The organism is Nemorincola caseinilytica, assembly GCF_039540515.1.
In the GTDB taxonomy this organism is placed as follows: domain Bacteria; phylum Bacteroidota; class Bacteroidia; order Chitinophagales; family Chitinophagaceae; genus Nemorincola; species Nemorincola caseinilytica.
Map to the genome: position 1 here is coordinate 57672 of NZ_BAABFA010000007.1, position 57671 is coordinate 115342.

Here is a 57671-nt window from a genome sequence, read left to right on the forward strand (position 1 = left end):
TGCCGGGCCAATGGCACGGTAATTGGAATGCAGTAGCTTATGAGAGCATATATACTGTTATCCGTTCTTATTGCCTGCCATCCAGTGTGCTGCGCGCAGGAGTATACCAGGTGCAGCTACAAATACTTTGTCCACGGCAAGGGTATAGCCACTTCGCAATGCTACGATAAGGATGGCCGCTGGGGCAAGGCCAAAGCATATGACAGGACGGGAAAAGAGATATACAGCCGCGAACTGAGAACCGTGGGCGGGCATAGCTATGTAGAGTTCTCTTACTACGACAGGAGCGGCGCCGTAAAGACTGCCCGCTGGAGCAGCGCGCCCGATGGCGGTATACAGTGGTACAGGTCTTACACAGAATTTTCGGAGGACGGGAAGATAGTGAACGAGACGAAGGACAGCTATGACGATGGCCCGGGCACGTTTTAAAAGAACCACAGAAACGAGCGCCTGTAGTGAGGCCAAGACCCAGCCCGGAACCGGAGGTGGCGAAGTGCGCGGTCATCTATTCATCAGAGTTCTGGGTAACGAACCATACGCCGTATACCGTAGTGGTAACAGCCACACGCAAGTACAGCAAAAGCGAGACCTATACACTGAGCCTGCGGCCGCGAGAGACACTTAAATGCGGGCAAATGATACTGGCAGAGCAGTTCGACGATCCTGCAAAGTATTTCGACATTTCGGCAGTACCGAAGAAGCCCATAAAGGGGCAGCGGTTCACCATCATAGCAGCAGACAAGCAGCCGCAGCAGGTGGCCAAGGAGACCCGCAGGTACTACTACGAGGTGAGGCACATCATATAAGGGTGTACATAACTAGTGCATCCTGTCGCCACGGGGGGTAAGGGCGTGCAGCACCTGCTCTTCGGCAGCGAGCCAGAAGTGCCATGTGTCCCTTACCTGCTGGTGCGTATAGTACTCGCCCGCCAGGTCTATGAAGAGACGGTAATGCCCGGCCTCTGATATCATGAATTTGTGGTAGAATTTTCGTAGCGCCTCTTCCTCCGATCCTTCGGACAGCAGGCGGAAACGCTCGCAGCTACGCGCCTCTATGAGGGCGCAGATAATGAGCTTGTGCAGCAGCTTTTCGTCGCCGGGTATGTTCTTCGGTTCTTGCTGCAGCAGCAGGTTCACATAATCATCGCGGCGCTGACGGCCCAGGGTGTAGCCACGTTTCTTCATCTCGGCCAGTACCATGCGGAAGTGGCCCCACTCCTCGGTGACTATAGGCGCAAGGGCCTCTACAAGGGCCATCTTATCGGGGTAGCGCTGTATGAGCGATATGCACTGCGTGGCGGCCTTCTGCTCGCAAAAGGCGTGGTCGGTAAGTACTTCTTCCAGGGATATCGAGGCCAGGTGTGCCCACCGGGGATCGGTAGGCATCTTCAGCCCCAGTATAGAATTGTCGGCTGTGCTCATTTATTTTTTGCTTAGTTGCTCATGTACCTGCTCTACAAGGCGCTGCGCCCATATAGCATACTCCCTGCCCGATGGGTGCAGCTTGTCGTCTACCAGGTATGTAGGGTCGGCGCCATGCTGGCGGGTACTTTCTGTTATCTCTATATAGTGGCATTCATTGGCCAGCGCTATCTCGCGGCAGGCGGCATTGTAGGCATCTATCTCGGTGGCTATGGCGCTGCGGTCGCGGTCGGCGGCAAAGGGCGTTACACCCCAGTCGGGTATAGAGAGCACGAACACCCGCTGCGGCCTGCCACCTGCGAAGTGTATGGCCTGGTGCAGCAGTTGGGTGAACTCATCGCGGTAGTTGTCTATACTGCGGCCGCGGTACTGGTTGTTGACACCTATGAGCAGGGATACGAAAGAGAACGTATCGGTGATATTGTGCTCGCGTATAGAGGTAGCCAGCTCGTCGGTGGTCCAGCCGGTAGTGGCTATGATAACGGGGTCGGTGACCTGTGTACCTTTTTCTCGCAGCATCCTCACGGCCTGGTGCGGAAAATTGTCGGGGGCAGAGACCTGCTCGCCTATAGTGTACGAATCGCCGAGGGCGAGGTATGTATGCATATGTGATGGTTTTTGTAGTGAGAAGTAGAGCAACAGTAGTAATAATGTGTACCTCATGGTCACAGTATCTTGTGCCGTTTGAATTCCTTATTACGGTCGAACAGGTAGCGGTATGTCTTCAGGTTGCGGCTGCGGGTGGTGCCCAGGCCTGCGGCTATATTCACCATCTTGGGGTTGAAGTCGCCTATCCACTGCATTTCGTAGTCTTCGTACATGCCCATGGGCTGTATCACATTGGCGCCTTCCAGTATCATATAGCCGTCTATGCCCTTGCCCTGGTATTCGGGTATGATACCGAACACAAGCCCCACGAAACGGTTGCACTTGCCAAAGCGCTGCATGAGCAGGAAGCGCACCTTTTGCAGCAGGCCGAACTTGCCATTGAGGTGCTTGAAGAACTGGTTGAGGTCGGGCAGGTTCACCCACATGGCTATGGGCTGCCCTTTGTGGTATACGAACCATATGATCTTCTCGTCCATCACGGGCTTCATGGCCTTGAACATCTTGGCCACCGTTTTCTCCTCCAGCGATTTACCGCCGCCATGGCCTGCCCATGCCTTGTTGTATATATAGGTGAAGTCTTTGACGTACTTATCCAGGTCGCTCTTCCTGATATGCTGCGCAGTGTACTCGGGGTCTGCGGCATATTTGGCGTGGCGCTCGTAGAACTTGTTATCGAGGCGGTTCTTCACCTTTAGGGCAAAGCACACCTGGTTGAAGTAGGTCTGGAAGCCATACTGCTCGAAGAGGGTAACGTAGTAGGGCGGGTTGTAGGTCATGCCATAGAGCGGCGGGTAAAAACCATCGGTGAGGAGGCCCCACCATTTATCGCGCTCGCCAAAGTTGATGGGACCATCCATGGCCTCCATGCCACGGTCCTGCAGCCACTTTTTGCAGTGGTCGAACATAAAGGCCGCATGCTCGTAATTGTTATCGCACTCAAAGAATCCTATGCCGCCCGTAGGCTGCTCCTGCTTGTACTGCTTGTTCACAAAAGCGGCTATACGGCCTATGTTGCGGCCATTGTCGTCCTGCAGTATCCAGCGGGCATATTCGCCGCCACGCTTTATGAACTTGTTCTTCTCTGCATCGAAGACCTCTTCTATATCCTTATCCAGCGGCCTTATCCAGTTGGGGTCGTTGGCATATATATCCACAGCCACCTGCAGGAACGCCTTTTTATCGCCTGCCGTACTTACTTCATGCATCCGCATAGTTACAGGATCACTTTTTTTGAGACAGCTAAGTTAAGCGAAAATATGCGGCCCTGCTTGTGCCCGAGGCCGCAGGGCCGCATTTCAGCTCCGTTGCTGCCTACCTATCTTTTGGACCTCATTCCCCCACCCTATGGCCATTAGCCGTATTTTCAGTAACTTTATAGATACCGATCATCTGTAGGTCACTGACCTCATTAAGCATCACCCTATGCGCAATACGAGAGCCATTGTCATCACCATTTTTGCGTTCGCCCTTATGTGGGGCTGCCGTTGCGGCAAAAAGCCCGGTCCGGACCCTGTGCTGGATATGGGCGGTTTCCCCGATGCCGTAGGCAAGATAATAGTGGGCAAATGCGCTACCGCAGGCTGCCACAATGCCGCCAGCTATATGAATAGCGCGGGGCTGCTGCTGGATACCTGGCAGCACCTGTTCGACGGAGGCAATTCGGGATCATCGGTGATACCGTATAGCGCAGAGTTCAGCCCGCTGCTCTATTTTGTGAACACAGACCCCGCCAGGGGCACTGTGGCCACACCTACCATGCCCTTCGACCCATCGGGCGTGAACGCCAACAAGCTGAGCGAGGAAGAATACAATACCCTGAAAGAGTGGATAACAAATGGCGCACCCGACAGGAACGGTAATATAGCCTTTGCCGCAGATGCGGACACGCGGCAGAAGGTATATGTGACACAGCAGGGCTGCGACCTGGTGGCGGTGATAGATGCCGCCAGCGGACTGGTGATGCGGTATATAAAAGTAGGTACCAATGCGGGCACCACGGAAAGCCCTCACTGCCTGCGCACATCTGCCGACGGGCGGTATGCCTATGTGAGCTTCATAGGCGGTACAGGCATACAGAAGATAGACACCCGCACCGACCAGGTGGCCAATACCACCACACTGGGTGTGGGATCGTGGAACATACTGTATGTGGCGCCCCACGACACCATGGTAGCCACTACCGACTGCAGCACCAACGGGCGCATAGTATATACACGCACCGGCAGCATGACCATAGCCCCCGAGCTGACGGGAAGCGGCAGCGGGCTGTTCGTCTTTCCGCATGGCATAACGAGCAATGAGGCCTTCGATACCTGCTATATAAGCGCGCAGTATGGCAATACGGTGTATAAATGGGCGCCAACGGTGCCCTATTACAAGGCCATAAGCATAGACGGATCGCCGACGGTGGTAACGACGCCAAGCGACCTTTCGTCGCCTAACCCGCACGAGATAATGATGATACCCGACAGGAGCCGCTACTTCCTGACGTGTGAACGCACCAACGAGGTACGCGTGCTGGATGCCCGTACCGATGCTATACTGGCGGCCATACCTGTAGGCACACGCCCGCAGGAGATAGCTATGGCACGCACCAGGCCCTATGCATTCATAACCTGCATGGAAGATGAGAACGTGCCAAGCGGCCGCAGGGGATCGGTGTATGTGATAGACTACAACACCTACGAGGTGGTAAAGGTGATAAAGGGCGACTTCTACCAGCCGCATGGCATAACGGTAGATGAATATAGCGGGCGCGTGTACATAGTAAGCACCAATGCAAGCGACAGCGGCCCTGCACCGCACCACGCTACCGCATGCTTTGGCAGGCCGGGCTGGTATTCCATATACAGCCTGAACACGCTGGAGCCGGTGAACACCAAGCGCTACCAGGTGACGGTGATGCCCTACTCGGCAGATGTGCGTTTCAAGTGATGGACGTGCATGGGTATAGCACCCTTTATAAACGCTGACCGGCAGCAATATTCATTTTCAGATATCTTACTCGCTGTGTCTCAATAAGACCTTATTTTCAGGTATGTTAAGATGCTGAGGGAGGTCATGTTTTTAACATTCATTTTCCTGTTTCTTTGCGCCAACGGTACGAACATTGCAGTAGAATTCCCTGACGGTGTGCATGGGGCGCAACGATAGAAGAAAATGGACGAGAAGATGAACACGGAAAGGCTGACATATATTCTTACGATAGCAGGTATTTTACTGCTTTCCTGCGCAAGCATCATTTACCTGAGCTATAAGATGCTGCACTGATACTCTGGCCAACTGATGTAGCAGAGGTATCACCTCAGGGATAGTCGTACCGCGACAGCTCCTGTTCCATGGCATCATATACTATCTGTTTCAGGCGCGGCACATCGGGCAGGGTCATACCATCTACCTGTATGGGCTGCATATATACTGCCCGGTTGCGGCCGGGCCATACCTTCCACCATGCGCTGTAGTGCCAGCGATGCACGGTATCGGGGAAGATAATGGGTAATATGGGCGTTCGCGAAGTGATGGCCAGCCTGAATGCCCCATCATAAAAGTCCTTCAGCGGCTTACCTGTTTCATTGAAAGTGCCTTCGGGGAAAATAACTATGTGGCTTTCGTGGCGCAGTACCCGCCACATGAGGCGCATGCTGCGGGCACGGCTCTGGGGGTTGCTGCGGTTTACCATTATCACTATCTGCCGGTATAGAAAGCCCATGACGGGGACCTTGGAGAACTCTTTTTTGCCCAGGGCGCGGAAGTAGCCGGGAAGGCCGGGGAACAGCACAACGGTATCGAGATAGGAAATATGATTGCACACGATGACGTAGCGGCGCTGTGGCGGGCATGGCCCTGTTATGCGCAGGGGCATACCTATGACCCACAGCCATATACGCGCCCAATGCCTGATGATGACATAGATGAGCCTGCGTGTGGCTTTACGGTTGCCGATACTGAGCAGTACAAAGAAAGGGAATGTGATACACAGCCCTATGAGAAAGGTAACAACTACATAGACCGCGTAGAAAGGCTGAAGTATCTTTTTCAGCATGCCATTAATGTGTCATGGTGGGTATCATGGGGCGGCCTACCAATTGCTTGCCGGGCCAGGGTATCATAGCCATGAATATGACCAGCGCCAGGAAAGAGCACCAGAAAAGGCGTTTGAACTTGCGATCGTCATCGATATTGCGCTTGGTAACGCTGTAGCCCACATGCACCAGCAGTATGGCCAGCACCATGGCCACTGCATGCTCTACTCCATAAAAACGGCGATAGGTATCCTTCATGAGGCCGGGCGCGCTGAGAACACCACCACCTATTACCTTGTAATAGTAAAGCAGGCCACCTATGAGCAGCTGCAGATCGCAGAAGATGAGCAGCAGCAGAGCCATCTGTTTGTTCACCTTCTTGAACTTCCTTTTGCCCAGCATACCTACAATGCTTTGCAGCACTACAATGACGGCAAAGAAAAGTATGAAGTAGCGAAGAATGCTATGCAGGTAATTGAAGCTATCCAGATAGGCTAACATCGGGTATGGTTTTTTGCTAAGATAGGACGTAATTCGAATAAAAAAATGCGCCTAGCATACTATTAACATCTGCCCGGTACACAGGGCGGCTTTGACCGATGCATAAAGCGATCACCACCAACCCATGCGGTCGCGAAGCTGCTGTATATGCCCGGTATGGTGCCTGCTGTGCCATACATAGAGGGCTATGAGCTCCCATATAGGGAAGGTACGCTGGTGCTGTGGGTGAAAGTAGGTACGCTCCATATCGGCAGGAGAGAGGCGCTCCAGCACGGCCACCAGGCGGCGGTGTATGGTGTGCAGCATGGTCACCGATACATTCACAGGTACGGCCTCCACATCGGGCAGTGTGGCCCAGGCGTTCTCGTCATAGGGCGCCACGGTGGGGTTGTCTTCGGTAAGGGCCAGCTTCAGGCGTATATAGGCATTGAGGTGGCTATCGGCCACATGGTGCACTACCTGCTGAATGGTCCACCCGCCGGGGCGGTATGGCGTATGCAGCTGCTGCTCGTCCAGGTTCTCTATGCAGGCATCCATCCATGATGGCAGGGCACGCAGCACGCCCAGCCATTCGGGCAGTTGCGCGGCATCGAATGCTGCCGGCTTTTCGTAGCGGCCTATGGGGTACCTGAGCTGTTCCAGTTCGTTGTCTGTCATTTTTTATAGGTCTTTTTGTAAAAATTCACTTCGGCCTCGGTAGGCTTGTAGCATTTCTTATTGCGCGAAAAACGGTTGCGGTGTGTAAAGTATTCGTCCAGTATATCGCCGCCATTGGTGCATACCACCAGTACATCGGGCTCGGCATAGCGCAGCTTTTCCTCGTAGAGCGTTGCATAGTCGTCCATGCAGCACGATATGTTGCCGGCATTCACTATCTCTATACCGGGAAAGCGCGCCTGCAGGCGATAGGTGATGGTATACTCATCATCGAGGAAAGGGTTGAATATGCGCGAGTCTCCCATGAACACTATGCGCTGGCGGGTCTTGGGAAAGGAGAGCTCGTTGTCCATGCGCAGCCCCTGCTTGCTGAGGTGCAGGCGGTAAGGTGTCTTGTCGCCTCCATGCGGCAGGTCGTTCACATTGTCTATACCGGTATTGTCTTTCGTAGCATCGCCAAAGGTGGCAGGCCGCTGTGCCGAGCCATATGTGGTAGGGCTGCGGTAGCCGCTGTACTCGGCGAGGATGTTGGCTATCTGCCCCGCAGCGAAGGATGTACCCTGTTTGGACCAGTTGCCATACATAGGCGTATTGATGCCATCATCGCTAGAGGACCATTCTGCTATGGCGGGTGTTATGTTCTGCACATCTACCTTGGCATTGGTACATATCTGCAGTATGTAAGGTATGCCATAGGTATTGGCCTGCGTAGCATACTTGCCTACCTCGGGCGTCATCACCAGCACCAGCAGGCGCACCTCATCTCGGGTGGTAGCGGCCTTCAGGGCATTAAGGTGGTTCGTGTAGCGTTGCTGCAACTGAAAGTATACCTGGCTGGCGGGCATATCCAGCAGTATCTCTTCCTGGGGCACCTTCGGATAATCCTCTACCATAGATGTGCGGCCTATCTTCTGCGCCAGCTCATTTATCTGCTCTGCAGGCTTGCGCCCGCCACAGGCCATGCATGCGAGCAGGCAAAAGATGATGGGGAATTTCAGTTGTATGCTATCTATGATCATAGGCATGACAAATATCGTGCGGTGGCGGCAACATTTAAAATTAAGCCCGAAAACAGCAAATATAATATCGCACAAAAAGCACCGGCCCCGCACTTGCGGGGCCGGTATAATTAATATTTAGCAAAAGCCGTTACTTACCCGAAGACCTGGGTTTGGCATTCACTTGTTTTTCCAACTCTTCTATTTCTTTCACAGACCTGCTGTTGGGGTCTATGGCCAGTATCTTCTCTTTATAGAGCTTCAGGTTCTCCTTGTCCTTGGTGTTGAAGTAGTAGTACATCATGTACTCGTAGGCGCTCTTCAGGTCGTTCTTCTTTTCGTAGTTGGGCCCCACTTTCTCCAGCCATTTCTGGTAGTAAGGGATGGCGCCGCCTGTAGTGGCCTCAGAGTCTATGGCCGAGGCCACACGGCCCTGCCAGTAGTAGGCCGATGGCTGCGTAGCACCATGTTTTGCCTCGAACTCGTTGGCAGCTATCATACCATTGCCCAGGTCTTTGCAGTAGTAGTACATGATCACACGCCATACATAGTCTGCCGCCTGCGCATCGGGGTTGGCCTTTACGAGGTTGCTGTACCACTCTGCCGACTTGCAGTAGTTCTTCTTTGCCTTGAAGGCCTCGGCCACATCGCGGTATACATCGGTCTTATTACGCGCGGTATCACCGCTTATGCCCTTCATATAGTAGTGGCCTGCAGAGTCGGTCATATCCAGCTTCAGAAAGAGTTTACCGTACTCTATGTATGCACCCGGCAGGATCTTTGCGGGATCTTGCACCGCGAAATACTTGCGCAGGTTATTGAGGGCGGCCAGGGAGTCGCCGCAGTTGATCTGCGAGAAGCCCAGTATACCTGTAAGCTCGTTCACACGGGTAGGATCGGGCTGGCCCTGTAGCAGCTTCTGCGCCTGTGTGGCAGCATCGCAATAGCTCTGTGCCTGGTAGAGGGCGCGCGTATATTCCAGCTGATCTTCGAAGGTATTGTCGGAATGCGAGAGGTATTCCTGCAGGTTCTGCAGGGCCTGCTTGTACTTGCCCGAGCGCGAGTAGGCATTGGACAGCGCCTTGTAAGGCAGCGGGTTGTTCACATCGGCCTCCTTTGCGCGGCCATAGTTGTCCAGCGCGCTCTGGTAGTTGCGGGCATCGTACCACAGGTCGCCTATGCGGGAGAAGGCCAGCGAGTTCGTCTTGTCCTTTTCTATAACGGCCTCATAGTTGTTCATGGCCTCGCCACCACCGCCCGATATTTTGCGCATGGCATCGCCCAAGCCTATCTGCAGCTCGCTTTTGTCGCCGCTGTTCTTGGCAATGGCATCTTTGTACCATGCTATGGCCTGGTTTATGTCGCCACCCTCGGTATAGGTGATGGCATCGGCGGCATATTTCTGCGGCATCCAGTCCTTTTTCTTGGCTTTTGCGGCCAGTTCCTTTGCCATGGCATTACCACGGGCTATATCCTTGTTGGCGAATGCGAAGCGTACCATGCCCGACATATTGGCCAGATCCTCGGGATATTTTCCGAATATGGCCTGTGCCTGCTGCAGGTTGCCCTCTTCCAGGTAGGAGAGGCCCAGGTAATAGTTGGCAAGGGGGTCTTTTTCGGCCAGGGGAGCCAGTACGCTCTCTGCCGACTTGTACTTCTTATAATAATACATTTTTATGCCATTCTTTACAGTGGCATCCTGCGCTATGGCGCCGAAGCCAAAGCCTGCAAATGCAAGCATCATTACTACTTTTTTCATGTTGTACTTCATTCTGCTTTTATTATGATAAAATATTACTCTTTTAGTTCTTTATCGCTGCTTCCCGTATCACCATCTCTGACCTGACGGGGAACATGTGCGCATGGAAGAATATCAACTGCCCGCGCTGCCCTGCTATAAAGTTTGCAAAACCCGTGCCAAGACCCGGATAGCTCTCGGAGTTGATGTAGTATATACTGCGCGTAAGCGGGTACGACCTGAGCGCTATATATGCCTGGTAGGGCTGCAGGAACTCTCCTGTCTTCTCGTTCTTTATGGCCGCTATCTTTACCCTGTTGATAAAGGCACCTGTATTGTTAGGGTCTACTGTATCGCTCACATAGCCCAGGCCTACGAAGCCTATGGCGCCGGGGTTCTTCTCTACATAGTCTACCACCTCTTTATTGCCTTTTGCAGCGTATACGTTCTTGCCCAGCGGGGCGCCCTTCAGCACGGAATCTATGATGAACCGTACGGTACTGGAGCCCTGGTCGTCGAACACGACGGTATATTTCTTAGAGCTTTGCCCGGTGAGTATGCCCTGCAGGGTAGGCATATCCAGCATGGTATCGGGCGAGGCATTGTTCAGCACCACGGCTATGCCATCGCGGGCCAGCTTCAGTGTGGTGGGGAATATCTTCGACTGTTCGCAAACGGCCTTCTCCTGTGCAGAGAGCTCGCGCGTGACCAGTATAAGGCGTGCCTTTCTGGCAAAGTAATCTTTGAAGCACTCGGACTCCGGCTTGTAATGGATATGCACTTTGGCCTCGGGGAAACTGCTATCGAACACTGTACCCTGCAGCTCCATCACCGGCCTGAAGGTCTCATCGACAGAGATATCTATCTCGCCCTTGCCTAGCGTGTCGGGGTGCTTGGGCCTGTCATCGCACGAGGCGAGCAGGAACATACACAGACACAGCGACCACGACCATTCTCTAAAGATCCACATAAGGAACGCAATTTTACTTAATAAATTTTAAAGGGTGGCAGGCGATATATCTGCTGTAACAATAATTTAACAGGTGCAAATATACCTCAACAAAGCTGCCTTTAAAAGACCGCAGCAGGCAAAAATACCTGTATTACCGGGCCTGTCAGCGGCGGGGACGGCCACCTGCACCCCGGCGGCGCGACATAGCGGTGATGCCCCTATATATACGGAACGCGCCATACAATACCAGTATCGTGCCCAGTGCATAGGCAGTGCCTGCGGGCAGCTCTACCGTACCAAAATACCGCAGGCTGAACACGGCTATACCCATGATGATGTATATGGCGCCCATTGCTATATCAAGGCTGGTGCGAAAGGCGCTGTAGGTGCTGCTCTGCTCCATACGCTCGTCGATATTCATATCTAAAGGTGTTTTGTGCGAAATTAATATATAGTTATAGATACAGGGGCCGTAGGTTTCCATAAGGGGCTGTAATATTTTTTCCCGGGCACTATGTGCGCATCGGGCCTGCTTATCAATAATGGTCGCAACATGGGTACAACACACATGATATCTGAATGATACATTTGGTTCAAAACTGTCATTATTCACTTTTTTAAATACATTTGTGCGATATTGAACATCTTGTTAAGAACGCCCCTTGTGAAGAAGATATATACCACCCTGCTGTTTTTACTGCTTGCCTGTGCATCGTACGGGCAGTTCTCTAACTGGATACGGACCTACAATTATCCCATTTACAGAACGGCGGTTACCTTCAGCAATCCGCTATCTATGAACAAGGCAGGAGGTGGTGTAGAGCACAGGCTGGGCAATGTAAGCTATATGTTCTCGTCCTACCTGTATTATAGCGCCTACCCGGGCCTGATGTACGACCTGGAGCTACGCAAATATGCCCGCAAGCACTACAGGCACAGGACCCGTACTAAGTGGACCTACCAGAACTTTGGCTATGTACGGCCTCTTATAGTGGGCATAGCGGGCTTTGACAGCGACAAGCTGGACATAGTAGGGTATACGAAGAACATATACTGGTACGAGAAGGGCTATATAGGCGCATCGGCAGGCTGGGGCCGCAGGTATACCCGAGGCATGTTCTTCTGGACCATAAAGGCCGGTGCACGGTATATATCTTTTGCCGCTGCGGAAGACCCCATAGAGTCCGAGGCCGCACAGTATTACAAGCTGTTCTATGCCACAGGGCCGGGCTCGGTGTTCGAGCTGAACTTCCACTTCGGTATACAGTACTAGGCCACGGCCGAAATATCCACAAAAACATGGGTCATACCCGGCCAAATGTTTAATATAGCTACCTTCATGCTACGCGCCTGTACAGCAGGCTTTTATTTACCATGAGTGCAAGAACACCCATCAGCGAGGACATGTTCCAGGAGCGCTACAGCAAGCTGAACGACCGCCAGCGCGAGGCCGTAGATACCATATATGGCACCGTAATGGTGATAGCAGGCCCCGGTACAGGCAAAACAGAGGTACTGGCCATGCGCATAGCGGCCCTGCTGCGCAGCGAGGCGCAGGTGCAGCCACAGGAGATACTGTGCCTCACCTATACCGACGAGGCCACCAACTCTATGCGGCGCAGGCTGCTGCAGGTGATAGGCAATGCAGCACACAAGGTGAACATCCACACCTTTCACGGGTTCTGCAACATGGTGATACAGAGCAATGGCGAATACTTCAGCCGCAGGGAGCTGCAACCCATAAGCGACCTGGAACGCGCCGACCTGATGCACCAGATGCTGGAAGAGCTGCCGCAGGGCCACCTGCTGCGCAGGCTCAGCGGCGATATATACTATGACACAGGCAAGCTGGGCCGCCTCTTCGATATGATGAAGCGCGAGCACCTGACACCCGAGCACATATCGGCCGCGATAGACGAATACCTGGCAAGCCTGCCGCAAAGAGAGGACTATGTGTACAAACGGGCATCGAAGGGATACCAGAAGGGCGACCTGAAACAGGACAAGATAGACGAGGAGACCCGCAAAATGGAGAGCACACGCGCAGCGGCCATGCTCTTCCATACCTATACACGCATGATGAAGGAGGCCGGGCGCTACGACTTCAACGATATGATACTATGGGTACTGGAGGCATTCAATACCCATACATGGCTGCTGCAAAGTTACCAGGAGCGTTACCAGTTCATACTGGTGGACGAGTTCCAGGACACGAACGGGGCGCAGAACGAACTGCTCACCATGCTATCGGCATACTGGGAGAACCCCAACCTTTTTGTAGTGGGCGATGACGACCAGAGCATATACGAGTTCCAGGGGGCGCGCATACGCAACATAACCGACCTGTATGAGCGCCATCGCGACGATATAAAGGTGATAGTGCTGCCGCACAACTACCGCTCATCGCAGGCGGTGATAGACCGCGCCATAGCCACCATCAACAACAACCGCCAGCGGCTTATAAACCAACTGCACGCCCTGCAACTGAATAAGAACATAATAGCGGCCAACGACCGCTTTCGCGATGGCAAGGACACAGTAACACCCGTGATAAGGGAATACCCCAACCTGCTGCAGGAAGAGGCCGATGTTGTGATGCAGATAGAGGCACTGCAGCAAAAGGGCGTACCCCTGCGCGAGATAGCCGTACTATATGCCCAGCACAAGCAGGCCGAGAACATAATAGCCCTGATGGAGCGCAAAGGGTTGCTCTTTAACGTAAAGAAGAAGGTGAACGTGATGGACCTGCCGCTGACCGCACAGGTGCTGAACGTACTGCGCTACCTGGATGCAGAGCGCAGGAAGAAATTCGATGGCGAGGAGCTGCTGTTCGAGATAATGCATGCGCCCTACTTTGGTATAGACCCCAACGATATAGCCATGCTGGCCCTCTACATGCAGCAGAGCCGCAAGGAGACCGGGCCACTGAAATGGCGGCTGCTGTTATCGAACCCGCTGCTCATAGAGTCTCTGGGGCTGGCATCGGCAAAGGCCATGCACCGGCTGGGCAATGCGCTGGACGACTGGGAACGACAGCAACTGGCACTGCCACTGCCCCTGCTGGTAGAGAAGATAGTGCATGAGAGCGGCATAGTGGCCTACCTCCTCACCACTACCGACCATGTGTGGGCGCTACAGGCGCTGAACACCCTCTTCAGCTTTGTAAAAGAGACATGGGCGCGCGAGCCGCGCATACGCCCCCGCACCTTCCTGGAGATAGTGGACCGCATGGAAAGCGAGAAGATATCGGTAGACCTGGAGCGGGTGATACAGAGCGACAACGGTGTGTACTTCTATACCGCGCACAGCTCTAAGGGCAATGAGTTCGAACATGTGTTCCTGGTGGGGTGTACAAAAGCCTACTGGGAAAAGAAGCAGGGTGGCCGCGGCGACTACAAGATGCCCGAGACCATAACGGCTACAGAGGATGACATGGACAGCAGCTATAAGGAAGAGGTGGCCCGCCGCCTCTTCTATGTAGCGCTTACGAGGGCCAAGAAACACCTGCATGTATCGTATGCCCTGCAGGACAATACAGGCAAACCGCTGGAGCATTCGGCATTCATAGACGAGATAAGCACCAGCGAAGAACGCGAACAGTACAAGGTGCCGCAGGAGACCATAATACGGCACCTGGAGTGGGCCATGCAGCCCATACCGGAGGTACGCATAAAAATAGCCAATGCAGAGTGGATAGAGAAAGTGCTGCAGCAGTTCGCGATGAGCGCTACGCAACTGGCCAAGTTCCTGCGGTGCCCGCTGGAATTCTACTACGAGACCATACTTCGTGTACCCACGCAGCGCAAAGAGGTATTTGCCTATGGCATAGCCATACACTATGCACTGGAGCGCATGTATATAGAGATGAAGAAGGCCAATGGTGTATGGCCCACGAAGGAAGAAGTGCAGAACGCTTTCAGATCGGAGCTGTTCCGCGAGAGCAGCGGCATGAGCACGGTACAATATGAAAGAAGGCTGGAAATGGGCCTCGACCAGGTATCGGCATACTACGACCACTATATAGATAAGCTGCATAAGGAAGTAGAGGTAGAGCTGAAGGTGCCCCGCTACTACCTGGATGGTGTACCCATAACGGGCAAGATAGACAGGATAGAACTATATGGCGATGGCTGCATAGTGGTAGACTACAAGACGGGCGACCCCGACCAATCGGCAGCGGCCAACCTGGCGCCACCCAATGAGAAAGCCCCGATGGGCGGCGACTACTGGCGCCAGATGGTGTTCTACAAGCTGCTGCTGGAGAACTATGAGGACCGCAGCTGGCTGGTGAAGAGCGGCATATTCGACTATGTGCAGCGCACGAAGAGCGGCGATCATAAACAATATGTGGTGCCCATGTTCAAACAGGATGAGGATATAGTGCGTGCGCAGCTAAAGGATGCCTATGGCCGCATCATGAACCATGAGTTCGACAGGGGCTGTGGCAAGGAGGAATGCCATTGGTGCAACTTCGCACGCAGGTATGAGCTCATACGCCGCGATGATGAGCCCGAGATGGATGATGAATAAGCGATAGAGGTACATACATCTATCCTGTTCGGCACACATTTTATGCACATGCCACGAAACCCGCTGTGGACGGGCCTTTCATTAACTCTTTGTTATCGCGGGGGTATTATTGAGAACTTGCCTCTATGGCATCGCTTACGGCCAATATCAGCCCGTAGGGCAATACCGGCGCATCTTCGCCGCCTGCTACATCGTACCTGCCCAGGGCGCTCCATACCATATAAAAACGCGGAAACCCCTTGATATTCACCTCGTAGTGCATACCGTTCTTCCGCAATTGCGGCACTATGACGGCTAGCATGGGTCTCTTATCGTGTATTATCTGTGCGGTAAAACTGACAGCCATGCCTCAAAAGTACTCTAATTACCGCCTGTTAAACTGCCCTCACAGATATTATTAAAATGAAAATTAGTATACAATACCAACTTTTTCAATGCTTTTTACGTCTTATTAATCAGCATGGCTTTCTGGAAGAGATCGTCCATAAGTTTAAAACCTACTAAACTTTTTATTTAAAAAATTAAAAACTAACTATCATGAACATTGGCGCGGCTATTAAATCGATAAGGAAGAAATTATCGATAACGCAGTATGAACTTGCCGAAAAATGTGAGCTGTCACAGACATCACTTTCGCAGATAGAGACCGGCATCAAACGCCCCAGTCAGCGTACTATCACGAAGGTGTGTACGGTACTCGACATTCCCGAATCCATTATCTACATAGTGGCCATGCAGGAGTCGGACGTTCCGGCAAGCAAGAGAGGAGTTTATGAGCTGGTGTACCCTTCCATCAAAAGCCTGGCGCTGCAGATGGTAAGCTCGGAGCACCTGGAGCTCGTAACGTCGAAAGACAACTGACACGAAGACAAATATCTTCATCCCACATCCCCATGAAAGATATGATACGATAGGTATATCCTCCCATCGTTAAAGAAGTAGACCAATTTCACTATGTCTGTGTGAGTGTTATCAAAGCTACCGTTTTCGGTAGCTTTTCTTTTTTGTGGCAATACCGCGTCGCATTTACCCTTTTACCACAAGGGGCACAAAGGGAATACACAATGAGCACAAAGAATTGTTGTGGATAAAGGACACAAGGCATGCATTTACGAGATCACCCCTATAGTACCGCTGCAAAAGTTGCAAGGCGATATTATGGGGGTGATGTGATCGAACTGGGTATCGGGCTGCTATTATCCCTGGTCCTTCATCTTTACCATGGTGAGGATGGTGGCTATGGCTACGGTCTCGCCTGTTTCGTCATACACATCTACCAGCCATTTCACTATGCCCTTGGCTATATCCTCGGGTGTTTTCTTTTCCTGCGCTATCTTTTCTTTTACCGTCAGACGCACGCCTATCGTCATGCCGGGGTATACGGGCTTGGTAAAGCGGCATTCGTCTATGCCATAGTTCAGCAGCACGGGGCCTTTTTTGGCATCTACAAAGAGGCCTGCGGCCTTTGATAGCACAAAGTAGCCATGCGCTACCCGGCCGGTGAAAATGGTACCCTCCAGCGAGGTAGCATCCATGTGGGCATAGAAGTTGTCGCCGCTCACATTGGCAAAGTTGGTGATGTCGGTCTCGCTCACGGTATGTTTGGCCGTGGTGAGCGTCTCACCTATCTGCAGGTCTTCGAAGTGCTTCTTGAAGGGGTGTACATCGGTCTCGTGCTGTTTACCGCCCTGCTGGTACACATTGGTGATGCGGCCTATGGTAGTGGGCGAGCCCTGTATGGCAGTGCGCTGCAGGTAGTGCATCACACCGCGCTTGCCACCCATCTCCTCGCCACCGCCTGCGCGGCCGGGGCCACCATGCACCAGTAGCGGCATAGGCGAGCCGTGACCTGTGCTTTCCTTGGCACAGTCGTTGTTCAGCACCAGTATGCGGCCATGCATGCTGGCAGCGCCCAGCACTATCTCGCGGGCTATATCGTCATCGGCGGTCACTACAGAGCATACCAGCGAGCCCATACCCATGCGGGCAAGGGTGATGGCATCGTCGGTAGTATCGTACGGTATGATAGTAGACACCGGGCCGAACGCCTCTATATTGTGGCAGTCGGTATTGGTGAAGGGATCTGTATTGAGGAATATGAGCGGCGGCAGGAAGGCGCCCTTTTCCTTGTCGGCACCCAGTACCTCGAAGTTGTCGGGGTTGCCTATCACTATGCTTTGTGTCCTTGCCAGTTGCTGCACCTTCTCGCGCACCTCGTTGCGCTGGCTGATGCCCGCCAGGGGGCCCATGCGCACTTCCTTAATAGATGGATCGCCCATTACGTTCGTCTGCAGGCGTTTGCCCAGGGCTATCTGCACATCCTCTACCCTGTCGGCAGGTACTATTATACGGCGTATGGCCGTACACTTCTGCCCGGCCTTGGTAGTGATCTCGCGTACCACTTCCTTTATGAATATGTCGAACTCGGGCATGCCGGGCTGTACATCCGTGCCCAGTATGCAGCAGTTGAGCGAGTCGGCCTCCATATTGAAGGGTACGGCCTCAGAGAGTATACGCGGATGCGACTTCAGCATACGGCCCGTAGATGCCGAGCCGGTGAAGGTGACCACATCCTGCGTTTCTATATTGTCCAGTATGCCACGGGCAGAGCCGCATATGAGCTGCAGCGAGCCCTCGGGCAGTATACCCGACCTGATGATCTCCCTGAACACGACCTCCGTAAGGTAGGATGTGAGGGTAGCGGGCTTTACTATGGCAGGTACACCGGCCAGCAGGTTCACCGCTATCTTCTCCAGCATACCCCATACCGGGAAGTTGAAAGCATTGATGTGTATGGCCACACCCTCGCGTGGCACCATTATGTGGTGACCTATAAAGGTATTGTTCTTCGAAAGTTTTGCGGCATCGCCATCTACATAGAAGCGCTCGTCGGGGAACTGGCGGCGCAGGCTGGCGTAGGTGAAGAGATTGCCGATACCGCCCTCTATATCCACCCAGGAGTCGGCGCGGGTGGCACCTGTATAGGCGCTGATGGTGTAGAAATATTCCTTGCGTTCCAGCAGGTGCATGGCCAGCGCCTTCAGCATAAGGCCGCGCTGCTGAAAGGTGAGCTTGCGCAGTGCAGGCCCGCCCACCTTGCGGGCATACTGCATCATGGCCCCGAAGTCCAGGCCCTGGCTGCCTGCGGTATATATGGCATCGCCGGTCACGGCATTGTATAGCGTTTCGCCCTCAGCGGCGCTGCTTACCCATTTGCCTTCGGCATAGTTCTCCAGTTTTGTCAGTGACATATCTCTCTGTTATTAAGGGTGGTAAAGTTAATGCGATAATGCATAATGCGGGTGTAGGCGAATAGTTAAAGGGGCAATTCGTTAAAAGGTCAAAAAGTTAAAAAGGGCCGGAGGAGGTGCCTTGAGGATATTTCAGTGACATTTGCCACCTTTACAGCCTGCGATGCAATACCTGTGGCAACATATAAGCAATATCATAGAAGCATATAAGGGCGATGTGCCGCTGACGCACTTCCTGAAGGCATATACCAAACAATACCCTATACTGGGCAGCCGCGACAGGCGTATGCTGGGCATGCTAGCCTATAGCTGGTACAGGTGCAGCAAGGGGCTTGTACGGGATGGTGATCCTACCTTCCAGCAGCGTATGCGCGAGTGCCTGGTGCTGTGCAATGCTTACACACCCCTATTCGACAAGATGTTCTCCCTGGTAGCGCCAATAGATGTGCCGGTGGGGTTCGATAAAGAGCTGCTTTTCCCGCACGACATACCACTATCGGAGGGAATAACAAGGGGTGAGTGGCTGGCAGCCATGCAGGTGCAGCCGCGGCTGTTCATCCGTATTCGCAGGGATAAGGACGGTATACTGGCGCTGCTGGATGGCAAGGATATCTCTTATGAGTTCATTACCCCTACCTGCCTAGCCCTGCCCAATGGCGCTGCCATAGACACCCTGCTGCCCGCAGAGAGCTATGTGGTGCAGGATGCATCGTCGCAGGCTACGGGAGCGTATATGAGGCCCATGGCGGGAGAGCGGTGGTACGACTGCTGCTCCGGCGCAGGTGGGAAATCGCTGCTGCTGCGCGATCTTTGCCCGGGTATAGACCTTACAGTATCGGACAAGCGCCGAAGTATACTCGACAACCTGGAGGCACGTTTCCGGCAATATGGCCTAAGGCAACCCACCGTAATTGTGGCCGATGCCGCTGACAGGCAGCAGGTAGATGCACTGGCAAAGGGCCACCCCTTCGATAATATACTGGCCGACGTACCCTGCTCTGGCAGCGGCACCTGGGCACGCACGCCTGAGCAGCTATACTACTTCGACCCAGCGGCCGTGGCCCGGTTCTCGCAGCTACAGCAGGCCATAGCCACCAATGTGGCGCGGTATGTGAAAAAAGGTGGGCGGCTGGTATACATCACCTGTTCGGTCTTCAGGCAGGAGAACGAAGATGTGGTAAAGGCCATTACCGGGGCCACACCGCTGCGTGTAGCAGAGATGCGCCTGATAAACGGCATAGCCACAGGCGCCGATAGTATGTTCGTAGCCGTACTGCAATAGCGGATATGCGACGGTCCTTGCTTATTTTTGAGAACAGCATATGCAGTTAAGCCTTCATCATATAGTTCCACACCACCTGCGCGAGCGGCTGGCCAACCAACCATCGGATGTATGGGGTAAGGAACTTGTGCTGCAGGGAGGCGCGGTATTCGTACAGGCGCCATCGGGCGCGGGTAAGACCACCCTGATGCACATACTCTACGGCCTGCGTACCGACCATGATGGCACACTACAGTGGGATGCCCTGCAGCCATCGAAGACAGATGATGCGACACTATCCCGCCTGCGGGCCACTGATGTTAGCATCGTCTTCCAGGACCTGCGGCTTTTCCCCGCCCTTACTGCATGGGAGAACATAGCGGTGAAGATGCACCTGGCCACTGCCGCCACTGAGCAGGATGTACTGCAATGGATGCAACGGCTAGGCATTTACCACAAAAAAGATGCACCGGCCGCTACCCTGTCTTATGGCGAGCAGCAGAGGGTAGCTATCGTAAGGGCGCTGGTACAGCCCTTCAAGTGGCTGCTGCTGGATGAGCCCTTCAGCCACCTGGACAGCGCCAACCGCCAGCAGGCAATAGCCCTTGTGGCCGATGTGGTACGCCAGCGCAATGCAGGCATGATACTGGCCGACCTGGATGAGAACAATTATTTTCCTTACCAACAAACACTGCGACTGTGACAGAGGCCGCAAAAAATATAATAGCCGGTACGCTGCAGCCAAATGGCCGCAGGCGGGTGGTAGCGGCGGCGGCGGTATTGTTCGTGGGTACTACGCTGCTGCTGCTGAGCATACTGGCCTGGACCGACCTGACGCATATGCTGGGCGGCAGGCAGGAGCAGCAGGGGCAAAGCAGCTATGTGGTGATAGGCAAGCAGGTAACAGAGCAGAGCATGGGCAGGGAGCCTGCATCATTTAGCGCACAGGAAATAAAGGACATAGCCCACGCGCCACAGGTACAGGACGTGGGCGCTATAGTGCCTGCGAGGTTCCCGGTATATGCAACCATAGGGGGCAGGCTGGCCATGGCCACAGACCTGCCCGTGGCCGCTGTGCCAGACAGGTTCATAGACAGCCTGCCCGACAGGTGGAACTGGCAGCCCGGCGACCGTGCCCTGCCGGTGATACTGTCCTCGCAGTTCCTGGATATCTATAATTATGTTTTTGCACCGGGGCAGAGGCTCCCGCAGCTCTCGCGCACATCGGTAAGGGCGGTGGCGCTACGGTTGCAGGCGGGACATGAGAACCCACTTGTGCTGTCGGCATATGTGGCCGGTTTCTCCGACCGTATCAATTCGCTGCTGGTGCCTATGTCGTTCATAGAGTATGGCAATGATGCGTTTGCCGGAGGCGGACAGAACACGACCTCGCAACTGATACTGAGGGTGAACGACCCATCGGACGGGGCATTCAACACATACCTGCAGCAGCACGGCTATACCACCGATCCGCAGAACCTGCGATGGAGCAGGATGCGCACTATAGTGCAGGCCGTGGCATCGGCCACAGGCGTGTTCGCACTGCTGCTTATGGGTATCAGCACACTGGTGTTCATGCTCTTTGCCGAGCTTACGGTGGCCCGTTCGCAGGCCTCGCTGGTGCTGCTGCGGCAACTGGGCTATAGTGCTGCTGTGCTACGCCGGGCCATACTGATGCGTTTTCTGCCTATGGCCGCCACGGCCATGGCTCTATCGGTGGTGGTGTGCTGCGGTATACAGGTGGGTATAGCTCACATAATAGGCGAGAGCGGCCTGCACCTGCCAATGGTGCCGGGCTGGCAATACTGGGCAGCCTTTGCTACAAGCTCTTTGCTATTGTGGCTACTGCTGGCAAGGGCCGTGCGTAGGGCTATACGTTAATGTGTACTTGTGTTGCTTGTGGAATTTTCGCTGTTCGGGTCTGTATCGGTAGATGTTTGCTCCGGGCCGGCAGTATCAGCAGGTACATCCATTCCACTCTCACCCGGATGGTCTGTAGCAGTATCCGGTTCATCGCTGGCTATACCGGCCTGGTAATAATCTCTCCTGAACCGCCTGATATAAAGCACATTGACGACCAGCCCTGCAATGATGAACCACTGCGCTATGGAGCTTATAGTGAGGCTGACAAAGAATTTCTGTATCACCGACAGCGGCACCAGTTGCGCATATTCTTCATAATATTCCCTGTTGGTGATGAGGAAAGGAAGCGCCACAGCATAGAACAATACGGTGAACACGATGTTGAAATAATGGAAGGGCAGCGTGTTGTTGTCGCCCGGCCAGAAATACTGCTTTATGGAAATAACAGCCGTTATGAAGACGGCCAGGTTCAGGAACGACACTATACCTGCCCGTAGCTGTATCTGGCCGTACAATATCAGTTGCGCACCATGGGCGCAATACGGCAACAGCACCATCAGCGCGGCAAATAACAGGAGGGTCTCAGCTTTTGCGGTTTTTTTTATTGGCATCGTGCCTTGCAAAATTATCGCATGCGATCCTCTTTCGCCCGGCGTTAGCAGATCATTAGCGAACCGTTAGCGTATCGCGAACATCTTTCATTTCTAAGCATCAGTCTTTCAGCGCCTTCTCCCATTTGCACATGGCTACTGTGGCCACGCTATTGCCTACTACATTGGTGGCAGAGCGGCCCATATCCAGCAGTGGGTCTATGCCCAGCAGCAGGGCCAGCCCGGCCTCGGGTATCTTGAAGGTGGCCAGTGTACCTGCTATCACCACCAGCGATGCGCGGGGTACACCTGCTATGCCCTTGCTCGTTATCATCAGCACCAGCAACATGCTCAGCTGCGTACCTACATCCAGGTGTATGCCATAGCACTGCGCTATGAAGATGGAAGCAAAGGACATATACATCATAGAGCCATCGAGGTTGAAGGAATAACCGAGCGGCAGCACGAAACTCACTATCTTATTGTCGCAGCCAAAGCGCTCCAGCTCCAGCATCAGGCGGGGGAAGGCCGCCTCGCTGCTGCTGGTAGAAAAAGCCACCAGCACGGGGTCCTTTATATGGCCCAGCAGCTTGCCGGTGCGCCTGCCTACCACCAGCCAGCACGCACCCAGCAATATGGTGAGCAGCAGGAAGAGGCCCAGGTAGAACTCGCCTATGAAGAGCGAATAGGTACTGAGGATGCCCAGTCCCTGCCGCCCTATAACGGCGGCCATAGCGCCCAGCACGGCAAAGGGCGCGAAGTTCATGATGTAGGCCGTCATCTTGAGGATGATATGCGAGAGGGAATCGAGCACAGTGACCACTATAGCGCCCTTCTCGCCTATGGCGGCCGTAGCTATACCAAAGAATATGGAGAACACCACTACCTGCAGTATCTCGTTCTTTGCCATGGCATCTATGACGCTGGTGGGGAAGATGTGGCTTATGAAATCCTTCAGTGTAAGGGCCGCATGTGCTACCACACCCTCCGTGGCGTCGGGCAGGGGCAGGTGCATGGTGGTGCCGGGTGCAAAGAAGTTGACCAGCAGCATACCCAGCAGCAGGCTCACAAAGGCAAAGAATATGAACCACAACAGTGTTTTGCCACCTATACGCCCTACCGATGCTATGCTGCCCTGTTTGGCCACGCCTACCACCAATGTGCTGAACACCAGCGGCGCAATGATCATCTTCACCATACGGAGGAAGATGTCGGCCAGCAGCGAGAAGGGCTGCAGTACACTCTCCTTCGTTTCGGCGGGGCTGCCATCCAGGTAGTTGTTCAGCAGGGCGCCTATGCCTATGCCTGCCACCATGGCCAGCAGTATATACAGGGTGATACGGTTCTTGCGGGGAGGAGTATGCGCTATCTCTGCCATATTATGTCGTTAAGCGGTATCTGTACCGCACAAGATACGCCAATAGTGTCTAATTGGTCATTCGCCTCGTTCGGGCCGTGTCCATATGTCCCAGCTTGCCTCGGCCTGCAGTACCAGCATCTCGAAGCCGTTCTTGGTCACTGCGCCCCTTTCCCTGCCATTGGCCAGGAATTGCGTCTCTTCGGGGTTGTAGATGAGGTCGTACAGCAGGTGCTGGTCGCCTATGCTATCGTAGGGTATGGGTGGTGCAGCGGCCACATCGGGGTACATGCCCAGCGGTGTGGTATTGATGATGAGCTTATGGGCATCTATGATGGCCGGTGTGAGGGTGGTATACCCTATGGTCTGCCGCGAGCCATCGCGCGATACCACACTGTATGGTATGCCCAACTGCGTGAGCACATAGCGCACCGCCTTCGATGCGCCGCCATTGCCCAGTATCAGCGCCATATTATGCTGCGGCCGCAGCAGGGGTATCAGGCTTTGCTCAAAGCCTGTGACATCGGTATTGTAGCCCTTCCTGTAGCCATCCTTTATAGATATGCAGTTGCACGCCCCGGTCACGGCCACCATCTCGTCTATCTCGTGCAGGTGCGGCAGCACACTCTCCTTGTAAGGGATAGTGACATTGAGGCCGCTTATATGCGGATGCGCAGCCAGCAGGCCGGGCAGCTCTGCTATATCGGCAATGGGGTATGCCTCGTACAGGCAGGCAATTTGCATTTCGGCGAATTTTTTCCGGAAATACGCAGGAGAAAAAGAGTGCGAAAGCGGGTATCCTATCAGGCCGTAGTGCAAAATATCGTCTGTTGTGGTGTTGCCATGTCACCGCATTGTACGGTAGCCCCACAAATGTGAGAGATCCGCATTAAAAACGAACAGAGGCGGTCTGTATGTATTCCACAGGCATTTAACATAGCAGCTATTCGGGCATGTTGTGCATTTGTTATTTTTGATGCATGGAGCTCATCAAAAAACTGCGACTGGATACCACCGAACCCCTTTGGATAGTAGATGCGCCCACCGATGTGGACAGCATACTGCCCAGTGTGGCGCTATCTGCACGGCCCGGCAGAACAAAGCCAGTAAAGCAACTGATGCTCTTTGCCCGCGACAGCGCCCACTTATGCGCGCAGCTACCTGTACTGGCGCCCTACATAGGCCATGATACCCTCTTCTGGATATGCTACCCTAAGCAGACGGGCTCCATGGCTTCGGACCTGATAAAGATGGCCGCATGGGAGGCGGTGTTCGCCGCGGGATACAGGGGGCAAACATCGGTATCGGTGAACGATGACTGGACGGGTATGCGCTTTACGAATGCGCCCCGCAAAAAGCCCTCGCAGGCAGGGCTGCCGCCAGAGGAGCGAAAGGTGGAGGGCATAGACTTTGTACGCCGCACTGTGCAGCTACCTGCTGATGCACTGGCCGTGCTATCGCAGCACAAAGGTGTGGTAGCGGCGTTCGAAGCGATGTCGTTCAGTCATAAGAAAGAATATGTGATGGCCATAACCGAGGCCAAAAAGCCCGAGACCCGCGCAAGCCGTATAGAAAAAATGGTGCCCATGATACAGAAGATAATGGCGGAAAAGGAATTGAAACAAAAAGCGAGGACAAAGCGCTGATCAGCGCGATAGTACGAAGGCGCCCTGCTCTGCCACTGCATGCATGGCTATGCCGCAGGCATTGCACTCATTGCCCAACTGGGCCAGTTGCCTCCGCGAGAAACGGTTGGTGACCACAATGACCGATGGCGAGAAAACCTGCGATAGTTTTTTCACGTCCGTAAGCGAGGGGTCGTTCAGTACCAGGTAATCTACAGGGAAGGAGCCATTGATAGCGGGTGGCTCATCCAGTATCAGCAGGGTCTTGCCACCTATGCAGCACACTTCCTTTTTACCCGATGCACGCTCTTCCCATGCGTTCCACCCGGTATGGGCGGCATCGGTGGTATAGGTCACATCGGGCAGGCGGGCAGTATCGGCGCCTATCACCGAATAGCTTTCGCCCTCGGCCACCTCGGCATGAAAGGCACGGGGCATATTATACACCACCAGCCTTCGCTGGTGCAGGGTGTCCCACTGGCGTATACACAGACTGGCCATGAGCAGGCATGCAGCGCCTACAGATGCGAACAGGGCAGGCTTGTAACGGCGCAGCAGGAAGTAGGCCATATCGGCAACGGCGCTGTAGAGGATGATGGTCTCTATGGCAGAGAGCGAAATGTGGCGGAAGGACAACGGCCCTATGTTCTGCATGGCCGATACCGCCGCGCTGAAGATATCGGTAAGGTGCTGTATGACGATGGCTATAGAGCCCGATATGGCAGGTATGCCGCTGAATGCCAGCATCACCATACCCTGCATGAGCACTATGCTCATGAAGAGGTAGGCCGCGGCATTGGCCACTATGAACATGACGGGGAACGAATGGAAGTAGTAGATGACCAGGGGCGCTATGAGGATCTCTGCCGCTATGCTCATGGCTATGACGTTCCACAGCTTGGCAGGCAGCGAATAGATGCGCCGGGTGAGGAACCGTACCGCACCCTTGCCCACGCCGGGCGATGCCCGTACCGGCGCCCATGCATGCACATGGCGATAGAACAGTATGATGGACAGCACCGCGCAGAACGACAACTGGAAACCTATGGACAGCAGCCATGCGGGCTCTGCACACAGCAGCACGAAGGCCGTGGCAAAAAGCTCGTTCAGGTTGTTGCTGCCACGCCTGATGATGATGCCAAAGGACAACAGCGAGAACATGGCCGCCGCACGCACGGCCGATGGCTGCGCCCCTGCCGCCAGCACATAGAACCATACTATGGGCATGGCCACCGCATACTTTATCCATGTATAGCGCTTGTGCTTCAGCCAGCCCAGCAGGGTAGAAATGACTATGAAGAACACAGCCACATTGCCGCCCGATATGGCTATGATATGTACTATGCCTGTTTCGGCATAGGCATGCTGCAGGTCTTTGTCCAGGTTCACCTCGTCGCCCATCAGCATGGCCTGCAGCAGGCCGCGGGCCTTGTGCGTGCCCAGGTACCTGTCCAGCTGGGCCATACACCAGTCGTGCATCCTTTCTGTGGCGGCGGCCATTTTTTTATTGTTGGCAGCGTAGAGGCGCACCTCGGCAGGGGTACACCATTGCGTATGCCGTATGTTGTTTCGTGCGCAGTAGGCAGCATAGCTGAACTCGAACGGGTTGCCCGCATCCTTTATCGGTTCCCATCTGCCCGGCAGCAGCAGCGTATCGCCCTTGTGCAGCATAAGGGGCACATCGGTCTTGCGTACATATACAAAGGCATTGCCGGCCACATTGGTCACTTTCTGCGGATCTATAGACGCTATGATGCGCACGGTGAGCTTCCAGGTGTTCTCCTTCTCCTGCGGGGCAGCGCTGACGAAGGCCATGTAGGTATCCGAAGGCCGTATGTCGCGCCCGAACCAGTTGTAGCGGCTGCGCACATCGTTATACCCCGAAATGGATATGCCTGCGGCAAAGAGCGCGATATGTGCCAGCAGGAATGTACCCTGTGTTCTACTGACACCAAGGCACACCATGTATACCAGGGTGATGCCCATTGCCACCCATGCAAAGAGCGGCACCTGCCATTCGGCCATCAGCGGGCTATAGTAGTAGAGTATGCCCAGCGCGAACGGGGCAAGGATGCGAAAGAAGGGAGCCGCCTCCCAGAAGTAGGCTTTATTGACAGGCCATCGGTCCATGCAGGTAGTACCGGTTGATAATGTAAATATAAATAATATTTTACATTTTTATCGCATTAAAAATATATTGAAATTTCTATGAATGCCACTGTTTTGTTCACATATGGTTCGCAGTGGCAATGTAAGGGTATATGAACGCAGAAGATCTGGTATTTATACTAAACTTTGAAAGAGGACCATACTGAACTTTGTACATCTTCTCTTGCGAAAAAAAGCATTGGAAGTATACCCACCCTATAATGAACGAGCGACAGATACCGGATCGCTCGTTCGTTTTTTTATGATCAGTAACTCACGAACCGGCCTGTATACGTTGCCGATCCAGATGCAATGTAGTGGTACAGGTATACCCCGGCCGGAAAGTTGTCCTTTATCCGTGCAGTAGCAACTGCATATTCCTTTATCAGCCGGCCTGCCATATCATATACCTGCAATGTACCGCCTGTGTTTGCCGCAGGCAGCAGGAATGTGATATCGCCATTGCCCGATGCGGCCACTGAGATACCGGGGGCGGCATTGCCCATACTGCCTACAACGGTAGGAACGGGGCCTACATGTATGGTATCGGTACGGGTGGCGCTCATGCACTCGTTCGATACCGTGAGCGATACCGTATATATACCTGCTGCGGTATAGCCATGCGATGGTGAGGGCGATGTGGATGTGCCACCATCGCCAAAGTTCCACGAATAGCTATCGGCCCGCTGCGAGGTATTGGTGAAAGAGAACGTCATGCTGCCCGTCCATGTATGCGCATAACCTGCGTATGGATAGTGGCCTGTGCCCTGCCACTGCGAGATGCTGTCCAGCACTACCCTATCTGCCACGCGCTGCAAATTTGCAGCTACAGCCGCCGTGAGCCCACCCAAGTAAGTACACCCCTGCGCACTACGGTGGAATATGGAAGTATAGAACACACATGCCTGCAGGTAAGAACCTGCTATGGACGGGTGTGACTCATCGGCCTGGTAGAGGTCTATGGCGGGGAAGCTGTCTATCACCATCTTCCATGCTGCGCCCATAGGGGCGATGGATGCATGGTTGTCCTGCGCCATTTGCATATAGCTTTCGCGCAGCCTGTTCTGCATACCTATATAGGTACATACCACGGGATAGGATGGGCAGTTCATGGCATCGCCGTTCTTGCGGCCCCACGTCTGCATGAACATGGTCTCTATGCAAGAGTCCTGCTCGTTGATGGCGCTATCGAGCCAGCGGGCGTAGGGGTACACATCGGTAGCCACCTGTGCCGGCGGAAAGGAGGGCATCTGGCTTTGTTCCTGCAGCACTATGATGTCCCATGGCTGCGAAGAAATACCAGAAAGCGATGCGGCGAGGGTAGTATGCTGCTGAAAGGTATAGCCACCCGGCGCCGACATGGCATAGGTGAGGGTATCGCCCATGGCCGTAGCGAAGCTACTGAGCATATCGGGCATACTGTTGGTATAGGTATAGCTGTTGCCTATGAAGAAGACCTTGCGCTTGGTGGCAAAGGTGTGGCCATGAAGAACTATGGCCGCCAGCAAAAAGAGTAATTTGCCCGTGCGGGCCGAAGGGAGTTTATAAGTGATCATGACGCAAAGGTAGCCTATTCCTCACGTTCGGCCTTGGCCTTCCACTCGGCGGCCTTGGCGGGGTTGCGTTCGGTACCCGTACCGAATTCGTAGAAGGTGGCCAGCATGCCCATGGCATCCTTGTCGCCCTTCATAGCGGCCTTTTGTATCCAGGTAAAGGCTTTCACATCATTGCGCTTTATATCGCCCAGGCCCTTGTAGTAGATGAAACCCACCCAGAAACAGCCACCGGGATTGCCCCGCTCTGCCGAGCGCATGGCCCAGTCCAGCCCGGTGCGGTAGTCGTTGCCGCTGGCATTGGGCATATTGACGTATATGTTGGCTATCACCGACATCATCTCATCATCATTGGTCTTTATGGCCGTTTTTATGAACCATTCCAGCAGGCGTGCTTTCTGCTCTGCGTTCAGGTCGCCCGAGTTGTAGAGCGTCAGCAGGTTGTTGGTAGAGAAGTTGCGGCGCACACCTGTATAGCCGCCTGTCTCACGGTCGCGTATCAGGTATTCCATGCCCTTGCCGGCATCTTTGGCCACGCCTACGCCTATGATGTAGAAGCCACCCATATAGAAGGCGGCATCCGGCATATCCTTATCGGCCATTTTGCGCATCCATGCGGCCACGGCGGTCTTGTTCACCCCGCTACATTCGTCCTTCATCACCGTTACGCCCACTGGTTTTATAGACATGGTATCGCCCGCATCGGCGGCCCGCATGTACCAGTCTATGGCCTTGCGGCAGTCGTTGCCCATATCGGCCTGCGCATAGTAATCGCCCAGGTAGCGCATGGCATCTACCTCGCCCGCCTCTGCCGCCTGTATGAACCAGTTGTAACCTGCGGTATGATCGGCAGGTACGCCATCGCCCTCCATGTAGCAGAAACCCAGCGCTATCATGGCATCGGCATCGCCCTTGCCTGCGGCTATCTTGTACCACTTTATGGCTTCGGCCATATTGGCCGGCACCCCATCGCCCGATTCGTACATCTCGCCCAGCTCGTAGGCTGCATCGGCGCTGCCCTTCAGGGCGGCCTTCTTGTACCAGCCCAGTGTTTTGACGGGGTCTTTCTTTATGCCCGTACCGCCCTCGTCATATATATCGGCCAGCAGCAGCATGGCGTCGGTATTGTCTTTGGCAGCGGCCTTCGTCAGCCATTGGCTGGCCGTGGTATAGTTCTTGGGTACACCCATGCCATAGTAATAGTAGCAGCCCACGTTGTACATGGCCGTTACATCACCCTTGGCGGCCTTGGCCCTTTCGGCAGTTACCTGTTTGGCATTGGGCGCCGAGGGGCGCTCTACCTGCGCGTAACTGTTGAAACCTATCGTTGCTAAAAGACAAATACCTATAAGAGACCTCATGATGGTAAAAATATAAAAGATCAGGCAAGCTTGCGGCGGCGCATGATGAACCAGAGCGCAGCATATGCCACAAGCCCCAGTATGGTCAGTAATGTTCCCTTGCCCAGGTAACGCAGGGAATATGTCATTTCTATGGTGTGTGTACCGGGCGCCAGCGATACACCCGTCATACCTGCGAACACTATATCCTTTTCCCTGGGTTTGCCGTCCACGCTCAGGTGCCAGCCCTCATCGTAAGGTACGGTGAGGTAGAGCATCTTGGCTGCGCCTACCGTTACCTTGCCGGTGATGCGGGTATCCTCTACTTTGGCATCTGCCATGCTGTCGTGGCCCAGCTCGTCCACATACTGCTTGTATATATCCAGGTTGAAGGCCATGGCAGGTATGGTATCGGCCAGGCGGAACTCCTGCATGCCCTGTACCGATGCCACCTTATCATCGGCCACCACACATGCGCGCAGCGATACGAAGTCCTTCTGCGTGGTAGAGAGGGTATTGAACGCGCTCTCCTTTATGTACCTGCTGTAGGCGTAGCCGAAGGGCAGCAGGTATTTGCTGCGGAACAGCCGCACATCGCCAAAAGTGCCTATGCTGTCGGCGGTAACGCGCCATATGGGCATGGCAAAACCTTTGTCCATCATATAGCGTACCCGGTTCTGCGACTCCAGTATGGGCCGGCCGGCAAGGCCGCGCGCCCAGCGGGAGTCCTGCTCGTTGTTCTTGTCCGATACGCCCATCAGTTGCAGGTAGCGTATATAATATAGCTGGTTGAAGGGGTTGTAGCCACTGGTGCCGTGGTAGTTCTGTGCCATACCATCGTTCAGCGAGTAGTGTATGGCGGGCGAGGAGCCATATGCCTTATCTACACGGTAAAAGGAATGATCTACTTTATTGATGGCATCGAGCGCGTCTATGGTATGATCGTTATAGCCCTTTTTCTGCGTCAGCTCTTCGGCGGTCACGGGGTCGCGGTCGTTCACCGATATAGAAGAGAAATAAATGACCTCGAACGCCAGTGCGGCCAGCAGCACATAGCGCAGGTATACCGGGCTGCCCTGCCTGCCTATGAAGAACAGCAGCGCACCATATACCAGCAGCATGAAGCATACGAAGGTGAGCAGGGCAGAGTTGATGAACTCGCCCTCTGGAAAGTAAGGATAGTTGAGCAGCAGGAACAGCACACCCAACGTAATGCCCAGGGTAAGCAGACTCACCCGCTGGTGACGGATGATGAGATCGAGCGCTACAAGGGCGTAATACATGAAAAAACCTGCTACTACTATAGAGTAGGCCCGGTAATAGTCGCCGGTAAAGAGCCAGAACGAATAGCGGAAGTAGGGGAAGAACACCGGTATGAGCCATATGAGCAGGAAAACGACGAAGAACAGGCGCTTCTTTTTCTCCAGCAGCGGGAATACCTGCGGCATCAGCAGCAGGCAGGGCAGGCCGCAGTAAAAGAGCGGGGCCTCTAATGTATTCTGCCAGCCCTTGTAACTACCGGCAGCGCCCAGCAGGTCGGTACAGAAGAGGCGCATAACGGCAGTGCCAAGCTGGAATTTATCTACCGCCTGGAACATGGGTACCGATGAGAGCGCCGATGCATAAGAGGTATTGCCGCTGCCACGGGGGCTTTCCAGCAGTTGCACTATGTTCTCCAGCAGCATGAAACCGCCAAGCAGCATACCTATGGCACCAAAACCTATCATCTGCACGAAGAGCACGGTGCCTGAGCGGAAGGTGTAGGTGCCCAACTGGTACATGCGCAGTATGGCATAACCTGCCAGGAAGAGGCCATAAACAAAGAGGTTGAACGGCTGCGATATGGCCAGCAGGAATATAGCTATGGGAAACAGCAGCCATTTGCCTTTGGATAGCAACTGCTCGAAGGCCAGCAGCAGCAGGGCCAGGTTGAAGGCCTCGAACGAGAAGAGCGCCCATGTGCCACCCATCACCATAAAGCCGCAGAAAGCGAAACATATGCTGCCTATGATGCAGGTATAGGCAGTGAAACCCACCGTGCGGAGGTAGTAGTAGAACACCCAGCCGCCCAGCACCACCTTGGCGAACTCTTTGAATATAGTAGCATATATAAGGTTCTTGGCCCCGGCCAGGTACATGAATATCTCGAAGGGGTCGCGCAGGCTGAAGGGATACATGCTCTGCCCCATAGCCCTGTTGAACGACCAGGAGGGTATCCCGTTCTGCGCGGCTACAGAGTATATGGTAGGATAGGTATAGTTATAGGTATCGCTGCCTATGTCTTTGAAAAAGAACACATGCTCCAGCGACAGGTAGTGGCGGTATACTATGAAGGCAATGACCGCCAGCAGGCCCAGCGCCACAAAAGCGGCCTTCTTGCCCAAGGTATCGAAAAGGTCGGCCACGGGGGTGGAATGCACATTAAAAGTTACCTTTGCCGCAGGCGTTTCCTGTATAGGGGGCGCCGGTTTGGCGGGGACATTTTGCTTTTTCTTGGCCGACACAGTAAATTTTTTATTATGATACTGCCAAAGTACAAAGAAGGCATCGATCTGACAACATACGCATGTAAAGGGTGCGTTATTTGTGTACCCGTCTGGCCATATTATGTCAAAAGACAGTATCTTGAGACCGATCTGAAGAAATGACCGAAAAAGAGCATATAAACCTGCAGGGAAGGCTGAGGCTAAAGATATTGGGGCTGCACCATGGTGCGGGCTCGGGGCATATAGGCTGCTCGCTCAGCTGCATAGATATAATGATAAGTGTGCTGAAGTACAAGGGCGCCGAGGATAGCTTCATATTGTCCAAAGGTCATGCGGCCACGGCCCTCTACACCATACTGAACGAGACCGGTGGCATACCCGACGACGCCATGGACTCTTTTTACAAGAACGATACCACCCTGCCCGCACACCCGGCGCCGGGCAAATACGATGCCATACCATTTGCCACCGGCTCGCTGGGCCATGGCCTGCCTATAGCCACCGGCATAGCCAAGGCCAACAAGCTGAAGAAAAGCAAGGGCACCAGCTATGTGCTGATGAGCGATGGCGAGACAAATGAGGGCACTACCTGGGAGGCGGCACACTTTGCCGTGGCCAACCGGCTGGACAACCTGCTGGTGCTGGTAGACAAGAACGGCCTGCAGGGCTTCGGCAGTACCAAAGACATACTGGGCGATACGGCATCGGGCAAGATATGGGAGACCATGGGCTTCGATGTGCGCGAGGCCGATGGGCATGATATAGGTGCGCTGCTGGCAGCCAAGAACGAGCTGCTGGCCCTGAAGAATGGCCGCCCCAAGCTGGTGATAGCCAATACCGTAAAAGGCAAGGGCGTACCCTATATGGAGAACAAAATGGAATGGCACTACCTGCCCATGAACGAACAACTATACACAGAGGCAATAGAGCGGATAAAGCTGGACTACCGGCTTTGACCCAAAGCAGCGCGATAAATGAGAAAACACTTTTCTACATATATAGAGCAGGTGGCCACGGCCAATGAGGATATCATCTTCATTACCGGCGACCTGGGCTACAATGCCCTGGAGAACCTGGCCGCCAAAATGGGCGACAGGTTCATAAATGCAGGCGTGGCCGAACAGAACATGATAGGCATGGCTGCAGGCATGGCCTACAAGGGGTACAGGGTCATCTGCTACAGCATAGCGCCCTTTGTGGTATACCGCTGCCTGGAGCAGGTGCGCAATGATGTGTGCTTTCATAACCTGCCGGTATACATAGTAGGCAATGGCGGCGGCTATGGCTACGGCATCATGGGATCGTCGCACCACTGCATAGAGGATATAGCCTGCCTGAGCGGCCTGCCCAATATGCGCTGCTATGTGCCCGCCTTTGTAGAAGATATGAACGCATGTATGGATGAGATGTTCGCCCGGAGGGGGCCTGCCTACCTGCGGCTGGGCCTGGGCAAACCCCTACCTGCCGGTATGACACTCACCGACTATGGCGCTGCCCCGGCAAAGCTGCAGGGCGCGGGCCTTACTATAATAGCGCAAAGCCCGGTGGCCGGTAATGTGGCCGCTGCGCTGGCCGCCTCGGGAGCGGCTGCCAATGTGGACCTCTTCATAGTGAACCGCATGCCACTCACCGAGCTGCCTGCAGATATGCGCGACAGCATAACGTACAGCCGCAATGTGCTGACCATAGAAGAGCACATAGCCACAGGCGGCCTGGGCCAGGCAGTATCGGCGGCGCTGCACAGGGCAGCATTGCCCGTGAACCGCCTTACCAGCCTTTGTGCCGAGGGCTATCCCTGCGGGCTGTATGGCAGCCAGGCCTATCACCAGCAGCAGAGCGGGCTGGGCGAGGATAATATTTTACGAATAATAAATAGTTATTTTGGGGCCTGATGACAGTCGACGAACAGTTGCAGCAGAAGCTGCGTAAGCTGGAAGGGCCCATATTCGTGTTCGGGGCAAGTGGGTTCATCGGGGCCAACCTGATGCACGACCTGATGGCCGTGCGTACGGACTGTTACGCCATAACCCACGATGCCAACAGCGCATGGCGGCTGAAGCTGCTGGATGTGCCGCACAGCAACATAGTGCATTGCGACATCACATCGGCCACGTCGGTAAAGGGCATATTCGAGAAGTACCAGCCAAAGACGGTCTTCAACCTGGCGGCCTATGGCGCCTACAGCAAGCAGAGCAAGACCCAGCTTATATACGAGACCAATGTGAACGGTACGGTGAACATACTGGACTGTTGCGCAGGTATAGCTGCTTACATACACGCAGGCAGCAGCTCGGAGTACGGAACCAACTCTGCCGCCCCCGGCGAGGACGATGCGCTGGAGCCCAACAGCCATTACTCGGCATCGAAGGTATCTGCGGCATACATCATACGCTACTATGCACGGTACAAGAACGTGAACGCGCTGAACCTGCGCCTGTACTCGGTATACGGCTACTGGGAAGAACCCGACAGGCTGATGCCCGTGATGCTGGAACGCGCGCGCGAGGGCAAATACCCTAACCTGGTAGAGAAAGAGATAAGCAGGGATTTCGTATTCGTTACAGATGCGGTAGAGGCATTCGTAGATGCCGCGCTGAATGTGAACGCAAGGATCAACGGCCGCTCCTATAATATATGCACCGGCAAAAAGACCACACTAGGCGACCTGGTGGATATGGTGCGTACGGAGTTCGGCATAAGTGCCGAGCCGCAGTGGGGCAATATGCAGAACCGCAACTGGGACCTGAAGGACTGGTATGGCAACCCCGCCAATACCAACCGCGACCTGGGGTGGACCGCAAAGACATCGCTGCGCGATGGGCTGCACAGGACCATGCAGTGGCACAAGACCATAGGCTATACCGACAGGATAATACCCGCCTTCAGCAACCCGAGGCTGAATGCGAAGATCACTTCTATAATAGCATGCTATAAAGATGCACAGGCCATACCTATAATGTATGAGCGCCTGGTAAAGATGCACAACGAGAGCAAGACACGCTACGAGATAATATTCGTGAACGACTGCTCGCCCGATAACTCGGAAGAGGTGATAGCTGCCATAGCTGCCAAGGATAACAATGTGATAGGCATTACCCACTCGCGCAACTTCGGGTCGCAATCGGCATTCCTGAGCGGGATGGAAGTAGCCAGCGGCGATGCTGTAGTGCTGATGGATGGCGACCTGCAAGACCCGCCCGAGCTGATACCGGAGTTCTACAAGAAATGGGCGGAAGGCTATGATGTGGTATACGGCAAGCGTGTGAAACGCGAGATGTCCTTCTTCATGAACATGGTGTACAAGGGCTTTTACAGGTTGTTCAGTAAGCTGTCTTACATAAAGATACCTGTAGATGCCGGCGACTTCTCCATGATGGACAAGAAGGTGGTGCGCGAGCTGAACGCCATGCCCGAAAAGGAAGTGTTCCTGCGCGGCCTGCGTGCCTGGGTGGGCTTCAAGCAGATAGGCGTGGACTATGTGCGGCCCGAGCGTATGTTCGGCGTCAGTACCAACAACTGGCGGCGCAATATAGGCTGGGCCCGCAAGGCCATATTCTCTTTCAGCTTTGTGCCGCTGGAGATGCTCAGTTATTTCGGGTTCATACTCACCGGCTTTTCTTTCCTGGCCATGATAGGGCAGGTGATTGCCAAGCTCATGTATCCCGAAACGCCGCATGGCCTCACCACTATCATAGTGCTGGTGCTGTTCTTTGGCGGGGTGCAGCTGCTGGCCATATCCATACTGGGCGAATACCTGTCCAAGATATTCGAAGAGAGCAAGGGCAGGCCAAAATTCATACGCCGCTCGGTGATATACCGCGGCAAGCCCCTGCACAGCGCGCAGGAGATAGAGAATTTCAAAAAAGACAATACCAGAAGCTCATGAGCACTAGTTTAAAGAAGAATGTGGACGTATTCAATGCGGACGTGGCGAGCAACCAGGGGTATATGTATACCACCGAGGCCAAGCTGTCGTCGAAGCTTGCCAACAAGCGCATGACAGAGGCCACGCTGGAGATGATAGATAAGAATGCCGTGACCATAATAGACATAGGCGCAGGCGATGGCACCTATAGCAACGATATATACCAGGCCAGGCCACAGTCGAAGATAACAGGTTTCGACCCCGCGGCCACGGCCATAAAGATGGCCGCACAGAAGTACCCGCATATAGAGTTCTCTGTAGGCAACCTGCTGGATGCGAGTACATTTCCCGACAAGAAATATGATGTGGGTGTGATAAGGGGTGTACTGCACCACCTGAACGATCCGCTGCTGGCCATAAAGAACTCGGGCCTGCTTTCGGACAGTGTCATCATCATAGAGCCTAACGGCAACAACCCCATACTGAAGCAGATAGAGAAACGATCGGCCTACCACATAGAGCACGAGGAGCGCTCCTTCAGCAGCGACCAGCTTACGCAGTGGTGCGAGGAGGCGGGTTTCAGGGTAGAGCGGCTGGACTATATAGGTTTCGTGCCTTTCTTCTTCCCTACCCTGCTTACGCGTATCATCTATTTCTTTCAGCCATTGATGGAGAAGATACACCCTCTGAAAAAGTACTTCGGCGCGCAGATAGTGATACTATGCCGCAAAAAATAATAAACTTCTAATACCGTGGATGCCGTGGCAAAGAAATACCGTTACATCACCAAAGAGTGCCTGTTCTGCAATAGTACGAACGAGGCCGACCACCCCATTGTATACCAGAAGAACTTCCGCGATGAGGACCTGGATGCGGGTGTGTTCTCTGCCCGCCGCACGGCCGATCATTTTCATTACGATATGGTACGGTGCAGCAAAACAGGCCTGCTCTTCTCTCGCCATATACTGGACGATGAGGCGCTGAACGAACTGTACAAGGGCAGTGTGGTGACATTCGGCGAGCAAACGGAATTCATAAAGCGCGACTACTGGCGGCCCATAGCTGATAAGGTAGGCGGCTGGCAGCGCAAACGCGCGCTGGATATAGGCTGCAGCAACGGCTTCTTCATGGAAGTGCTGAAAGACAACGGCTATGAAGAGGTGCATGGTGTAGAGCCCGGCACGGAGCCCAAGGCCATAGCCCGTGCCGATATTCGCGATAACATATATACCGGCTTCTATGGCCCCGGCCTCTACCCCGAGAACCACTTCGATCTCATAACCTGCTTCCAGACGCTGGACCACCTGAGCGACCCACTGGGTATGCTACGCAATATGCTGTACAACACAAAGCCCGGCGGCCATGTGTACATGATAATGCACAACACCAATGCACTGCAGGCAAAGATATTCGGCGAGAGGTCGCCGATAATAGATGTAGAGCACATATACCTTTTCAATAAGGAGAATCTTTCGGAGCTTTGCAGAAAGGCAGGCTTCAAGGTGACCTCGGTATTCGATGTGAAGAACGGCTACCCCATGAGCTACTGGGTACGCATGTCGCCCCTGCCTATGAAGAAGATGTGGGTAGGCACCCTGAAAGTGCTGGGCATGTACGAGAAGATGCTGGACATAAATGCCGGCAATATGGGCATCATACTGGAGAAAGTATAATGCCGTACTTCGCAGACAAACATTAGCAGACCAAGAAAAAACCAAGGCAATGAGGAAACAGAGTATATGGCAGCAGGTGCTTACTTATTTCTACCTGCGCAAGCGCGACCCCAACGACCCTAAGAACATAGACCTGAAGTTCATGCACGGTATGAACAGGATATCGCTGTTCATGTTCCTCATCGCCGTTATTATTATGATAGTGCGCCTGTTCAGGTAGGCCCTTCTATTTCTTCAGCAGTTTTATCAGTTTCTGTACACGCAGCTGTGGAAGGATGGTCTTAGGTGGGTCTCCTGGCCGAGCCCGGAGCGCTGGCAGGGACCCGCCGCACATTTTGGGCTACTCGCCAAAATAGATCTGCTATATTTCTGTCTTAGACCGGTCTCCTAGCCAAGCCCGGAGCGCTGGCAGGGACCCGCCACTCGTACTGATCGCTTAAACCCATAGATCCCTTATATTTATGGAATGTCGGTAAATAATCCGCATATATTCGATACAGGCATCTATTTCATTACGTTTACTGCCAGTAAATGGATCCCGCTATTTTCGGAGATAGGCTGCTATGACCTGGTCTATAAATGGTTCGATGTACTTAAAAGTAAAGGGCATAGTATACTGGGTTATGTTATAATGCCCAATCACGTTCATGTGCTTATTGGCTTCTTAAAAAATGAACAAAGTATCAATACCATCATTGGCAGTGGCAAGCGTTTTATGGCATATGGCATTGTGAGCCGGCTAAAGGAACAAGCACAAACATCGATACTGAAAATTCTTGAGGACGGAGTTTCTGCATACGACAGAAAAAAAGGGCAGTTGCATAAGGTCTTTGAAGGGAAACAGGACATTTTGCTGTGCCATTCATATAAGTTCGTTACGCAGAAACTGAATTACATACATTCGAATCCAAGCAGCAAAAAATGGGCGCTTGTTGCAAATGTATCAGACTACATGCATAGCTCCGCAGGATATTACCTTTTGCAGAGGCAAGGGAAATACGAGGTGGAACATGTGAACAAATGGATCGCAGAGAACTGGAAATGAATTATCGTTTCAGAGGCGGCGGGTCCCTGCTCACGCACACGGCTAGGCCAGGAGACCCACCTAAGACACCCGGAAGAAACTGATCAAGAACTGACCATGGCCAGAGGCGGCGGGTATGTGTGACATACGGAAACCTGTTTAGCGTATTATCGTTTGTCGGGAAATTGACCAAGAACTGATCACAATAAGAGACGGCGGGTCCCTGCTAGCGCACACGGCTAAACGAGGAGACCCGCCTAAGACATGACACACAAAAGCCAGGCCGGGAGACCCACCTAAGACACCCGGAAGAAACTGAGCGAGAACTGACCATGGCCAGAGGCGGCGGGTCCCTGCTCACGCACAAAGCCAGGCGAGGAGACCCGCTTAAGACACGGCCGTTATCATTATGATAGTGCGCCTGTTCAGGTAGTCCCTTCTATTTTTTTAGCAGTTTTATCAGTTTCTGTATCTCGGCCTGGTTATAGGGGTGGTTCACAGAGCCATATATGTCGTCCTTCTCGCGCTGCGTAAGGTGGAAGTTGAGCGCGGCCGTACGGGTGAACTCCTGCGGTATGTACTGCAGGGTTATGAACTTCATCTTATTGTCTACAAAGGCGGGGGCAAAGTCTTTTATATAATTATATCCGTAGGACTGGAAGGCCTCCCATTTGTTCTGTATCACAAATAGCGGATCGGCGAGCATGCTGCCGAGCGATGACTGGTCGGTATTGGCGGTCACATCGTTCTCGCGCGTGTCGCGTATCTCCAGGAAGATGGCCTCGCTCGTGTTCTGCCGTATCCAGTCGCGCATCACATGCAGGTAGCGGCTGGCCACCTGTATGCCGAAGTTGTCGCGTAGGCCTGCATCCATTATGTTCATGCGCGGGTTGGACGGGAGCCTTACCACGGGCAGTATGTAGGGAAATGTGGCATTCATGCGCAGGGCCGATGTGAGCCTGAGGTCGTGCGCGTTCTGTTCGGGGAAGAAGGCGCAATAATCTACCGCATCTATGGGCGGTGCGGGCAGGTCCAGGGAGTATTCGGGCTGGGTAAGGTAGGCTATGCCCTGGTTGCATATCATCAGCTTGCGGCCATCGTTCACTATAGTACCATTGATGATGAGCTGGGGTATGAGCCCCGCGCTCTCGCGCTGCCTGAAGTCGCCTATGGGCTTATCGAGCAGGCCATAGCTGATGCGGCCCAGTTCCTTCTCGAAGGCATAACCACGGTCGGTGGTGTAGTGCTGGCCGGCTATGGTTATCTTGTTGAAGGGCGATATCATGTCTATGCTGGCAAAGGAGAACACTATGGGGTTCAGCAGGTCTTTGCCTATGTTATCCTGGAAAGTGTGGGAGTATGGGAAATGGAGCGTGCCCATACAGTAGGCATCATGCACATTGCGCCAGTAGGCGGCGCCTATCATGCCGCCCGATGCACCGGTTATCATTACAGTATTGCTGAAGAGCTTGCCACCCGAAAGGCTATCTACATATTGCAGGGTACGGAAGGTCCAGTATGCGGCGCGGGAGCCGCCACCACTTACGGTTATCACCACCAGCGGCGGCTTTTTGGCACTGTCCGGCGCTACGCGCCCTTTCCATTGCTGCAGGCGTGTCTCCTCCCGTTTGCGGTCGGCATTGTAGCGAAAGGTGGTGAACAGGCTGCGCAGGGTCTTGTAATGGTATACCTGCTCCAGGTCTTTGTGATAATCGAGCCCGTAGGCAATGCTGCGCAGGTCGAAGACCTTGTACCGCACCATGATAGAGAGGAGAACGGTAAAGAGTATCCACCCCAGGGCCTCCCAGCTGCGCAAGAAGTATTTGAACGCACCTACCAGCCCCAGTATGATGGCGAACAGCAGCAGGAAGCTGCCACCGGCGGGTATACGCAGGAAGGGATTATCGATATAGATGCCCAGCAGCAGCAGTATCATGTAGGCCACAAAGGTGGCAAAGACCACATTGCGGTGGTGGCGCTGCAGTATGTTGGCCATCACTTTGGGATGCAGCGAACTGGCGGTCTCTACCGGCACTATGCGAAACCCGAGCGATATATAGGTCTTGGCGGGCAGGGTGCCGGTATCACGGTCCAGCTGATCGTGGGGTATGATGGCAGTGATGTTCTGCACAGGTGCCGCTATTTTGGACAGGGATGTCTTGAAGAAATCGCGGCTGACGCGGAAGAAGTATGTGAACGAAATGAGTATTACCAGCATGAAGCCCAGGTAGAACCCCAACTGTTGAAAAATGATGTTATTGAGCGGCAGTTGCTCCTCGTGCCACTGGTACTTGAAGGCACGAATGGAGTAGAACACCAGGAAGGCAAGCGGAATAATGGAATTATTGAAGCAGTAAATAGGAAAGGCATGCCGTGTAGCGCGCATATTGGGTATGCGGGTGCTGTGTATGATGAAGGTGGTGATGTTCCACATCATGACGAATACACACAGGCAACTGCCCAGCAGGAACATACTGAGGTAATTGATCTCGCCCAGGTACTCGGGCGCAAGGAAAAGCGACCGGGCGCCGAAGTGCGCAGCGAAACCGCCGGTGAGGGTGAGCGTAAGCACCAGCCAGAACACCAGCAGCAGCTGGTACCTGCGGAAATGCAGGAGTACCAGCTGCACCGGCAGAAAATGGTATAGGTCCTTCAGTCTTTGGCGCATGGTGGTGCAGGGAGCGGTTCTCCCTGACAAGCTACAAAAATATTCCGGGAAAAGCAGCTTGCCTTCCTAATAGTAACAATTCGTTTCGGGGAGACAAGGGGAGATACGGTCAGGCACATGCATGCACATGTGCGGTGGCACCGTCAGGCCACTTTCTTTTCGTCGACCTTGGTATAGGTATAGGTAACGCTGTCACCTTCCATTTTGAAGGTCACTTCCACTACTTCGGGCCTGAAAAGATCATTGATGTACTTCCTGAGCCGTTTTCCTGTAGCAGCCAGCCAGGAAGACGATGGCCTTGGCTGCTTTTTGATAACTGTTAACGTGTTCATGCCAGTATGTTGTTGATAGTCAGTGATAGTTGTTTATTGCAATATGAAATTACCGAAATGTATGTTAGCGAAATGCAAAAGGTGGCATTTCGTTTCCCACAGGATATTCAATATGGCATAAGAGTTTATATTTTTTTTGGATGAAAGAATTGTTTCGCATACCTTTGCACTCCCAAATTTCCCGGCTGTTCCCACTTGTGGGAATAACCGATGTTCCTGCCGGGTAATGGGATGAACAATTTAAAAACCATTTATGGCAACAGAAACAAATCTGCAGGATTATGAGCTGATGGTCATATTCACTCCCGTACTGGCGGAGGATGACTTCAAGACAGCTCAGAAAAAGTACACCGACATCATCAAGGACAATGGCGGTAGGATCGTGAACGAAGATGCATGGGGTCTGCGCTCGCTCGCTTACCCTATAGCAAAGAAGACCACCGGCCTGTATGTGGTGATAGAATTCCAGGCCACCAGCGATGTGAACGCGAAGCTCGAGGTTCAGATGAACCGTGACGAGAACATCATGCGTCACATGATCACCCGTCTCGACAAGTTCGCTGTGGCATACAACGGCCGCAAGCGCAGCAAAACCTTAACCGCTGAGAACGCATAAAACTAACTGGCAATGGCAAAACAGAACGAAATAAAATTCCTGACCACACAGCGTGTGGAAAAACGCCAGAAGAAATACTGTCGTTTCAAGAAAATGGGCATCCGTTATGTAGACTACAAGGACGGAGAATTCCTGAAGAAGTTCCTGAACGAGCAGGGCAAGATGCTGCCCCGCCGCATATCGGGCAACTCGCTGAAGTTCCAGCGCAAAGTGGCGCAGGCTATAAAGAAAGCGCGCCAGATGGCTATCTTACCTTATGTTACAGACCTTTTAAAGTAATCGAGACATGCAAGTTATTCTTATAAAAGACGTTGACAACCTGGGCTCGGCCCATGAAATGGTAGAAGTAAGGCCAGGATATGCCCGCAACTACCTGATACCTCAGAAGTATGCTATAGAAGCTAGCGGCTCTAACCTGAAGATAATGGAAGAGCGTCGCAAGCAGCTGCAGAAGAAAGAAGCTAAGCTGATGGCAGAGATAGCCAATGTGACCGAAGTGCTGAAAGCGTCGCCTATAAAAGTAGGCGCGAAGATAGGCGTGAGCGGCAAGATATTCGGCTCGGTAACTGCTATACAGATAGCCCGCGCCATACGCGAGCAGAAAGGCTACGAGATAGACCGTCGCCGCATATCGGTGATAGACGAGGTGAAAGAAGCAGGTACATACAAAGCCTCTATCGATTTCGGTAAGGAGAATGTACTGGAGATAGAATTCGAAGTAGTAAGCGAATAATATCCGCTTGCCGATGATACGGAAAGAGGGTGCCTGACGGCATCCTCTTTTTTGTTATGCCAGCCATAGTGATGCTTTGTAGGCTGTAACCACCGCTTTTTTCGCTAACTTTGCACGCCTTTTAAAGGCTATATTTTCTCAACAACAGCAAGCAATGAGTTCCATAGTAGAAAAACTGGAGGCCATCAATGCCAGGTTCAACGACCTGGGGGTGGCGCTTACCAATCCGGAGGTAGTGAGCGACAACAACCGTTTTTCGCAGGTGAGCAAGGAATACCGCAAGCTGGAGAAGATAGTGACCGTATACAAGACCTACAGGGCCAGCCTGGACAGCCTGGACTTTGCCCGCGAGGTGCTGGATACCGAAAGCGATGAGGACCTGCGCACACTGGCAAAGGACGATATAGAAAAAGAAGAGACCCGCAAAGCCGAACTGGAAGAAGAGCTGCGCAAGCTGCTGATACCAAAAGACCCTCAAGACGAGAAGAACGCCATATTGGAGATACGCGCCGGCACCGGTGGCGACGAGGCCAGCATATTTGCCGGCGACCTCATGCGCATGTATGTACGCTACTGCGAACGCCGTGGCTGGAAGGTGGCCATACTATCGGAAACAGAGGGCACGGTAGGCGGTTTCAAAGAGGTACAGGTAGAGGTAACGGGAGAGGATGTGTACGGTATCATGAAGTTCGAGAGCGGAGTACACCGCGTGCAGCGTGTACCAGCTACCGAGGCCAGCGGCAGGGTGCATACATCGGCAGCTACGGTAGCGGTGATGCCCGAGGCCGAGGAGATAGACTTTGAGCTGCGCGAGAGCGATGTGAAGATGGAGACCGCACGAAGCGGCGGCGCCGGTGGCCAGAATGTGAACAAGGTGGAAACGAAGGTGATACTGACCCACCTGCCGACAGGTACGGTGGTGATGTGCCAGACAGAACGATCGCAGCTGGGCAACCGCGAAAAGGCCATGAACATGCTGCGTACCCGCCTGTACGAAGAACAGGTGCGCAAGCAGGAAGAGGAAATAGCACACAGGCGCAAAAGCCTTGTGAGCACGGGCGACCGATCGGCCAAGATAAGGACGTACAACTACCCGCAGGGCCGCATAACCGACCACCGCATAAATATGACCATATACAGCCTTGACGATTTCATGAATGGCAACATACAGGAAATGCTGGATGCGCTGCAATTTGCCGAGAATGCCGAGAAGATGCAGGCCGGCGAAACGGTGATATGATGCCGGTACATGGCAGAGCCGTCTGCGGCAATGCTTTTAACATTTTAGCTTTTTCTTTTTAATATCTTTGAAGTTCTGTAAATAAAACGGGTGCATGAAGCGAATAGCGATATTGGGGTCTACGGGGTCTATAGGCACACAGGCATTAGAAGTGGTAGCGGCCAATCCCGCACTTTTCCAGGTAGAGGTTTTGAGCGCACACCGCAATAGCGCACTGCTGATAGAGCAGGCGCGCAAGTTCAAGCCCAATGCAGTAGTGGTGACCGATGAGAGCCGGTACAAAGAAGTGAAGGACGCACTGATGATGCTGCCCATAAAAGTATTTGCCGGCGAGCGGTCGCTGGATGATGTAGTGCAATGGGAAAGTGTAGATGTGGTGTTGGGTGCCATAGTAGGCTTTGCCGGACTGAACTCTACGCTGGCGGCGGTAGATGCGGGCAAGACAGTGGCCCTGGCCAACAAGGAAACACTGGTAGTAGCCGGTGAATTGGTGATGCGCCGCGCGGCAGCAAAGAACGCAGCCATAATACCTGTGGACAGCGAACACTCTGCTATATTCCAATGCCTGGTAGGCGAGGATACCACGGCGGTAGAGAAGGTGATACTTACGGCATCGGGCGGCCCCTTCCTGGGCCGCAAGCCCAACTACCTGGTGAACGTAAAGGCATCGCACGCGCTGCAGCACCCCAACTGGAGCATGGGCGCCAAGATATCGATAGACAGCGCCACCCTGATGAACAAGGGGCTGGAGATGATAGAAGCGAAATGGCTCTTTGGCCTGCGCGACGAGCAGATAGATGTGATAGTGCATCCGCAATCCATCATACACAGCATGGTGCAGTTCACAGACGGATCGGTGAAGTCGCAGATGGGCCTGCCCGATATGAAGCTGCCTATACAATATGCGCTGGGCTTCCCGCAGCGCATAGCTAATAACTATAAACGTGTGGACTTCAGGGAGCATTCGAAGCTCACCTTCGAGCTGCCCGACCTGAAGACCTTCCGCAACCTGGCCATAGCCAAGGAGGCAATGATACGCGGCGGCAATGCCCCCTGCGTGCTGAACGCTGCCAACGAGGTGCTGGTACATGCCTTCCTGCAGAACAAGGTGGGCTTTATGGAAATGAGCGATATGATAGAGAAGACACTGGAAAGTGTGCCCTTCATAGCTAACCCCGAAATGGACGACCACCGCAAGAGCGATGCCGAGGCCCGCGAATATGCACTGGAATATGCCAAGAAAAGCCAGCTATCCATGTACTAAAATTCAAAAATTCAAATTCCAAATTCCAAAGTTCAAATTCCAAAGCTCCGCGCTCGCTTCATACTTCATAACTCATACTTCATACTTTCATAGATAAACATGCATTTCGATACCCTTTTACTGATGTCAGGCACTGCGATGAAGGTGGTGCAGCTTTTTGTTGCGCTGTCCCTGCTGATAGTACTGCATGAGTTCGGCCATTTTTTCTTTGCACGCCTATTCAAGACCCGTGTAGAGAAGTTCTACCTCTTCTTCGATTTTCTTTTTCCTTTCTCGGGCCTGCTGAACTTTGCATTGTTCAAGAAGAAAAAAGGCGATACCGAGTATGGTATAGGCTGGTTCCCCCTGGGTGGCTATGTGAAGATAGCCGGCATGGTGGACGAGAGTATGGACAAGGAACAGATGGCCCTGCCACCGCAGCCATGGGAATACAGGAGCAAGAAGGCCTACCAGCGCCTGTTCATAATGCTGGGGGGTATAATAGTGAATGTGATACTGGCCATAGTGCTGTACATAGCCGTGTTCAGCATATATGGCGAAGAATACCTGCCCGTGGCCAATGCGAAATATGGTATCATGGCCGACAGCACCGCGCGGTCTATGGGCCTGCACCATGGCGATAAGGTAATAGCCATAGACGGCCAGCAGGTAACGAGGTTCGAGAAGATACTGCCTTCTATAGTGATGGACGAAGGAAAGGTGATAACCGTGGAGCGCGACGGGCAGCGGGTAGACCTGCCTGTGAAGCCGGGTATAGTACATTCCATAGTATCGGGTACGAGGGGCACTTTTGTGCTGCCCCGTATGCCTATGGTAGTAGAAGACGTGGCCAAGGGCAAACAAGCAGATAAAATGGGCCTGCAGGTGAACGACAGTATAGTAGCGCTGAACGGCATACCTACTGTATTCATAGACCAGTACGATAGCGTGGCAAAGACACTGGCAGTAGGCCAGCCTATAACCCTGAGCATAATACGCAACGGCCAGCCCATGCAGCTGACAGGCACACTGCCTGAAGACAGGATAGTGGGCTTTTACAAGTATGTGGATCCCGAACATTATTTCAAATTCGAGGAGATAAAGTATGGCCCGATGGCCGCCATAGGTAAGGGGTTTTCTTACACCTTCGAAAAATTCGGCGACTATGTACAGAACTTCAAGCTTATGTTCACATCCAAAGAGATAAAGGTGAACGAAAGCATGGGCGGCATCATCAGCTTTGGCAAGATATTCCCTGCCGAGTTCGATATGCAGAAATTCCTGATGCTAACGGCCTTCGTATCGGTGATACTGGCCTTCATGAACCTGCTGCCCATACCCGGCCTCGATGGCGGCTATGTGATATTCCTGGTATGGGAAATGATAACCGGCAAGCAGGTGAGCGAGAAGGTGATGGAGCGTGCCACATCGGTAGGCCTTATACTGCTGCTGGCCCTGATGGCATATGCCAACGGCCTGGATATACTGAGGCTATTCAAGTAAGGCCTCTCCCCGCCCCTCTCCAAGGGAGAGGGAGATGAGCCGTGAATGCGGAGAAACAGTGCGAAGAGCGGTGTAGCTACACCGCTCTTCGCATTTTCCGAATTATCGCATTGCCGCATTCCCCATCACAGCTCTACCCGCACACCGGCCATCCAGTTGATGCCGGGCATGGGGCGGAAACCTGCCACAGAGTAGCGGGCGTTCCATACATTATTGCACTGCACGTTCAGCAGCACATCGTGCTTGTGCATTTTCATACCATACATGGCCTGTATGTTCCCTGTATTATACGGATCGAGCCATGCCGACTCATCGGTGGTGATGAAACGATAGCCCGTATAAGTATGACCATAAGTAAGGTATAGCTTCCGCCATGAGAAGCTAATGCTGCCGCGTGCATTGTAGCGCGGGGTATAGGGTATCTGCTGGCCTATGCTGCCATCGGCAGGCATATAACTATCGGTGGTAGTGGCCAGCACATAGGATGTGGCAATGCCCAGCTGCAGCCCCCATTCACCTGAATTATAGGAGATCTTATTATCCGTCTCCACACCACGGCTGTGCACACTGGCTATATTGTGGGGTGTCCATACGGCGCCGCCCAGCCACATGATCCAGTCATTTATATTCCGGTTGAATACGGCCACATCGTGATAGTATATAGTACGTCCCCGTTTTATATTCAGGGTATAACCCGCATCCTGACTCCAGCCCTGTTCGGGCCTTAGCGTAGGGTTGCCTCCGGGAAAATAGTACAACTCATTGAGCGTGGGCATGCGGTAGGTGCGCTGCACCGTGGCCCTCAGCCCCAGCAGATCCTTTACAAGCGTATAATTGGCGCCTGCGCCCGGCAGGAAGATATTGGTGGCATTCACCCGCTCTGCACGCGCCTGTACCGACAGGAACATTCTTTTCTTCAGCGCGCTGCGGGAATAGGTGCCGCCTATGCCTGCGCGCTGCTGCCGCTGGCTGTCGGCACCGGAGGCCAGCCACGATACCTGCACGGGCGAGAACAGCACCAGGCTACCACCCTTTTTGTGCCAGTGCCGCCACGTCACCTCATGAAAGTATTGGTACACACCCGCCTGCGAACGCAACTGTACAGCAGGGTCGGTATAGGTATAGCTGTCGTTTATGAGCGATGCGGTCACAAGCAGCATATTGGACCGTACACGGCTCCACGACGCCACAGTACGCAGCGACCTATCCTGCTGCTGCTTTGCCGAGTATGGCTCGAAGAGGGCCGGCGGTATTCGCCTGTCATACTGCTGCACCCATGCCGATAGCTGCAGCACGTTCTGGTCTTTTATCTGATATGCGGCCTGCAGCATGGCCGCACCGCTCTGCAGGGTACTGTTGGGCATCTTTGCCTTGTCGCCGGCAGCCGTGGTATAGCCATAGTCGTTGCGGGCCGTTTGCGCGAATGCGCTGGTGGAAAAGAACCACTTCTTGGTGTTATAGGCCCCCTTTAGTCCGGCTGAGAATTGGCCAAAGCTTCCTGCGCCAGTGGCGATGGCCAGCCTCTTGTACCGATGGTCGAAGCCGGGGACATCATTGTCCAGCATTAGAGCGCCACCTACATTGCCACTACCGAAGAGCGCACCCGAGCTACCATATACTATATTGGCCCGGCTAATGAAGAGTACGGGCATGGTAGATATATCGGCAACACCAAGGGCCGCGTTCTGTATAGGCACCCCATTCCAGAACACCTGCGACTGTGCCGCCGAGGCCCCCCTGAGGCCCAGTGTAGAAAGCCCATTGAAGCTGTATGCCTTTACGAACACAGGCATCTGCTGCGACAGCAGTGTGGCCATATCCTGCATCCCATACCGTTTCAGCAGCATAGTATCTATAACCTTTACCTGCTGGCCTGCCGCGCCATCGTTCAGCTTTATACTATTGAAAAGTTTGCGTGTGGTACTCACCTTTACCTCACCCAGGGTGGTATCGCGCTGCTGTGCATGCAGCCGCACGGCAGGTAGCAGTAGCAGTAAGGGAATAAATTTTCGCAGCACGCCGGTGAGGGTTTGGAGGGTGAATGTATGTAACGGTATGGTGGTAAAATTACAAAAAACACCCTGCCACCGAAAGATAGCAGGGTGCAGAATGTATCGTAAACGCAGGAATTATTCCGATGGTGGCATCACATGTACACCTTCCTTGGGCAGGTATAGGTGGAAGGTATCGCCACGGAGGCCTATGCGCATAGACTCCAGCGGTATCACCTCGGCAGGGGCCAGGTTGCCCAGGTTCACATTGGCGCCCAGCAGCTCTGTGAAGTATACCTGCTGTGCCTTTTGCGGCGCCTCCCAAATGATCTTCTCATAGGGTATCTGTGTCAGTATCTCCTGTACCAGGCCCTCGCGTACCTCGCCCGATCCGCGGTAGATGCCTACGTTGCCTGCCTCGCGGGCTTCGGCAATAACGTAAGTTGCACCGGCTTCCAGTTCGGCCTTCATCAGCTCTATCCATTTGTATGGTGGCATGATGTGGGTGGCATCTTTTGAGCCTACCTCAGAGAATACAGTGGCATGTTTTGCCAACTTCTCTATGTAGCCGCACTTTTCTATGTGAGGTATGATAACCGAGCCGTCAGACACTTCTACATGCGACAGGCCGTAGTCTTTTATCACCTGTATATAGTCGTCTACCTGGTCGCGGATGAGGAATGCCTCGAAGAGGGTACCGCCAAAGTACACAGGTATGTTGTGGCTCTGGTATATCTCTATCTTCTCGCGCAGGTTGGCAGTAACAGCGCTGGTACCGAAGCCGAGCTTCACTATGTCCACATATGGTGCGGCCACCGATAGGAAATCGCGTACACCATCCAGTCCCATGCCCTTATCCATCACCATGGTAAGGCCATAAGTGCGTGGTATCGTAGTGCGTTCGGGAAGGTTCTTTAGTTTAAAATTCATGAATATGTATGTTGAAAAACCGTGGCAAAGATAATTCATTCCCTTTTATGCCGTTAGTGGTCGTATATTGCGGTATAATTCGTGCATTTATGCGCCGTAATGTACCTATCGTCGGTTTCGTAGTTGGCCTGCTGCTGCCTGTGCTGGGCTTCTTCATCGTGTACTTCCTGATGTTCAGGAGCAGCAGCACGATAGGGGGACTGCTGCAATCGCTCATGCACGACCACAAGTCGGCAAGCAAGGTGCTCACACTGAGCCTGCTCATCAACCTTGTTCCATTCGTTTACTGCAATACCAAAAGACTGGACTATGCCATGCGCGGTATAGTGAGCGCTACCATGCTGTATGCTGTGTTCATAGTGCTGGTCATGTTCGTTTGGTGATATGCGTTACTACATCATAGCCGGCGAGGCAAGCGGAGACCTGCATGGTGGCAACCTGATAAGGGCCATACACAGGCAGGATACCCATGCCGATGTGCGCTGCTGGGGTGGCGATAAGATGCAGGCCGCAGGCGCTACCGTGGTGAAGCACTACCGCGACCTGGCCTTTATGGGCTTTGTAGAGGTGCTGATGCACCTGCGCACCATAATGGGCAATATCTCTTTTTGCAAAAAAGACATACTGCAGTACCGGCCCGATGTGCTGGTGCTCATAGACTACCCGGGCTTTAACCTGCGCATAGCAGCATGGGCCAGGCAGCAGGGTATAAAAGTGGTATACTACATATCGCCGCAGGTATGGGCATGGAAGGAGAACAGGGTAAAGCAGATAAAGCGCGACGTGGACAAGATGCTAGTGATACTGCCCTTTGAGGAGGACTTCTACAAAAAATGGGACTACCCGGTGACCTATGTGGGGCATCCGCTGATAGAGGTGGTGAGCCATGAGCGCAACGAGGTGGCCACCGTGCCACTATCGGACAGGCCGCTGATAGCGCTGCTACCCGGCAGCCGCGCGCAGGAGATACGGGTGAAGCTGCCCATAATGCTGCAGATGGTGGAGCGTTTTCCGCAATACAGGTTCGCAATAGCGCAGGCGCCCTCACAGCCCGATGCACTGTATAACGAGATAATGGGCGGCAGGGATGTGCAACTGGTAAAGGGCAATACCTACAACCTGCTGAAGCAGGCAAAGGCCGGGCTGATAACCAGCGGTACGGCCACACTGGAGACCGCACTCTTCGGGGTGCCGCAGGTGGTATGCTATAAGGGGAATGCAGTATCGTTCTGGCTGGCCACGAAACTGGTAAAGGTGAAGTACATATCGCTGGTGAACCTGATAATGGACAAGCCCGTGGTAACAGAGCTGATACAGCACGACCTGACAGCGGAAAAACTGGCCGCCGCACTGGATCGCCTGCTGAACGATGAACAGTACCAGGCCGCACTGGCGCAAGACCATAAGGAACTATGGTACAAGCTGGGCAGCAGCCCGGCATCTGATAATGCGGCACGCGAGATAGTGCTGCTGGCGCAGACCGTCAATCGAGGGTAGCCCATGCCAGCCTGAGCGATACATAGTCGCTGCGCTTGTACCGAATGACCGATACATAGGTATTGCGTTTTTCATCGTAGTCGGCGCCTTCTATAAAACTGCTTTTGTACTCCTTCTTCATGGGTTCGCCGAAAAGGAATTTTTTGGTGAGGTTTCGTTTCTTATCCAGCTTGTAGTAGCAGGCATTGGAGAGGGCAGAAAGAAATACCGTATCCAGTTGCTCGTCTATTTGTTTAGAGAAATTCTTGCTGCCATCGTTGAAGATGATGTAAATATCGCTGCCATTATTGTAGGTATTGCCCGACATGAACTGGCGCTCGTATACCTGCCGTGGCATATCGTCGAACATGGCATGCTGCTGCCAGCGCTTGGCTAGGCTGGCGGGGTCGTAGTAGTGCCGGTAGCTTTTGAAGTACTGTGCCTTGGGCAGTACTGTGCCCCATATCTCTTTGCCTTCATCGTTCACCTGGGTGATGCATATATTGCCCAGGTAGGTCTCCATCACGCGGTTGCGCGAAAAGCTCTCGGAAGTGAAATTGCGGTCGTACGATTCGGATATGATGGTAGACAGCCCATTGTTGTTTGTATACATGCGAATGGGAAAACCGCGGAAGTGCTGCGCGGTATCGGTCTTTTCCATCAGCATTTCATTGGCCAGCTTGTTGGTGACCCATGTGTAGCGGCCATCGAGGTTCTCGGGATCGAAGGTGAGGAAGAGATCGGCAAGCATGGCCGTGGGGCGCATCTCTAGCCCGAAGCGGTAGAGCGCATCGCTATAGCTGAGCAGCATGAGGTTGATGGTGCCTGCGAACCGGTTGTGACTATAATGCGTATAGTAAGGTATGATGTTGGACGCGAGGTCTATATTGCGCTGTATGGGCCGTGTGCTGTCGGCATGTATGTAAAAGACCTGCAGGTAGTGGTTGTATATGGGATTGGTGATGGCCATAGAGTTGGAGCGCGTACCGTTCATCACCATGTTCGATAGGGCCAGTGTTACACATACGCCATCGCCATGAGATTCGGCGCCTACTACCGTCATATAGTCGTAGCTCTTGCGGTCGAAGTGGAGGGGCACATCGCGGTACTGCTCGTGGCGGGCATTGTAGTAGGCCACATGCACATTGCATTCGCGGAACTGCATCACATCCTGGCTGTAGAGTATCTTGTAGCCGGCCTCAGACCTTTGTTTCATCACATAGAAGCGGGTAGGTTTTGCCAGGCTTTTGGAGCGGCCTACTATTCTCTCTTCTACCAGTTTTCCTATATTGCCGTTGAAGCGCATGCGTATGAGGCTATGCTTGCCCAGGTTCTGCTGCTCGAAGAACACAACGGCCTCGCCACCTATCTCATACAGGCCCTTGAAGAGGGATGTGGTGAGCATGAAGAGGTCCAGCTCGCGGCACTGGGCCTGTGTGCTGGCTATGCGCTTGTGCGTACTGTCGAACACCATCACCTTTATAGGCTTACCTATCTGGAAGTGGAAGAGCATGGTATTGCCATTTTCCATGCACAGCACTTTGTTGATGCCTACCTCATCCAGGCTCAGCGTAGTACTCATGTCATAACTGTCCTTTGCCTGCGCGGCAGCGAATGTGATGATGTATAAAGTGATAGTGAATAGAATACGGGTCATAGTTCTTTTTTAAATGTAATTTACGAAAAAAGAAAGGTCACTCTTTCTTTTTCGGCTTTGCGGCCACGCCATTGTATGCGGCCGTCAGTGCTTCTTTGAATATATCTTTCCGCACCTTGCTTATATCTACCATTGTATAGCCCTTTGTGCCCCATGCGCCGGGTACTGGGTAGAACACTGCACTGTTGTAGCTCACATACACCGACTGCTCTACCGGTGTCAGCCGTAGCATAGCGCGGCCATCCCGGGTATGGTAGGTAGCGAATATCCTGTCGCGGTAGCGGAAGGAGGGCTTTTCGAAGTGCGGCTTTTCCTCTGTGCCGGGGAAGGCCAGTGCCAATGCGCGAATATGACCGAGATCTACTATTGTGTGTTATTTAGTGTGTAATGCCAATTTATTTCCTTCGCTATCCAGAAATACCGCCCAGTGTCCTTTGCCGGGGCCCAGTGGGGTCTTAGGCATAATGGTCTTGCCACCGGCTTTTTCTATTTGTGCCAGCATGGTATCTATATCGGCAGGTTCCATGTACACCACGGCGCCATCACCAGCTGGCCGGAAAGGTGGCAACTGGAACAAGTGGCCCACATTGTTGCCATCTTTGTCTGTGAAGTAGGCCATGGGAAAGGGCACATGCGGGTTCCTGGCAAGCATGCCGTTGGTAATATGGTTATAGAAGGCAAAAGCGCGTTCGAAGTCCTCGCAGGGTATGGCCGTATAACTGAATAGTTTGTTCATATCTGAACAGGTCATTGGATAGTGATAGTATAAAGTTATCTGTTTTCATGCAATATGAAGCAGATGTTCCTGATGCCCGCCTATTCACTTCATAAATACGGGATTTTTCCCGTAGCGAACGGCCTGTATGCGGGGTATGTTTGCATAAGAAAAGGAAACACATTCACCACCCCCTTAAAAACGAACCTTTATGCTGGCACTGAGCTTTTTGATAATAACCATGTTCAGGAAGATAAATTCCTACATAAAGGAGCGCAACTACTCTATGTAGCATACCCTGACACCTGAGATAACAAGACTTTTTCCCACCCCCCGACTCTATAGCTATAAGACGAAGCGGCTGCCCAAAAGGCAGCCGCTTATTATTTATATCTGTACGATCAGTGCTATTGACCATCTGTGGCCTCTGTAGGCGCCGGCGTACGGTATATCTCGAAGACTATCTTGCCATCGGTCTCGCTGTAGTCGGCGGTCACGGTATCGCCCGCAGTGATGCGGTGATTGAGGATCTCCTCGGCCAGCGGGTCTTCCAGGTATTTCTGTATGGCCCTGTGCAGCGGCCTTGCGCCGAACTGCTGGTCGTACCCCTTCTCTGCTATGAACTTGCGCGCACCGGCAGTAAGGGTGAGGCTGAAGCCCAGCGTGTTCAGGCGTTTCAGCACATCTTTCATTATGATGTCTATGATGAGGCTGATGTGGCCTTCGTCCAGCGTGTTGAAGATGATCACATCATCTATACGGTTCAGGAACTCGGGCGAGAAGGTGCGCTTCAGCGCCTTTTCTATCACACCACGGCTGGTCTCTTCAGTGCTCACGGTCTTGGCATTGGTAGCAAAGCCCACACCGGTGCCAAAGTCCTTCAGCTGCCTTGCGCCAATGTTCGACGTCATGATGATGAGGGTGTTCTTGAAATCCACCTTGCGACCCAGGCCATCGGTCAACTGTCCATCGTCCAGTACCTGCAGCATGATATTGAATATATCGGGATGCGCTTTCTCTATCTCGTCCAGCAGCACTACAGAGTAGGGCTTGCGGCGTACCTTTTCGGTAAGCTGGCCGCCCTCTTCATAGCCTACATATCCGGGAGGCGCGCCTATCAGGCGGCTCAGCGAGAATTTCTCCATGTATTCGCTCATGTCCACCCGTATCAGGGCATCTTCCCCGTCGAACATATAGCGGGCCAGCGCGCGGGCCAGCTCGGTCTTGCCCACGCCCGTAGGGCCCAGGAATATGAACGAGCCTATAGGCTTGCGCGGATCTTTCAGCCCCACACGGTTTCGCTGTATGGCCTTCACCACTTTAATTATGGCATCGTCCTGGCCCACTACAGAGCCCTGCAGGTCTTCGCCCATGCGGCGCAGCTTGGCGCTTTCGGCCTCTACCATGCGCATCACGGGTATGCCCGTCATCATGCTTATCACCTCGGCTATGGCTTCCTCGCCTATGGGGTAGCGCCTGTGCTTGGCCTCTTCTTCCCACTCTGCCTTTGCACGGTCCAGCTCTTCGCCCAGGCGTTTTTCGCGGTCGCGCAGTGCGGCGGCCTCTTCAAAACGCTGGCTCTTCACCACCTTGTTCTTCTCCTGCTTTATATCTTCTATCTTCTTCTCCAGGTCCAGTATGTTCTGCGGTACGTTTATGTTCTTCAGGTGCACGCGTGCGCCTGCCTCGTCCAGCACATCTATGGCCTTGTCGGGCAGCAGGCGGTCGGTCATGTAGCGGTCGCTCAGCTTCACGCAGGCCTCTATGGCCTCCTGGTCGTAGCTCACGTTGTGGAAGTCCTCGTACTTAGAGCGTATGTTGTTCAGTATGATGATGGTCTCGTCCACGCTTGGCGGCTCTACCAGCACCTTCTGAAAGCGGCGGTCCAGTGCGCCGTCCTTCTCTATGTACATGCGGTATTCATCCAGGGTAGATGCGCCTATGCATTGCAGGTCGCCACGCGCCAGTGCAGGCTTGAAGATGTTGGAAGCATCCAGCGAGCCTGATGCGCCACCTGCGCCTACTATGGTGTGTATCTCGTCTATGAAGAGTATCACATCACGGTTCTTCTCCAGCTCGTTCATTATGGCCTTCATGCGCTCTTCGAACTGGCCACGGTATTTGGTACCTGCCACCAGTGCGGCCAGGTCCAGGCTTATCACACGCTTGTCGAACAGCACACGCGAAACCTTGCGCTGCACTATACGCAGTGCCAGGCCTTCTACTATGGCCGTCTTGCCCACGCCGGGCTCGCCTATCAGTATAGGGTTGTTCTTCTTGCGGCGCGATAGTATCTGCGATACGCGCTCTATCTCTTCCTCGCGGCCCACTATGGGGTCCAGGTTGCCCAGCTCGGCTATGCGGGTTATATCGCGGCCAAAGTTGTCCAGCACCGGCGTCTTCGACTTGGTGTTGCCCGTCTGTGGCTTGCGCTGCTGGTACTGGCGGCGTTCGTCATCATCGTCGAACTCTTCCGATCCGGGATCGTTGTAGTCGGCCGACGGGCTACCACCCTGCAGTATGCTCAGCTCCCCTTTGAAGCGCTCATAGTCCACATCCAGGTTGCTCAGTATCTGTGTAGCCACATTCTCTTTGTTCTTCAGTATGCTCAGCATCAGATGCTCTGTCTCTACTGTGGGGCTTTTCAGCGCTTTGGCCTCCAGCACGGTGATGCGTATCACCTTTTCGGCCTGCTTGGTAAGTGGCAGGCTGTTGATGCTGGACATAGGCTTGTTGTTCTTGTCCTTGATAGCGCTTTCCAGCTCTTTGCGCAGCTCGAAGAGGTCTACATGCATACTCTGCAATACCTTGAGGGCCATACCGTCGCCCTCCCTTATCAGGCCAAGCAACAGGTGTTCTGTGCCTATGAAATCATTGCCGAGCCTAAGCGCCTCTTCCCTGCTGTACGATATTATCTCTTTTACTTTTGGCGAGAAATTGGAATCCATGTTGGTTCTCCTGATTTTTTATAAAGTTAATGATTTTAGGGGTTCGGGCTATCTGCAATAATTATAAGTGTATTTTGCGGACTTATAGATCTCTTACGTTCGTAAAGTGGCATTCGGAAAAAGATCTTATTTTTAGTTATGCCACATCACCATCG

52 protein-coding genes are annotated in these 57671 nt (G+C 53.4%); 25 read left to right on the forward strand and 27 right to left on the reverse strand.

The window, feature by feature from the left end; all coding sequences use genetic code 11:
- Positions 1–39: 39 nt before the first annotated feature.
- Together ABD843_RS04260 and ABD843_RS04265 are read left to right on the forward strand one after the other, a co-directional pair.
- Positions 40–429, forward strand: coding sequence for a hypothetical protein (locus ABD843_RS04260; RefSeq protein ID WP_345079018.1), 390 nt, complete (start codon positions 40–42; stop codon positions 427–429).
- A gap of 26 nt (positions 430–455) precedes the next feature.
- Positions 456–806 carry a hypothetical protein gene (locus ABD843_RS04265; protein ID WP_345079021.1) on the forward strand — a complete coding sequence of 117 codons (351 nt, stop codon included), beginning with the start codon at positions 456–458 and terminating at the stop codon, positions 804–806.
- 12 nt (positions 807–818) lie between these two features.
- Here the strand turns inward: ABD843_RS04265 and ABD843_RS04270 are convergent, their stop codons facing one another.
- The 3 genes from ABD843_RS04270 to ABD843_RS04280 are packed head-to-tail and all read right to left on the reverse strand — an operon-like array spanning position 819 to position 3241.
- Positions 819–1421, reverse strand: a complete 603-nt coding sequence (locus ABD843_RS04270) for a MiaE family protein (protein ID WP_345079024.1) — start codon at positions 1419–1421, stop codon at positions 819–821.
- Positions 1422–2027 (reverse strand): SGNH/GDSL hydrolase family protein, encoded by a 606-nt coding sequence (locus ABD843_RS04275; protein ID WP_345079027.1) that lies wholly within the window; start codon positions 2025–2027, stop codon positions 1422–1424. It abuts the gene before it with no gap.
- A 59-nt stretch (positions 2028–2086) separates the two neighbouring features.
- On the reverse strand, positions 2087–3241 hold the full coding sequence (locus ABD843_RS04280) for a hypothetical protein (RefSeq protein ID WP_345079030.1): 1155 nt from the start codon (positions 3239–3241) through the stop codon (positions 2087–2089).
- Positions 3242–3452: 211 nt separating this feature from the next.
- On the opposite strand from ABD843_RS04280, the gene ABD843_RS04285 reads away from it, so the two are divergent.
- Entirely contained in the window at positions 3453–4964 is a 1512-nt protein-coding gene (locus ABD843_RS04285) for a hypothetical protein (protein ID WP_345079033.1), read from the forward strand.
- 370 nt (positions 4965–5334) lie between these two features.
- Here the strand turns inward: ABD843_RS04285 and ABD843_RS04290 are convergent, their stop codons facing one another.
- The 7 genes from ABD843_RS04290 to ABD843_RS04320 all read right to left on the reverse strand — a co-directional run bounded on the left by ABD843_RS04290 (position 5335) and on the right by ABD843_RS04320 (position 11319).
- On the reverse strand, positions 5335–6072 hold the full coding sequence (locus ABD843_RS04290) for a lysophospholipid acyltransferase family protein (RefSeq protein ID WP_345079036.1): 738 nt from the start codon (positions 6070–6072) through the stop codon (positions 5335–5337).
- 4 nt (positions 6073–6076) lie between these two features.
- Positions 6077–6553: a hypothetical protein gene (locus tag ABD843_RS04295; protein ID WP_345079039.1), complete on the reverse strand. Its 477-nt coding sequence runs from the start codon at positions 6551–6553 to the stop codon at positions 6077–6079.
- Between the two features lie 111 nt (positions 6554–6664).
- Complete coding sequence (locus ABD843_RS04300; protein WP_345079042.1) at positions 6665–7210, reverse strand: YfiT family bacillithiol transferase; 546 nt, start codon at positions 7208–7210, stop codon at positions 6665–6667.
- Positions 7207–8235 (reverse strand): SGNH/GDSL hydrolase family protein, encoded by a 1029-nt coding sequence (locus ABD843_RS04305; RefSeq protein ID WP_345079045.1) that lies wholly within the window; start codon positions 8233–8235, stop codon positions 7207–7209. The genes ABD843_RS04300 and ABD843_RS04305 overlap by 4 nt, the downstream gene beginning before the upstream one ends.
- 124 nt (positions 8236–8359) lie before the next feature.
- Positions 8360–9967 carry a tetratricopeptide repeat protein gene (locus ABD843_RS04310; protein WP_345079048.1) on the reverse strand — a complete coding sequence of 536 codons (1608 nt, stop codon included), beginning with the start codon at positions 9965–9967 and terminating at the stop codon, positions 8360–8362.
- A 43-nt stretch (positions 9968–10010) separates the two neighbouring features.
- Positions 10011–10916 (reverse strand): PstS family phosphate ABC transporter substrate-binding protein, encoded by a 906-nt coding sequence (locus tag ABD843_RS04315; protein WP_345079051.1) that lies wholly within the window; start codon positions 10914–10916, stop codon positions 10011–10013.
- A gap of 145 nt (positions 10917–11061) precedes the next feature.
- Positions 11062–11319, reverse strand: a complete 258-nt coding sequence (locus ABD843_RS04320) for a hypothetical protein (protein ID WP_345079054.1) — start codon at positions 11317–11319, stop codon at positions 11062–11064.
- 243 nt (positions 11320–11562) lie between these two features.
- Between ABD843_RS04320 and ABD843_RS04325 the strand changes: the two genes are divergently transcribed.
- Together ABD843_RS04325 and ABD843_RS04330 are read left to right on the forward strand one after the other, a co-directional pair.
- Complete coding sequence (locus ABD843_RS04325; protein WP_345079057.1) at positions 11563–12171, forward strand: hypothetical protein; 609 nt, start codon at positions 11563–11565, stop codon at positions 12169–12171.
- 101 nt (positions 12172–12272) lie between these two features.
- Positions 12273–15428 (forward strand): ATP-dependent helicase, encoded by a 3156-nt coding sequence (locus ABD843_RS04330; protein WP_345079060.1) that lies wholly within the window; start codon positions 12273–12275, stop codon positions 15426–15428.
- A 106-nt stretch (positions 15429–15534) separates the two neighbouring features.
- On the opposite strand, the gene ABD843_RS04335 is transcribed toward ABD843_RS04330, so the two are convergent.
- Positions 15535–15774, reverse strand: coding sequence for a hypothetical protein (locus ABD843_RS04335; RefSeq protein WP_345079063.1), 240 nt, complete (start codon positions 15772–15774; stop codon positions 15535–15537).
- A gap of 191 nt (positions 15775–15965) precedes the next feature.
- Here ABD843_RS04335 and ABD843_RS04340 point away from each other — a divergent pair, with 191 nt between their 5' ends.
- Positions 15966–16289 carry a helix-turn-helix domain-containing protein gene (locus ABD843_RS04340; RefSeq protein ID WP_345079066.1) on the forward strand — a complete coding sequence of 108 codons (324 nt, stop codon included), beginning with the start codon at positions 15966–15968 and terminating at the stop codon, positions 16287–16289.
- Between the two features lie 335 nt (positions 16290–16624).
- Here the strand turns inward: ABD843_RS04340 and paaZ are convergent, their stop codons facing one another.
- Complete coding sequence (paaZ, locus tag ABD843_RS04345) at positions 16625–18679, reverse strand: phenylacetic acid degradation bifunctional protein PaaZ (protein WP_345079069.1); 2055 nt, start codon at positions 18677–18679, stop codon at positions 16625–16627.
- 163 nt (positions 18680–18842) lie between these two features.
- Here paaZ and ABD843_RS04350 point away from each other — a divergent pair, with 163 nt between their 5' ends.
- From ABD843_RS04350 to ABD843_RS04360, 3 genes are read left to right on the forward strand one after another with little or no spacing between them, the layout of a single operon-like run.
- Entirely contained in the window at positions 18843–19961 is a 1119-nt protein-coding gene (locus tag ABD843_RS04350) for an RsmB/NOP family class I SAM-dependent RNA methyltransferase (protein WP_345079072.1), read from the forward strand.
- 40 nt (positions 19962–20001) lie between these two features.
- Entirely contained in the window at positions 20002–20643 is a 642-nt protein-coding gene (locus tag ABD843_RS04355) for an ATP-binding cassette domain-containing protein (protein ID WP_345079075.1), read from the forward strand.
- Complete coding sequence (locus tag ABD843_RS04360; RefSeq protein WP_345079078.1) at positions 20640–21821, forward strand: hypothetical protein; 1182 nt, start codon at positions 20640–20642, stop codon at positions 21819–21821. Before ABD843_RS04355 ends, ABD843_RS04360 begins: the two co-directional genes overlap by 4 nt.
- Here ABD843_RS04360 and ABD843_RS04365 read toward each other — a convergent pair.
- The 3 genes from ABD843_RS04365 to ABD843_RS04375 form a co-directional block, all read right to left on the reverse strand.
- Positions 21818–22414 carry a hypothetical protein gene (locus tag ABD843_RS04365; RefSeq protein WP_345079081.1) on the reverse strand — a complete coding sequence of 199 codons (597 nt, stop codon included), beginning with the start codon at positions 22412–22414 and terminating at the stop codon, positions 21818–21820. The genes ABD843_RS04360 and ABD843_RS04365 overlap by 4 nt on opposite strands.
- Before the next feature lie 100 nt (positions 22415–22514).
- Positions 22515–23771 (reverse strand): dicarboxylate/amino acid:cation symporter, encoded by a 1257-nt coding sequence (locus tag ABD843_RS04370; RefSeq protein WP_345079084.1) that lies wholly within the window; start codon positions 23769–23771, stop codon positions 22515–22517.
- A 57-nt stretch (positions 23772–23828) separates the two neighbouring features.
- Positions 23829–24569 (reverse strand): shikimate dehydrogenase family protein, encoded by a 741-nt coding sequence (locus ABD843_RS04375; protein WP_345079087.1) that lies wholly within the window; start codon positions 24567–24569, stop codon positions 23829–23831.
- Between the two features lie 161 nt (positions 24570–24730).
- Here ABD843_RS04375 and ABD843_RS04380 point away from each other — a divergent pair, with 161 nt between their 5' ends.
- A complete protein-coding gene (locus ABD843_RS04380; protein ID WP_345079090.1) occupies positions 24731–25396 on the forward strand; it encodes a YdeI/OmpD-associated family protein in 666 nt (221 codons plus the stop codon).
- Here ABD843_RS04380 and ABD843_RS04385 read toward each other — a convergent pair whose 3' ends face one another.
- The 4 genes from ABD843_RS04385 to ABD843_RS04400 all read right to left on the reverse strand — a co-directional run bounded on the left by ABD843_RS04385 (position 25397) and on the right by ABD843_RS04400 (position 32920).
- Positions 25397–27505 (reverse strand): ComEC/Rec2 family competence protein, encoded by a 2109-nt coding sequence (locus ABD843_RS04385; RefSeq protein WP_345079093.1) that lies wholly within the window; start codon positions 27503–27505, stop codon positions 25397–25399.
- A 284-nt stretch (positions 27506–27789) separates the two neighbouring features.
- Positions 27790–29079, reverse strand: coding sequence for a PKD domain-containing protein (locus ABD843_RS04390; RefSeq protein ID WP_345079096.1), 1290 nt, complete (start codon positions 29077–29079; stop codon positions 27790–27792).
- 14 nt (positions 29080–29093) lie between these two features.
- Entirely contained in the window at positions 29094–30437 is a 1344-nt protein-coding gene (locus ABD843_RS04395; protein ID WP_345079099.1) for a tetratricopeptide repeat protein, read from the reverse strand.
- Positions 30438–30457: 20 nt separating this feature from the next.
- Positions 30458–32920: a YfhO family protein gene (locus ABD843_RS04400; RefSeq protein WP_345079102.1), complete on the reverse strand. Its 2463-nt coding sequence runs from the start codon at positions 32918–32920 to the stop codon at positions 30458–30460.
- Between the two features lie 140 nt (positions 32921–33060).
- On the opposite strand from ABD843_RS04400, the gene ABD843_RS04405 reads away from it, so the two are divergent.
- The 7 genes from ABD843_RS04405 (at position 33061) to ABD843_RS04435 (ending at position 39485) form a co-directional block, all read left to right on the forward strand.
- On the forward strand, positions 33061–33858 hold the full coding sequence (locus tag ABD843_RS04405; protein ID WP_345079105.1) for a transketolase: 798 nt from the start codon (positions 33061–33063) through the stop codon (positions 33856–33858).
- 18 nt (positions 33859–33876) lie between these two features.
- Positions 33877–34794, forward strand: a complete 918-nt coding sequence (locus tag ABD843_RS04410; protein WP_345079108.1) for a transketolase family protein — start codon at positions 33877–33879, stop codon at positions 34792–34794.
- Entirely contained in the window at positions 34794–36788 is a 1995-nt protein-coding gene (locus ABD843_RS04415) for an NAD-dependent epimerase/dehydratase family protein (protein WP_345079111.1), read from the forward strand. The genes ABD843_RS04410 and ABD843_RS04415 overlap by 1 nt, the downstream gene beginning before the upstream one ends.
- A complete protein-coding gene (locus ABD843_RS04420; RefSeq protein ID WP_345079114.1) occupies positions 36785–37504 on the forward strand; it encodes a class I SAM-dependent methyltransferase in 720 nt (239 codons plus the stop codon). Before ABD843_RS04415 ends, ABD843_RS04420 begins: the two co-directional genes overlap by 4 nt.
- Before the next feature lie 24 nt (positions 37505–37528).
- Positions 37529–38440, forward strand: coding sequence for a class I SAM-dependent methyltransferase (locus ABD843_RS04425; RefSeq protein ID WP_345079117.1), 912 nt, complete (start codon positions 37529–37531; stop codon positions 38438–38440).
- A gap of 49 nt (positions 38441–38489) precedes the next feature.
- The gene (locus tag ABD843_RS04430) at positions 38490–38660 is read left to right on the forward strand and encodes a DUF6728 family protein (protein WP_345079120.1); all 171 of its coding nucleotides are present in this window, start codon (positions 38490–38492) and stop codon (positions 38658–38660) included.
- 246 nt (positions 38661–38906) lie between these two features.
- A complete protein-coding gene (locus ABD843_RS04435) occupies positions 38907–39485 on the forward strand; it encodes a hypothetical protein (protein ID WP_345079122.1) in 579 nt (192 codons plus the stop codon).
- Between the two features lie 418 nt (positions 39486–39903).
- Here ABD843_RS04435 and ABD843_RS04440 read toward each other — a convergent pair whose 3' ends face one another.
- Together ABD843_RS04440 and ABD843_RS04445 are read right to left on the reverse strand one after the other, a co-directional pair.
- The gene (locus ABD843_RS04440) at positions 39904–42162 is read right to left on the reverse strand and encodes a patatin-like phospholipase domain-containing protein (protein ID WP_345079123.1); all 2259 of its coding nucleotides are present in this window, start codon (positions 42160–42162) and stop codon (positions 39904–39906) included.
- 113 nt (positions 42163–42275) lie between these two features.
- A complete protein-coding gene (locus ABD843_RS04445; RefSeq protein ID WP_345079124.1) occupies positions 42276–42464 on the reverse strand; it encodes a hypothetical protein in 189 nt (62 codons plus the stop codon).
- A gap of 253 nt (positions 42465–42717) precedes the next feature.
- Here ABD843_RS04445 and rpsF point away from each other — a divergent pair, with 253 nt between their 5' ends.
- The 6 genes from rpsF to rseP all read left to right on the forward strand — a co-directional run bounded on the left by rpsF (position 42718) and on the right by rseP (position 47799).
- Positions 42718–43080, forward strand: a complete 363-nt coding sequence (gene rpsF, locus ABD843_RS04450; RefSeq protein WP_345079125.1) for a 30S ribosomal protein S6 — start codon at positions 42718–42720, stop codon at positions 43078–43080.
- 12 nt (positions 43081–43092) lie between these two features.
- Complete coding sequence (gene rpsR, locus ABD843_RS04455; protein WP_345079128.1) at positions 43093–43359, forward strand: 30S ribosomal protein S18; 267 nt, start codon at positions 43093–43095, stop codon at positions 43357–43359.
- A gap of 7 nt (positions 43360–43366) precedes the next feature.
- On the forward strand, positions 43367–43813 hold the full coding sequence (gene rplI / locus ABD843_RS04460; protein ID WP_345079130.1) for a 50S ribosomal protein L9: 447 nt from the start codon (positions 43367–43369) through the stop codon (positions 43811–43813).
- 154 nt (positions 43814–43967) lie between these two features.
- Positions 43968–45053, forward strand: coding sequence for a peptide chain release factor 1 (gene prfA / locus ABD843_RS04465; protein WP_345079132.1), 1086 nt, complete (start codon positions 43968–43970; stop codon positions 45051–45053).
- A 94-nt stretch (positions 45054–45147) separates the two neighbouring features.
- Positions 45148–46317: a 1-deoxy-D-xylulose-5-phosphate reductoisomerase gene (locus tag ABD843_RS04470; RefSeq protein WP_345079135.1), complete on the forward strand. Its 1170-nt coding sequence runs from the start codon at positions 45148–45150 to the stop codon at positions 46315–46317.
- A 123-nt stretch (positions 46318–46440) separates the two neighbouring features.
- Positions 46441–47799, forward strand: coding sequence for an RIP metalloprotease RseP (gene rseP / locus ABD843_RS04475; RefSeq protein WP_345079138.1), 1359 nt, complete (start codon positions 46441–46443; stop codon positions 47797–47799).
- 125 nt (positions 47800–47924) lie between these two features.
- Here the strand turns inward: rseP and ABD843_RS04480 are convergent, their stop codons facing one another.
- Both ABD843_RS04480 and ABD843_RS04485 read right to left on the reverse strand, forming a co-directional pair.
- Positions 47925–49817: a TonB-dependent receptor gene (locus ABD843_RS04480; protein WP_345079141.1), complete on the reverse strand. Its 1893-nt coding sequence runs from the start codon at positions 49815–49817 to the stop codon at positions 47925–47927.
- 111 nt (positions 49818–49928) lie between these two features.
- Entirely contained in the window at positions 49929–50720 is a 792-nt protein-coding gene (locus ABD843_RS04485; protein WP_345079144.1) for a phosphosulfolactate synthase, read from the reverse strand.
- Positions 50721–50809: 89 nt separating this feature from the next.
- On the opposite strand from ABD843_RS04485, the gene ABD843_RS04490 reads away from it, so the two are divergent.
- Together ABD843_RS04490 and lpxB are read left to right on the forward strand one after the other, a co-directional pair.
- Positions 50810–51103, forward strand: a complete 294-nt coding sequence (locus ABD843_RS04490) for a hypothetical protein (RefSeq protein WP_345079147.1) — start codon at positions 50810–50812, stop codon at positions 51101–51103.
- Between the two features lies 1 nt (position 51104).
- Positions 51105–52217 (forward strand): lipid-A-disaccharide synthase, encoded by a 1113-nt coding sequence (gene lpxB, locus ABD843_RS04495; RefSeq protein WP_345079150.1) that lies wholly within the window; start codon positions 51105–51107, stop codon positions 52215–52217.
- Here the strand turns inward: lpxB and ABD843_RS04500 are convergent.
- From ABD843_RS04500 to ABD843_RS04515, 4 genes are all read right to left on the reverse strand, one after another.
- Positions 52204–53853 carry a hypothetical protein gene (locus tag ABD843_RS04500; protein WP_345079153.1) on the reverse strand — a complete coding sequence of 550 codons (1650 nt, stop codon included), beginning with the start codon at positions 53851–53853 and terminating at the stop codon, positions 52204–52206. The two genes, lpxB and ABD843_RS04500, sit on opposite strands and share 14 nt — an antisense overlap.
- A 37-nt stretch (positions 53854–53890) precedes the next feature.
- Complete coding sequence (locus tag ABD843_RS04505; RefSeq protein ID WP_345079156.1) at positions 53891–54193, reverse strand: MmcQ/YjbR family DNA-binding protein; 303 nt, start codon at positions 54191–54193, stop codon at positions 53891–53893.
- Positions 54194–54226: 33 nt separating this feature from the next.
- The gene (locus ABD843_RS04510) at positions 54227–54589 is read right to left on the reverse strand and encodes a VOC family protein (RefSeq protein ID WP_345079159.1); all 363 of its coding nucleotides are present in this window, start codon (positions 54587–54589) and stop codon (positions 54227–54229) included.
- A 386-nt stretch (positions 54590–54975) separates the two neighbouring features.
- Entirely contained in the window at positions 54976–57516 is a 2541-nt protein-coding gene (locus ABD843_RS04515) for an ATP-dependent Clp protease ATP-binding subunit (protein WP_345079162.1), read from the reverse strand.
- Positions 57517–57671: the final 155 nt, after the last annotated feature.

Excerpts from the sequence above, each read along its gene's own strand:
- ABD843_RS04435 (WP_345079122.1), top strand. The coding sequence starts at position 38,907 with ATGTCGGTAAATAATCCGCATATATTCGATACAGGCATCTATTTCATT.
- ABD843_RS04310 (WP_345079048.1), bottom strand. The coding sequence starts at position 9,967 with ATGAAAAAAGTAGTAATGATGCTTGCATTTGCAGGCTTTGGCTTCGGC.
- ABD843_RS04355 (WP_345079075.1), top strand. The coding sequence starts at position 20,002 with ATGCAGTTAAGCCTTCATCATATAGTTCCACACCACCTGCGCGAGCGG.
- ABD843_RS04370 (WP_345079084.1), bottom strand. The coding sequence starts at position 23,771 with ATGGCAGAGATAGCGCATACTCCTCCCCGCAAGAACCGTATCACCCTG.
- ABD843_RS04305 (WP_345079045.1), bottom strand. The coding sequence starts at position 8,235 with ATGCCTATGATCATAGATAGCATACAACTGAAATTCCCCATCATCTTT.
- ABD843_RS04330 (WP_345079060.1), top strand. The coding sequence starts at position 12,273 with ATGAGTGCAAGAACACCCATCAGCGAGGACATGTTCCAGGAGCGCTAC.
- ABD843_RS04510 (WP_345079159.1), bottom strand. The coding sequence starts at position 54,589 with ATGAACAAACTATTCAGTTATACGGCCATACCCTGCGAGGACTTCGAA.
- ABD843_RS04500 (WP_345079153.1), bottom strand. The coding sequence starts at position 53,853 with ATGACCCGTATTCTATTCACTATCACTTTATACATCATCACATTCGCT.
- ABD843_RS04395 (WP_345079099.1), bottom strand. The coding sequence starts at position 30,437 with ATGAGGTCTCTTATAGGTATTTGTCTTTTAGCAACGATAGGTTTCAAC.
- ABD843_RS04470 (WP_345079135.1), top strand. The coding sequence starts at position 45,148 with ATGAAGCGAATAGCGATATTGGGGTCTACGGGGTCTATAGGCACACAG.
- ABD843_RS04335 (WP_345079063.1), bottom strand. The coding sequence starts at position 15,774 with ATGGCTGTCAGTTTTACCGCACAGATAATACACGATAAGAGACCCATG.
- ABD843_RS04515 (WP_345079162.1), bottom strand. The coding sequence starts at position 57,516 with ATGGATTCCAATTTCTCGCCAAAAGTAAAAGAGATAATATCGTACAGC.
- ABD843_RS04430 (WP_345079120.1), top strand. The coding sequence starts at position 38,490 with ATGAGGAAACAGAGTATATGGCAGCAGGTGCTTACTTATTTCTACCTG.
- lpxB (WP_345079150.1), top strand. The coding sequence starts at position 51,105 with ATGCGTTACTACATCATAGCCGGCGAGGCAAGCGGAGACCTGCATGGT.
- prfA (WP_345079132.1), top strand. The coding sequence starts at position 43,968 with ATGAGTTCCATAGTAGAAAAACTGGAGGCCATCAATGCCAGGTTCAAC.
- rpsF (WP_345079125.1), top strand. The coding sequence starts at position 42,718 with ATGGCAACAGAAACAAATCTGCAGGATTATGAGCTGATGGTCATATTC.
- ABD843_RS04320 (WP_345079054.1), bottom strand. The coding sequence starts at position 11,319 with ATGAATATCGACGAGCGTATGGAGCAGAGCAGCACCTACAGCGCCTTT.
- ABD843_RS04390 (WP_345079096.1), bottom strand. The coding sequence starts at position 29,079 with ATGATCACTTATAAACTCCCTTCGGCCCGCACGGGCAAATTACTCTTT.
- ABD843_RS04260 (WP_345079018.1), top strand. The coding sequence starts at position 40 with ATGAGAGCATATATACTGTTATCCGTTCTTATTGCCTGCCATCCAGTG.
- ABD843_RS04270 (WP_345079024.1), bottom strand. The coding sequence starts at position 1,421 with ATGAGCACAGCCGACAATTCTATACTGGGGCTGAAGATGCCTACCGAT.
- ABD843_RS04315 (WP_345079051.1), bottom strand. The coding sequence starts at position 10,916 with ATGTGGATCTTTAGAGAATGGTCGTGGTCGCTGTGTCTGTGTATGTTC.
- ABD843_RS04380 (WP_345079090.1), top strand. The coding sequence starts at position 24,731 with ATGGAGCTCATCAAAAAACTGCGACTGGATACCACCGAACCCCTTTGG.
- rpsR (WP_345079128.1), top strand. The coding sequence starts at position 43,093 with ATGGCAAAACAGAACGAAATAAAATTCCTGACCACACAGCGTGTGGAA.
- ABD843_RS04420 (WP_345079114.1), top strand. The coding sequence starts at position 36,785 with ATGAGCACTAGTTTAAAGAAGAATGTGGACGTATTCAATGCGGACGTG.
- rplI (WP_345079130.1), top strand. The coding sequence starts at position 43,367 with ATGCAAGTTATTCTTATAAAAGACGTTGACAACCTGGGCTCGGCCCAT.
- ABD843_RS04340 (WP_345079066.1), top strand. The coding sequence starts at position 15,966 with ATGAACATTGGCGCGGCTATTAAATCGATAAGGAAGAAATTATCGATA.
- ABD843_RS04350 (WP_345079072.1), top strand. The coding sequence starts at position 18,843 with ATGCAATACCTGTGGCAACATATAAGCAATATCATAGAAGCATATAAG.
- ABD843_RS04295 (WP_345079039.1), bottom strand. The coding sequence starts at position 6,553 with ATGTTAGCCTATCTGGATAGCTTCAATTACCTGCATAGCATTCTTCGC.
- ABD843_RS04490 (WP_345079147.1), top strand. The coding sequence starts at position 50,810 with ATGCGCCGTAATGTACCTATCGTCGGTTTCGTAGTTGGCCTGCTGCTG.
- ABD843_RS04290 (WP_345079036.1), bottom strand. The coding sequence starts at position 6,072 with ATGCTGAAAAAGATACTTCAGCCTTTCTACGCGGTCTATGTAGTTGTT.
- ABD843_RS04485 (WP_345079144.1), bottom strand. The coding sequence starts at position 50,720 with ATGAATTTTAAACTAAAGAACCTTCCCGAACGCACTACGATACCACGC.
- ABD843_RS04285 (WP_345079033.1), top strand. The coding sequence starts at position 3,453 with ATGCGCAATACGAGAGCCATTGTCATCACCATTTTTGCGTTCGCCCTT.
- ABD843_RS04275 (WP_345079027.1), bottom strand. The coding sequence starts at position 2,027 with ATGCATACATACCTCGCCCTCGGCGATTCGTACACTATAGGCGAGCAG.
- rseP (WP_345079138.1), top strand. The coding sequence starts at position 46,441 with ATGTCAGGCACTGCGATGAAGGTGGTGCAGCTTTTTGTTGCGCTGTCC.
- ABD843_RS04300 (WP_345079042.1), bottom strand. The coding sequence starts at position 7,210 with ATGACAGACAACGAACTGGAACAGCTCAGGTACCCCATAGGCCGCTAC.
- paaZ (WP_345079069.1), bottom strand. The coding sequence starts at position 18,679 with ATGTCACTGACAAAACTGGAGAACTATGCCGAAGGCAAATGGGTAAGC.
- ABD843_RS04365 (WP_345079081.1), bottom strand. The coding sequence starts at position 22,414 with ATGCCAATAAAAAAAACCGCAAAAGCTGAGACCCTCCTGTTATTTGCC.
- ABD843_RS04410 (WP_345079108.1), top strand. The coding sequence starts at position 33,877 with ATGAGAAAACACTTTTCTACATATATAGAGCAGGTGGCCACGGCCAAT.
- ABD843_RS04280 (WP_345079030.1), bottom strand. The coding sequence starts at position 3,241 with ATGCGGATGCATGAAGTAAGTACGGCAGGCGATAAAAAGGCGTTCCTG.
- ABD843_RS04415 (WP_345079111.1), top strand. The coding sequence starts at position 34,794 with ATGACAGTCGACGAACAGTTGCAGCAGAAGCTGCGTAAGCTGGAAGGG.
- ABD843_RS04405 (WP_345079105.1), top strand. The coding sequence starts at position 33,061 with ATGACCGAAAAAGAGCATATAAACCTGCAGGGAAGGCTGAGGCTAAAG.
- ABD843_RS04445 (WP_345079124.1), bottom strand. The coding sequence starts at position 42,464 with ATGAACACGTTAACAGTTATCAAAAAGCAGCCAAGGCCATCGTCTTCC.
- ABD843_RS04385 (WP_345079093.1), bottom strand. The coding sequence starts at position 27,505 with ATGGACCGATGGCCTGTCAATAAAGCCTACTTCTGGGAGGCGGCTCCC.